Source organism: Brevundimonas abyssalis TAR-001, assembly GCF_000466985.1.
Classification (GTDB): domain Bacteria; phylum Pseudomonadota; class Alphaproteobacteria; order Caulobacterales; family Caulobacteraceae; genus Brevundimonas; species Brevundimonas abyssalis.
Genome location: NZ_BATC01000008.1, coordinates 1 through 53539 on the forward strand (window position 1 = coordinate 1; position 53539 = coordinate 53539).

Here is a 53539-nt window from a genome sequence, read left to right on the forward strand (position 1 = left end):
CTGGTGGATCAGGCCGCCCCGCCCGACCCGGCCTCGGCGCGCCTGCTCAAGGTGTCGCTGGCCAACACCCTGGCCGCCGCCATCCTCATGCCCTATGGCGCGTTCCAGACCCTGGCCGAGCAGAGCGGCTACGACATGGACCGCCTGTGCGCCCGCTTCGGCGTCTCGTTCGAACAGGCGGCCCACCGCCTGACCACCCTGTCGCGGCCCACCGCGCGGGGCGTGCCCTTCTTCTTCATCCGCGTGGACCGGGCGGGCAATGTGTCCAAGCGCTACGCCTCCTCCGCCTTTCCCTTCGCCCGGTTCGGCGGCGGCTGCCCCCGCTGGCGCCTTCACGACGCCTTCGGCTCGCCCGGCCGCGTCCTGACCCAGATCGTGGAGACTCCCGACGGCCAGCGCTGGTTCACCCTGGCCCGCACCGTCCCGCGTCAGGGAACCCACGACCACGACCTGGCCGTGGGCCTCGGCTGCGAGCTCAAGCACGCCCACCGCCTGATCCATGCGAAGGGCCTGAACCTCGACGCCCCCGAAGTCACCGGCATCGGCCCCGCCTGCCGCCTGTGCGACCGTCACCCCTGCCCCCAACGCGCCGAACCCCCGCAAGGCCGCCCCCTCACCGTCGACGACTGGGCCAAGTCGGTGAGCCCCTATCCGTTCGTGATCAGCTGACTTAGATCTTCCCGGTCAGAACGAGCCGCTTCAGCTTCTTGCCCCACACGATCGCGCTTTCACGAAGCCGGATCATCCTCGCCTCGGCGGGCGAGACCTCATCATCGAATGTCTTGAAGGCGACCCGCGCGCGACGCTTGATCTTCATGGGGCGAATGGTCGGGAAGTGAGGCTTCAGCCTGGCCTCCCACCAGTCCGCGCCGTGAAGGGTGACGTGGGCGTTGCGCCCATCCAACAGCAGGGTGCGCGCCGGGGCCGTGTCGATGACCAGAAGGGCGTGTTCAGCGACCGCCGCCATATCGGTGAGGACAGGGTCCAGGTCCTCTTCGGGAATATGTTCAAGAACATCGACATTGATCAGCACGTCGAAACGGCGCTTCGGGCGCGCCGAAAACGCCGGCACCGCAGGATCGTACCGGCCGATCTCCGCGATCCCCAGCCGCCGCCCCACCAAAGGCCCCAGCATGCCCTTGCCGCAGCCGTAGTCGATCAGCGACGTCGCCTTCAGCGCCTTCAGATGCGGCAAGATCCACGGGAGTGTCTTGTGTCCCGTGGACCCATAGGACGCGTCCTTGGCATGGAACGCCGCATACTCATCCACGAGTGCCTGATCCGTCATAATCCCCCCCATTTTTTTATGGTGGGTCATCCATCAGACTCCACTCGAAATATCAATGGTGTCTGAGATCAATTGGATCAGGGTCAAGACCTTTTGATCTTCGCGAACGGTCGTCTGGCTAGAGCAGCACCACCCGCCCGTCGCGCACCTCGTGCGCCACCCCCGCGCGCTGGAACAGCGAGGCGATCTCGGCCGCGGGATCCGCCGCGCCGTCCGTCAGCAGCCGGCGGATGTCGCCCGCAAGGGAGGCGTCGCCGCTCACCCGCGTCAGCTCGGCCAGCCACTCGTCGGCGGTCAGGATACCGTCCTCGCGGTTGGCGTCGATCATCCCTCGCACCACGGTGAAGACGTCCCCGCCCGTTCGCGCCGCGCCGGGCTCGGCCAGCATGTGGAACACGGCCCCGCAGGCGTAATAGGCCTGATGCTCGCTGCGCTCCGCCGCCGTGTGAATGGGCCGGGCGGCGAAGCCGGCGCATTCGTCCACCGCCGTCTGCAGTCGGGCGCGCGCGTCATAGGTCGATCGATCCGGGCCAGGGCGCGCACGGCCAGGATGTCGGCGCCGCCCTCGGTGATCCACATGTCGCGCACGCGTTCGTAACGCACCACCTGACCCAGCCAGAAATGTGCGCCCTCGTGGGCGATGAACCACCGTGCGCCCGCGCGCACCTCGGGTGTCGGCTCAAGCACGCCGACACCCTCGAAGGTCATGATGACCAGCCCGGGCAGGACGCTGCCACCCATGCTCAACAGGGACGGGGTCGGCCCGGCCCAGCTGACCATCAGGGTCGGCCGGGCCGACTGGCCCGCGCCGAGCCGATCCGCGTAATGGCTCATGACCCGGGGCGTGAAAGCCGACAGCTCCGTCTCGATCCAGGCGGGCAGTTCCGGGTCGAACACGGCGGCCAGATGCGCCGTCTCGTCCACCGGCACATCGCCGAACAGCACATAGGTCGGCGCCTCGGGCCGTTCAGCCTCGGCGCGCCGCTCGCCGTTCATCAACACCGGTCCCGCCTGATCGCGGAACAGGGCGCGAACCACCTCCCCATCAAGTTCTACGCCGTTGAGGTCCATGGGCAGGGCGTCGGCGTCCGCCGCATTCGCCAGCGGCCGCATGTCGAACTGGTCGGAATACAGCGCCACCGAGCCGTCGGTGAACGTCAGGGCCGGATCATAGGCGGCCAGCAGATTGCCTGAGAACGGCTCGAACCGGATGCGCACACGGCGGGGGACCGGGACGCCGTCCTCGCCCACCAGTACATCGTGCCAGCCGCGCCGCTCGATGCGCACACCGGGCGTCTCCACCGTAAAGGCGCGAGGCCGCCACGGCTGATTGTCCACCCGCGTCAGCGCCGAGTCCGTGAACAGCCAGGCCGGGGCGTCGCGGTCCAGCACATAGTCGGCGGTCCACACATCCCCGTCGCGCAGCACCCGCACCGTGGCGGGCCCGGCCAGGTCCTGCTCCGGCATGGGCCCGGGCGTGGCGGCGCAGGCGGCCAGCAGGGCGGCGGCCATCAGGAGGCAGGCGTGGCGCATCATGGCGATCTCCATTGCTAAGCTCGCCATATCCCCGGCCCCGCGCCCGGTCATCTTAAGCTTGAGTCATTTGCGCGGCCGGTCAGGCCCTGAGAGACCGCAGCATCAACTCGTGCCGCCACGCCGCCACATCGGCCAGGGCCCGGTCCAGTTCATTGCGCACCCGGCCCAGCCCGGCGCCGTCCCCGGCCTCCGCCTCTGCGCAGGCGCGGGCCAGGTCGGCCGCCCCGATGCCCGCCGCCGCCCCGCGCAGGGTATGGGCCGCGTCGCGCCAGCCGTCGGTCCCCGGCGCCAGCATGGGGGCCCACAGGGCCGCCTGTTCGGTGAACAGGGCCAGCACCTCCCCGGAGACGTCATCGTCCCCGCCGGTGGTCCGCTCCAGCACCGAGAAATCCACCGCCCCGCTCAGATCCCGCCTCGCCATCGCGCCCTCCATTTCCGTTCATCATCATGACCGACGCAAAAGCCTTGCGAAAGCATTCGCGACCTAGTAGGTGGTCCGCCCTTCGCCGGACATGTCCAGCGAGGCGTACGATGGTTCGGGTGATTAGCTCAGTTGGTAGAGCAGCTGACTCTTAATCAGCGGGTCGTAGGTTCGAGCCCTACATCACCCACCATCGTTTCTCAATAAAAACAATAACTTACACCCATCTGGAGGGGTCGCCCCGTTCTAGCTTGGCCGTTTAGAACGGTGTTTAGAACGGTGCTCTCGGGCGCGTTTACGGCCTTTAAGAACCAGTGACTTCTTCGTGATGGAGGAAGGTGACCTGTCTTTTCACGGTGCGAACCCTTCGGGTCGCTTGCGCCTGGTGTTCGGGGGATGGTGGTCTGAACTGAGACGGAGGTTCGCCGTGAGCGCACGGGTCGGTCAGCGATTTCTACGCACCCCGCAAGCAGGGGAATATCTGGGCCTCTCGAGCCGAACGCTCGAGAAGCACAGAACCTACGGCACGGGGCCCGTGTATCGAAAGCTCGGCGGACGCGTGGTCTACGATCTCGACGACCTTTGCCAATGGGCCGACAGCGGCCTTCGAGCCTCGACATCCGATCCTCATTCCGGCCCGCATCCGGCGTCACCCCGCGCCTAGCCTTGTCATCCGCCCTCATTTAGACTTGTGAATGGCGGGTTCCGGAACGGGTAGGTGCTGGTCTTGAGTCAGGGGACGCTTAGCGTCGACGGCGACCAGGGTCGAAACGCCGGGCTTCATCACAGAAGTTCCTGGCCCGCCCCCTTCCCTCATCGTGCTTCGATCAAACCTTGTCGAACAGCCGACGCGACGGCCTCAATTCGCGTTCGAACCTTCAGCTTGGAGCAGACTTTCTCAAGGTAGCTGTCCACCGTGCGCGGCGACAATGAGAGGATGGTCCCAATGTCTGCGGAGCTTTTCCCGCGACACACCCACTGCAGACATTCCTGTTCGCGAGGGCTCAGCGAGGCCGGGGGCGGCTGGGGTTCCGGGTCTTGGGCATTAGCTTCCATGCTACACCACTGGTTGACTCGGTCCATCCGTACACGGCGGATCGAAGCGAGAGCAACGTCAATGTTTTGCGGCTTTCCCGCAGGTTTCTTGCGGTCCCGCCAACCTTGCCGGATGGTTGAACCCGCAACCGTCGGCGACTACAGCCCTCCGGTCGGGCGCCGTGAGATAGGCGCGGAGCTGGAGCCGGGGTTCGCCCATGGTGGAGGCAGCGCTGCGCGTCGAAGTATCGGGCCTCGTTTCGCGAGGATTCCAACGCCCGACCCCTCCGCCTTGCGTCAGGATTCCGTTTGATTCATGCTCTAGTGTCGGCGTGCGCGCCGATAGGGGCTTGGAATCCCCTGTGCGAAGTCAAACTCAAACGACGCGCGCCCCGCGCGCTTGTCGCTTGTCGACGGAGAGAGCCCGTGCGTCCGCACGGCGGCGACCCGTCTGATCTCGTCTGCGGATTCCCCGCCTTCCCTGAGGGTCGGAGAGGTGCGTTGACCGATACCAAAGAGCTGGAACCGGAAGCAGCGGAGGGCCTAAACGGCCTGTATCGCCGCTATGCCGGCTGGCTCGATGGGCGGCTCAGGGCGCACGTGGGCGCCGACCAGGCAGCCGACGTGGTTCAAGAGACTTATCTGCGGGCCGCGCCCTATCGGAGCGCGGACATCCGACACCCCAAGTCTTTCTTGCTGCGGATTGCGCTCAATCTGGTTCGTGACGAGAGCCGGCGCCTGAAACGACAGCACGAGGCATTGGGCGATTTTGGTCAAGAGCAGAGTGGGGCCGCTTCTCAGGCGGAACAGCTGATGCTGAAGCAAATCATCCTTACCATGCCGCCGCTGTATCGGGACATCTTCGTATTGAGCCGCTTTCGCCCGGCGCACCCGACCGGCTGCCATCACATCGCGCAATTTCGCCGCCTTGGCTCCTTTCCACGCCCATCCCGTGGGCAAGGCGCGCGGCAACCATTGGGGTGAGGCGGTCGCGACCCTGCGGACCACGGCCGGCTCGCCCTTCTACTTCAACTTTCACGTCGGCGACCTGGGCCACACCTTCATCTGCGGGCCCTCGGGCTCGGGCAAGACGGTGGTCCAGAACTTCATGCTGGCTCAGCTGGAGCGTTTCGGCGCCCAGCAACTGTTCATCGACAAGGATCGCGGGGCCGAGATCTTCGTGCGCGCCTCTGGCGGAACCTATCTGGCGCTGCGGAATGGCGAGCCGACCGGGTTCGCCCCCTTCAAGGCGCTGCCGCCCTCTCCCGTCAATCGAGCGTTTCTGGTCCGTCTGGTCCGCGCCCTCGTCGCCCGTCCGGACGAAACCCTGACGGTGCCTGAGGCGCGGGCCATCGACCAGGGCGTGGCCGCCCTAGAGGCCTTGCCGCGCGACCGCCGCTCGATCGCCGCGTTGCGCAGCCTGCTCGGCCAAGGCGACGCCGGCGGGGTGGGGGCCCGGCTGGAACGCTGGCAACGCGGCGGGCCACTTGGCTGGGTGCTCGACAATGAGGAGGACGCGCTCGGCCTAGAAACCCGCTTCGCCGGCTTCGACATCACCCAGGTGCTCGATCATGACGAAGTCCGCACGCCGGCCATGCTCTATCTGTTCCACCGCATCGCAGAGCGTGTGGACGGTCGCCGGCTGGTCCTCGACATCGACGAATTCTGGAAGGTGCTAGGCGACCCGGCTTTCACCGACCTTGCGCAGGACGGCTTGAAGAGAGGTCTGGGTCCAGGCCAAGTCGCTCGGCATGGACGTTACCGGATACCGCCCGAGACAGCGAGACCGCCAAGCTGGCGGCGAGGTCCAGGAGCGCCAGCAGGAAACGGCTCCCGCTCGCGTCCAGGTCGGGCGAACCGTGGACGATCGGGTGAAGATCGCTTCCGCCGTCATTCGCACGCTGGTCACCGATCCGCAGGCGCAGGGCCGGTTGATCGAGCGGGCCTGGACCCGGGCGACGGCGCATCTGGAGCGGATTCGTCGGGCACCGGACATGGGTCTGTGCGGCAGAGAGATCAGAACCGCGACCGCTGAAACGGTAGGTCCGGAAGGTTTCCGGCGGCGACGCCCTCGCCGCCGGAAGCCTGAACACTCGCTCCAGAGGAACGCTTCGCCTAGCCTTGGGGCGCTGGTTCCGGCGTGGCTGAGGCCTCATCGGACGGTTCAGCCGACGGCGCCGTAGGTTCTTGGGTCGGTCTCATGTCGTCACAGCATTTCATCTCGGCGTCAGCGCCATATCCTTGCAGCATTCGCAAGCTTCGGCGGCGAGAGCCGCGCCAGCGCTCAGCGTCAGGATCGCGCCGGCGGCCGCCAGCAGGTTGGAAATTTTCATCGTCATTCTCCTAGTGAACCATGGATGGTCATGAAATTCCTCGAAACCGTCGTACCCCCCGTATGGGCGGATATCGGCCACGAGCTAAATTGATCGGCGGTCGCCGCGTAACGGCGCGCACGGCCTCCCAAGCAGCGGAAGCCGTTCTACGACAGCCGTTTTGGCGGATTCTTGTGTGGAAGCGGGCCAGCGCCCTCTCGCACGACATCGACGGCGTCGAACCTGATCCCCCGCCGCGCGGACGGGCGTTGGACAGTCGGCGCCGGCGGCAGGGGCGCCGCAACGGCGGCGCAGCCCATCTTGGCGATGCAATCGGGCGTCATCTCGTCGCAGGGGCTCATCGCCTTGCCGGAAGACTCGTCCTCCATCACCATCATTAGGGCGCAGTCCATCTCCGCCATGCCACCCGTCGATGCGAACACCTGCAACGGGGTGGCGTGCGCCGACGACTGCCCGATAAAGCCGGCCACTGCCAAGGCGAACAGAACGGTGCGAACGATATTCCACATGCCCTTCCATCCCACCCCTGCCGACGCGGAGTCAAACGACCGATCTTGCCTGCGTCAGGCCCTCGCGCGGCCAATGGGTGCCGATTGCCTTGCACCGCATCCCATTCCGGACAGCGCCGACCCGGGGTGAGTTTGCGTCAGCCGAAGGTCGGATGAGGGATTGAGCCCCGGCGCCCGTATATATCGTTGAACCCCTTTGGTTTCGGAGTATCCAGAATGACCCCTCGCAAGATCCTTTCCCTCGTCGGCGCGGCCAGCGCTCTGCTGCTGGTCGCCACCCAGGCCGAGGCCCATGCCCGCGTCGTCTCCTCCACGCCGGCGGCAACCGCGACCATCGCTTCTCCCCGGGCGCTCACGGTGACCTTCAGCGAGCGCGTGGTCCCGGCCTTCTCGGGCCTTGAGGTCGTCAACGCGGCGGGGGCCAAATTCGCCGTGACCACCACCGTCTCCGAGGACGCAAGACCATCTCAGGGCGGACGGCCCGCCCGCTCGCCGCCGGCGCCTACAATCTCAACTGGCGCGCGGCGTCGGCTGATGGTCACCGCATGACCGGCGTTATCGTCTTCACCGTGCGCTGAGCCTTCGTGCTCGACAGCCTGGTCATTCTGCTCCGGCTCGCTCAGTACGGGGGCGCTGTCGTCCTTCTGGGAACGCCGCTGTTCCTCATCTATGGACTGCGCGCGTCGGACGGGGTGGCACTCGGTTGGCCGAGGCCGCTGCTGATCGCCGCCTCGGCCGTTGTCGCCCTGAGCTCGGCCGCAGCGCTCGGGGCCCAGACTTCGGTGATGGCGGGCTCGATCGCCGAGGGTCTCAAACCCGCTTCCCTGGGTTTCATGATCACCGGCACGAGCCTAGGGCCGGCCTTCCTGGCCCGCGCCTTGGTCGCTGCGGCCGCTCTGGTCCTCCTTGTGCTGGCCAAGCCTTCCCGACCGGTCTGGATCGTCGTCGCCTTGGCCGGGCTCGTCGTGAGCGCCAGTTTCGCTTGGACGGGGCACGGCGCGGCCACGGAGGGGCCGGGAGGTCTCGTTCACCTGACGGCGGCCATACTGCACAGCTGGGGGGCCGCAGTCTGGCTCGGCGCGCTCGCGGCCCTGCTGATCCTGACGGTCCGCCACCGTCCCGCCCCAGCCGCTGACCGGATCCTTCACCAGGCGCTTCACGGCTTCGCAGGCGTGGGGACCGCGTCGGTCGCCGTCCTGGTGCTGAGCGGCCTGGTCAACAGCTGGTTCCTGATCGGACCTGACCGACTCTCTGGTCTTCTCACCACGCCCTACGGCCTGCTGCTGACGGGCAAGCTTGTCATCTTCGTGCTCATGCTGGTCCTGGCCGCAGCAAATCGCTTCCACCTAACCCCGGATCTCGCCCGCGTCCTCGATGATCCCGAGGATCTTCGGGTCGCGGTGGGACGTCTGAAGCGCAGCCTGATCATGGAAACTCTGCTGGCCCTAGCGCTTCTCGTGCTCGTTGCGGTTATGGGCACCTTAGCGCCTGTCTCTGCAATGGACATGACGATGTAGCCGTCAGGTTCTGAAATGGGTGCAAAGAAGCCTCGAAACCGCACGAAGACCCAGAAACGTTTCTCGAAGCCGTCGTGCGCCGCCGGTCCATCGGACCCGGGGTCCTGGCGTGTCCTTTTGCACCCGGTATTGTGAGGCGACATATCGGTTCCCTGGCAAAAACCATCGCCAAGGCCCTTCTGGCCGCCGCGTTTGTGATGGCAGGCATCCTCCAGCTGACAGCGCCAGAACCGTTCCTGGCGATCACACCCGACTGGGTGGTCTGGCCGCAAACGGTGATCCGCGTCACGGGCCTGCTGGAGATACTGGGCGCGAGCGCCCTGTACGTCCCGCGCCTGCGTCGCGCGGCCGGACTGGCCTTGGCCGCGTATGCGATCTGCGTCTTCCCGGCCAACATCAAGCACGCCATGGACTCGGCCGCTGAGGCCAGCGCCTTCCCAGGTTGGTGGTATCATGGCCCTCGGCTAGCGCTTCAGCCGATCATCGTCTGGTGGGCGCTCTGGTGCTCTGGCGTGATCGACTGGCCCTTCCATGGCCGCCGCAAATCACCCGACTGATTGGTCCAGGCCGTCGAGACAGGCACAGACTCAGCGTTTGGATCCCCTGGACGCGCGCGCCGTCTTCAGGTCCCGCGAAATCCTTATCCACAACAGGATGAACCCTGACACGACGATGCTCAGCGTCAACGCCGTGGTGATGATGATCAAGGGGTGATTGAAATCCTCGCCATCGTTCCAGTCCATGACATGGAGACGCCAGAAGAAGTCGAAGATCCGCCAGACGCCCGACCGGCGTGTCACCACCTCGCCGGTCGCCGGCGACAGGTAGAAACTGGTCTTTTCGCGGTCGGCGAAGTCCACCCGCCACAACGGCCCGGTTTGTCCGGTCTCCTGGGGCGCGGTGTTCAGGAACACGGCTTCCGACACCCCCGCCTCGCCCCTGTAAGCGCGCCTGGCGAAGCCCGTGGCCTGGGCGGTCGACATCGGTCCGAACGGCCGACCTGTCGCAGCCGACACGATGACCGGCTCGCCCGCCGCCGGTGTCAGGGTCCACGCCGGGCCCCGCGGCGTTGTGCGCAACTCCGCCTGGACCGCGCGACGCCCGCGCGGCGGGCGATCTCGCCGAGGGCCGGAAGGGCGCCGAGCTCCAGCGGCACCGGGTTGAGTTCAGCCGCGCGATGCTCGCCGCGCACCGTCTCGATCGGGATGGCCGTCATCACCAGACCGCCGCCGACCCAGAACAGCACTTGAAGACCGACGACGAGCGCGATCCATTTATGCAGTTGGGTGGAGAGCCTGAGAACCTTCATGCCCGCGCCTCCGCCTAGCCGTGACGCGCGAAGACGCGCGTGCCGCCGCCCTTGAGGATCAGCAGGGTTTCATAAGGCTCCCGCTGGCCGTCGGGCGTCTCCATGCCGGGAGACCCCAGCGGCATCGCCGGCACCGCCAGACCCAGGGCGTCGGGACGCTCCGCAAGCAGCCGGCGCACGTCCTCGGCTGGTACATGGCCCTCCAGGACATATCCCCCGATCACGGCCGTATGACAGGAGGCTACAGACGCGGGAACGCCTTCGGCGCCGCGAACTGTGCCAGGGTCGCTCACCTCGGTGATTTGCGCCTGAAAGCCCGCCGCTGTCATGTGCTCAACCCACGCGCCGCAGCAGCCGCAGGTGGGCGATTTGTAGACGGCGAGGTCAGATGAAGGATGCAAGGTTTGCGAGCAGGCTGCGGCTGCCGAGGCGCTGACTCCAATGATCAGAAGAGAGCGGCGCGAAAGCGACATTATCATTGGCTCGTTACTCTGGTGATTGAGAGGCGGGGTAACCCGGTTGGGCGTCAAGTCGCCCGACGCAAGGGCCGAGCCGAAGAGTGATAGATGTCGAACCTCCACTCGTCGCCCCGCTTGCGCAGGACGCTTGTGGCGACGCCGCGGCGCTCGATCGGTTCGCGCGCCGTGTCCTTGAAGGTGATGTGATAGGTGTAGGTCTCGCTCACGAATGCGGTATCGCCGTCGATCTCCACAGTCATCTCGTGGTTACGAAACTCGAAACCCGCCAGATCGGTGAACTCGGGTCCGAGATGGTGCTCGAGATAATAGGCGAACGTCCCCTCGACGCCGCCGTTCTCGAAAATCGCCGAGTCCTCCCAGAACAGAGCCGTGGTCTGTGACACGTCCATCCGAATAATGGCGTCCTTGTAGGCGGTGACGACGGTTCGGACCTGCGCCTCGTCAGCGGTTTGCGCATGACCGGGGGCGTGTGCCGAGCCTGGAGTGTGTGTCGAGCCGGGGGCGTGAGAGTGGGGCGCCTGGGCCTGGGCAGAGGTAGCGAGGATGGCGGCGAGCGCCGATCCGGCGAGTGCTGAACGAAACGACATGGATCAAGCTCCTGGTTAGCCGCGGCCGCGAAAGCGTCCTGGTCCGGCCGAAGTGGATCGAAAACAATGTGGCTGGACGGCGAGCGTCCTTGGGGACCGTCAGAACATCAGATGTCTCATGCCGTGAGTCAGCATCCCGCCCAGCAGGCCGTTGACCATCACGGCGGCGGCGGTGAGCGTCAATAGGCCGATGTAGATCATCTCACGCCCGCGCCCCGGTCGGCGGACCCAGTGTTCCTTCGCCCACCAGCAGAGCAGGCCCAGAAGGGCGATCGAGGTGCCGAGCCACCGGTGATAGGCGTGGGTCGCGTCGTCCTTGCCGGGAAGCCCCATGGCGAACCACCCCAGCGCCACCGCGACGATCGAGGAGATCGCCGCCAGAGCGATGATGACGCGGGTGCCCTGGGTCAGGACCGGCCGACGCAACGTCAGAGCAGCGATCTCGAGAAGGGCGGCGACGAGGAACAGTGCGATAGGGAAATGCACCGCCGCCGGATGCATGGCGCCGAACCAGCGATACAAACGCTGGGGCATGGGCCTGGGACTCTCGTCTGCCATCATGGCGCCGTGGTCCATGTCTTGGGCCATGTCCGGCATGGCCATCATCCCCCACTCCGGCACGGCGCCGGCCGGGGCAGCGGCCTGGACGCGGGCCGCAGCCTGCTTGTCATGGTCCTCGTGCGCGATTGCCGGCGCGCTGACCGACAGCGCCAGCACCAGGGCGAGACCCGACAGAAATCTACGCAGCGCCATGGCCCTCTCCAATCCTGTCCCTTCTGCTATCTACGCGCCGCAAAGCCCGTCCCCTCGCTCGAGGGATTTGGCGCGTTTCGGTGTAATAGGGATTAGGGGCGCAAGGAGAATGTTCGATGATGCGTAATTTGGATGATCTTCTGGTGCGGTGGGCGGCGATGCCCGTCGATAGGTCGCTCGACGGACTGGAGCCCATCGTCTGGCGCCGAGTCGATGTTTTAAGGGGGGAGCGCCTCGTCGCGCAGCTTCGGTTCGGGGCTGTGGCCATGGCCCTGGCGACCGGCCTTACCGCAGGCGGCGTCGGCGCTGTCGCCGCGCCACGACCGCCCGGCGAAATGGCCATCTTCACGGTTGATGCGGGCCTGTCGCTCCTGGTGCGCCTGGAAACCGGCCGATGATGCGCGGCTGGCGGGCGATCGTCCTGACGGCCGTGCTGGCCGCAGTCGCAGGCGGCGCGGGCACCTGGATCAGCGCCAGCTGGGTGCTGAGCCGGCGCGAACCGCCGTCGCTGCACGACATCGTGCACAATGGCCTCACGCTCTCATCCGACCAATTGACCCGCATCGAGGCGGTCGAAGCCCGGTTCGCGGCCCGCCGGCCTGCGCTCGAAGCCGACGTCCGCGCGGCGAACCGAGAATTGGCGCGCGCCATTGAACAGAGCGATGGCGACGGGCCCCAGGTCCAAGCCGCAGTGGACCATTTTCACGTCGCGATGGGCGCCCTCCAGAAGGAGACGATCGCCCACGTGTTCGAGATGCGATCGGTGCTGACGCCGGCCCAGGCCGAGGTCTTCGACGACCGCATCGTCGCGGCTCTCGCGCCCGACGAAAACTAGCGGTCCGGGTGGAGAGTCCAACGGACCTGTCAGCCCGCGCCGCCGGCGGCGACCGGGCGGCCTTCAGCGAGTTGATGCGGCAGACCAAGACGGCGCTGTTCCGCTTCGTCCGGCGCTATGTCGGCGACGAGCAGGAGGCATGGGATCTGTTACAGGAGACCTATGCGGCGGCTTGGATCAACATCCACCGCTACGATCCGATGCGGCCCTTCGAGGCCTGGATCCGGACCATCGCGCTCAACAAATGCAGGGACTGGAGCCGCCGTCGCGCCGTCCGGCGGCTCATCCGGGGCGGCGTCGATCTGTCTTCGCCGGAAGCCATGGCCGTGCCGGACGTGGCCGAGTCGGCGGACGAGAGGATGGAGGCCGGCGAGCGGCTCGCCCGGCTGAACGAGGCGATGAGCCGTTTACCCCCTCACCTCAAGGCTCCGCTTCTGCTCACGGCGATCGAGGGCCGCAGTCAGGCGGAAACGGCTGGAATGCTCGGGATCTCCATCAAGGCCGTCGAGACCCGCGTGGCGCGCGCCCGCCGCAAACTTTCCGACGCCTTGGGGGACACGAGCGCCGTCCGGACCATTCTGGAGTGACCGGTCCGCTGTCCCCGGGACCGTCATCGGCGTCCGGCCATATGCTCGCGCCGGACCGAGCGCCAGTCGATCGACATGGTCGGCGAGGGCTGCGGCGCGCGCCCGCGTAATCAAGTATAAGACGTCGCCCGCTCCCGCGGGTGGCCCAACAAGGCCGAATTCCTTTTGACCTAGGCGTCGCCAAAGGCGACCCGACCGTCACCCCTTTCTGAGGAGCCGTTACATGAGAACCTTGATCCTCACCGCCGCTGCGGCGGTCACCCTGGGCGCCTGCCAGCAAGCCGCCGAGCCTCAGCCTGTCGACGCCCAGACTGCGCCGGACGCCTCGGCGACGACCCCGATGGACGCCGCGCCGGTCGTCACGCCCGAGCCGACCCCGCAGCCGCAGACCGCCGAGTCGGCGCCCGCGACCCCGCGTGCCCCGGCGCCCCGACCGGCCCGGCCAGCGCCAGCGCCCGTTCCGACGCCGCCGCCCGCCGATCCGATGGCCGGCCATGACATGTCGAAGATGGACGACATGACCATGCCGCCCAACCAATAGTTCCGCGTAAGTATCAGGAGTTTTTCCCATGAACCGTTCAATTCTCGCCGGCTTCGCTATCTTGGCGGCGCTGGCTCCCGTCTCCCTCGCCCACGCCCAGAGCCAGCCGCACGCGGGCATGTCGGCGCAGGAGCACGCTGCAATGCAGGCACCGGCCAACGGCGTCGTGACGACCCCGGCGGACAACGCCATGCTGTCCGCCGCCCCGACCGCTTTCTCGGCGACCTTCCCGCACGCCATGGTCCTGACGTCGCTTCGCCTGACCGGCGGGCCTTCGGGGCAGGCGGTCGATGTGGCCGTGTCGGCGGATGCTGCGCCTGCGACCATGGTCAGGGCGCCGCTTCCCACCATGGCGCCCGGCTCCTACACCGCCGCCTGGGCAGCGAATGGCCCCGACGGCCACGAGATGAATGGCGTCGTTCGTTTCATGGTTCACTGAGGCGGCGGCCTCTCGCCTCCTGAGGGCCCAAACAGATGTGAAGGAACGCCGCGCGGCTTGCCGCGCGGCGTTCCTTTTTGACCAATCGGATCATCGGCCTCCTGACCTCTGATCATCGGTCGATTGCAAGCGGCGGTGAGATCGCGCGTGTGGCGGTCTTCATCCACGCTGGCTCTGGGGGCCGGGACCAGCCGTTCGCCCAGGCCCGCCAAGGTCCGGACCACGATATCGGCGTCGCCGGAACGGCCCCTTACCCTTGGCCCGCCTCCGGATCGTATAGGATAGTAAAACAGCCCAGAGCCTTGGACGGACGATGTCCCTTTCGGGGTTGCCGCCGATCACGCAGACTTTGCGGGGCTCACCCGCCAGGGGGCAAAACGCCCGTCTGAACGCGGCGGGGCAGGTCTTTCCGATACCGACTTCGCCCTCGATCCAGATGTGATCGAAATAGGATTCGGGACCGAACCGCTTGATCTTGGCGAGCTGCAACGGACCGGAGCCGTTGGTGAGAAGCGCGAAACGATGTCCCGCGTTCCGCAACTCAACCAGCAGCGCCTCCGCCCCGACCTCGAGCCGTATGTCTTGGTCTCGCTGCTGGCTGAAGGCGTGAGCGAGGCGCTCGGCGACCTCCGTCAGCGGTGCGGGATATCCCTCCCGGTCAAGCGCCTTTGAAGGCGGCGGCGGCGATGCGGCGGGCGGCGCGGCCCCGGCGGTGACTGTTCGGGTCACGCCAGAACGCTTCGCCGGCTTGGTTCAGGGCCTGTGCCGCGATGTCTGGCGCCAAGTCTCCAAGCTCGGCTTGCAACGCCAAGCAAACGCTCCGCTACGCCTAATCCGGCCTGCGGTAAGCCGAGATCAGCGTATCATCCATATCGATGACCACGACCGACGACGCCGCCCTGCGGGCGGGCGCCGGGCTGATCTTGCGAGCGGTCCGGAAGGGCCTGCGATAGCTTCAGGTCGGATGAGGTTTGCCGCCCTCAACCCCGCTAAAACCACGTCCGGATACCGACGACGAACCGCGTGTCTTCAGAACTTCGCCCATCGGCTTCGAGGAAGTCCGCCGTATTGCCGAAGCTCTTCGTCCATTCCAAGCCGACATAAGGGGCGAACTCCTTGCGGAACTCATACCGCAACCGAGCCCCCACCTGGAGCGACGACAGGCCGGACCCGACTCGAAGCTCGGGAATGTCCTCGGCTGACAACACCACTTCAGCGCGCGGCTGCACGATCCAGCGATTGGTGATTCGCTGATCGTATTCGGCCTCCGCCCTCGCCGTCAGCTCGCCCTTGGTGGACAGGAAGGCGGCTGCATCGACTTCGAACCAATAGGGTGCCAGCCCCTGGATACCGACGACCAGATCAGTCCGGTCGCCTCCGTCGGGGCGATAAGTCTGGCGCACTCCGGTTTGAAATCGAAGAAAGGTCTGATGGCGCGGCTGTACAAGGCCTGAAGCTCGGCCTCCTCCAACCCGCCATCGAACTCACCCTCCCCTTCCGATTTCCACCAGAAGCGATTGATGTCTCCGCCCGTCCAACCCTGAACATCGAAGCCGTATGCCTCCTCGCCATCCGAGAAGCTCGCTTCCAATTGGTCGATGATGACGGAACTGGCGCGCACCTCGCCGTTCTCGATCCGAAGCTGCTCCCTCGACGCCGCCATCTCAGCCGGATCGAACAACAGATCGGCGGCATGCGTGGGACCAGAGGTCGCGGCCAACGGGACCGGCATCTCCGGGGGGCGCCCCGGGGTGTCGGCGCTCGTCGGCACGTCGGGGGGAATTGCCATCCCTAACATGTCGTGGCCGGCATGGGGATCCGCTTGTCCCGGCTGGGGCTGGCCCATCGCCGACATGTCGTGGCCTGCGTGCGGATCGGCCTGGCCAGTCGCGGGCATCGATCCCGACGGCATCGCGGACATGTCATGGCCGGCGTGAGGATCTGCGGCGGGCTGAACGCGTTCGGGAACGGCTCCCACAGGACAAATGGGAGCCCCGGTCGCGCTGACCCGCGCGGCGTCGCCGGTCGGGGCGCCGCGTCGAACACAGCCTGGCGGAAGCGGCGCGGATTGCGCGGGCTGGGCGGCGACCGAGTGCCCAGCATGGGACTGAGCCAGGGCGGGAGACGCGGATGCGAGGATGAGCGGCAGAAGGGCGACTGAGGTCCGGATCACGAGGCGACTCCATCCATGGGGCGCACGGTGACGACGTTGAACATCCCCGCGTGCATGTGCATCAACATGTGGCAGTGGAAAGCCCAGTCGCCGGGGGCGTCGGCCGTCAGATCGAAGGTGACCTTGCCGCCCGGCGCGACATTGACCGTATGCTTGAGGGGCTGGTGGCCGGCTGGTCCGCCCGTCACGAGTTCGAAGAAATGGCCGTGCAGGTGGATCGGGTGGGCCATCATTGTGTCGTTGACCAGGGTCACCCGCACACGCTCATCTCGCTCGAAGCGGATGGGTTCAACGATCTCGCTAAATTTGCGCCCGTCGAAGCCCCACATGAATCGCTCCATGTTGCCGGTCAGATGGATTTCCATCGTCCGTGACGGGGGACGCTGGTCCTTATTGGGCTGGAGCGACACCAGGTCGGTGTAGACGAGGACGCGGTGGGGAACGTCCTGTAGCCCGGTCGGGCGCTCGCCCAACCGGTTCGCCGGGGCCATGGCGATGGCGTCAACGCCCACCCCGACCGCCATGTCGGGCGGCGCGTTCTCAGGATCGCGCATGTTCATCCCGGCCATGGACCCATGGTCCATCCCGCTCATCGTCCCGGCGGATTGGGGAGCCATGGCGCTGTGATCCATGCCCGCCATGGCTCCGCCGGACGCGCCGGTCATGGCCCCGTGGTCCATCCCGGCCATGGCCGCGCCTGGTTGGGCTCCCATGGACCCGTGATCCATCCCGCCCATGCCGCCCATGTCGCCCATGCCCATGTCGCGCATGGTCAGGTTGGGGACCTCGCGCAGCGGCGGCACCTCGGCGCTCATGCCCAGGCGCGGCGCCAGGGTCGCCCGACCCATGCCGGAACGGTCGATGGCCTCGGAGACGATGGTGTAGGCGCGGTCCTCGGTCGGCCGAACGATCACGTCATAGGTCTCGGCGACCGAGATCTGGAATTCGTCGGTTTCGACCGGCCGGACGTTCTCGCCGTCGGCCTGGACCACCGTCATCGGCAGGCCGGGGATGCGGACGTTGAAGATCGACATGGCCGAGGCGTTGATGATGCGCAGGCGCACCCGCTCGCCCGGCCCGAACAGGCCGGTCCAGTTCTCCTGCGGCCCGTGGCCGTTGATCAGATAAGTGTAGGTCGTGCCGTTGACGTCGAGGATGTCGCGCGGATCCATGCGCATCTCGCCCCACATCCGGCGTTCCTCCAGGCTCATCCGGTCCTCGCCGGAGATGAGCCCGGCCAAGGTCGTCCGCTGCCGATTGAAATATCCCGGGCTCTGCTTAAGCTTGGTCAGGATGTCGTGGGGGTTCATGAAGCTCCAGTCCGACAGGACCAGAACATGCTCTCGGTCATAGCCGATCGGGTCCGCGGCCGCTGGATCGATGACGATCGGGCCGTAGTGGCCGAGCGCTTCCTGGAGCCCCGAATGGCTGTGGTACCAGAAGGTCCCGGACTGACGGATCGGGAACTCGTAGACAAACGTCTCGCGCGGTCTGATGCCTGGGAAGCTGATGCCTGGAACCCCGTCCATCTGGAACGGCAGCAACAGGCCGTGCCAGTGGATCGAGGTGTCCTCGTCCAAGGTGTTGGTCACAGACAGTCGCACGTTCTGGCCCTCGCGCATCCGAAGCAGGGGCGCCGGAAGCATCCCATTGATCGTCGTCGCGAGACCGGTTCTGCCGCCCACGGTGAATGGGGTCTGGCCGACGGTGAGGTCGATGTTCGGTCCCGTCAGGGTCGGCAGGTCGGACCTCAGTCCCGGCGTGCCGGTCTGTGCCCAGGCAGGCATCATGCCCTGCAAGGCCGCAAGACTGCCTCCGGCGACGGCGCCGCGCAGCAGCAGTCGACGATCCAGCTTCATGGGATACTCCTGAAAGTCATGATCGCACCTCCGAACGGCGACGATCTATAGGGATTTACGCAAGCGGCGCGGCCGTCCCTCGCGACACGCTGCCGCAGAGAGCCGACCGCGCCAGCGCCTTCTTGGACCGCCCGCCGAATTACCGCCGCGCCAGAAGAGCCTTCATCTGGGCGATTTCTCGTTCCTGGGAGCTGACGATCTCTTCGCACAGACTGAGCACTTCCGGATCCGTCAGCGACGCCTGCTGGCACATCAGGATGGCGCCGGAGTGGTGCGGGATCATCGAACGCAGGAATTCCGCATCGCCCACCGCCGCCTGGGTCCGCATCCCCCAGAAGCTGACCGCGAAGACCAAAGCGGCGGCGGCGCCGATCAGCAGATTGGTTCGTTTAGAGGGATACATTGACCTCATGAAGACCAGCATAAGAATCGCCATCGGCGAGACCATCATCAGGGTCATGTAGACGTTATTGAGGTTAAGGTAGAAATGATCGAGGGACGCGATCATCGTATACATCACAAGGTACATGATGATGAAATCAAGGACGAGTTCGATCGCAAACGACCGATAGCTCCCCTTCATGGCTTTCATGTTTTCCACGGCTGCAACCCTTTTCTGATCAAAACCCGCCCCCGCATCAGCAACGCTGCGTCAGCCGGCATTCCCGGGATGGGCTTCCAACCACGCGCGTAACTCGCCGATGTCGGCCGTCTGCATCTCGATCGTCTTCTGCGCCATGCGCCGGATGCCGGCGTCCTGGCTCTCGCGCAGCACCACCTGGGACATGTCGAGAGCGCCCTGGTGGTGAGCGATCATCTTGCTGGCCCACATCTGGTCCGTGTTCGCTCCGGTCGCGGCCATCATGGCGTCTATCATTTTCGCTTCGGCCGGCGCGAACGGCGGCTCACCGCCTCCGTCCGGCGCCGCCGCACCGTCTGCGGCCCCCACGTTCGTCTCAAGCCAACGCCGGAGCTCGGCGATGTCCCCGGTCTGCATGTCGATGGTCTTCTGCGCCATCCGGCGAATGTCGGCATCCCGGGTATCCCGCAGCACGATCTGGGACATGTCGAGGGCGCCTGATGATGGGGGATCATCTTGCGGGCCCATGACTCGCCGGCGTTGGCTCCTGTCGCCGCCCTCATGGCCTCGTGCATTTCGGTCTCGGCGGCGGAGAACGGCGTCTGCGCCATCGCCATGGGTTCCGAGGAGGCGTCCGCCTCCGGCGCCGACGGCGCCTCTGCCGCAGGACTGCAGGCTGCAAGAACGAGAGCTGAAGAGCCGGCTGCAAGGAGGGTCAAGCGCGTGATGGTTGGGTTGATCATTGGAATCTCCGGCTTCGATGCGGTCGCCGGCGATTCGCGGGGCGGCCAAACAATGAGGGGCGTCCGGCATCCGCTGCGGCGGGGCGGACTTGACCTGCCCCGGCAACACGCCGGACATGGATGACAACCTAATCCGGGCCAGCCGCCACGGTTCCGCCTTGATTAAATATACCGGAGCGTCGCCAGATCAGGCGAAGGATCTTCCGCCGGGATGCGTATTGACCCAAGCGCCATTCATCATGTTCCCTGATCGCATCCCGACGCCGCCCCCTTCAAAGCCGGACCGCACGAAGCCGAAGCGCATTGGCGATGACGCTGACCGAGGATAAGGCCATCGCCAACGCCGCCAGGGCCGGTGACAGCAGAAGGCCGAAGATCGGGTACAACAGCCCCGCCGCGACCGGGATGCCAAGGGCGTTGTAGCCGAAAGCGAAGACCAGATTCTGGCGGATGTTGCTCATCACCGCCTTCGACAGCTTCCTGGCTCGGACAATGCCCTGAAGGTCGCCGCCTAGCAGGGTGACGCCGGCGCTTTCGATCGCCACGTCCGAACCTGCGCCCATCGCCACACCGACATCTGCGGCGGCCAGCGCTGGAGCGTCGTTGACCCCGTCCCCGGCCATGGCGACGATCCGGCCCTCGGCGCGCAGCCGCTCGACGACTGCCGCCTTGTCCTGCGGCAGGACCTCGGCCTGGACGTCGTCGATGCCTAGCTGGCGCGCCACCGCCTCTGCCGTGGTTCGGTTGTCGCCGGTCATCATCACCAGACGCAGGCCCGCCGCCTTCAGGTCGCGGATAGCCCCGGCGGTCGTCGCCTTGACTGGATCGGCGATGCCCAGGACGCCGGCCGCAGCTCCGTCCACGGCCACGAAGATGGCGGTGGCGCCGTCCTGGCGAAGCGCCTCAGCCTCGGCCTCAAGCGTTGCGACGTCGACGCCGATCTCCTTGAGGTAGCGGCCGTTACCGAGCACCACGCGGCGACCGTCGACCACCCCGGTGACGCCGCGCCCGACCGGGCTGTCGAACTCCGACGCCTCCGACAGCACCAGATTTCGGTCGGTCGCTGCGCGTACGACCGCATCGGCCAGCGGATGTTCACTGCTGCGTTCCAAACTGGCGGAGAGCCTTAGAAGCTCAACCTCGTCGAAACCGGCGGCTGGGCGGATAGTCGTCACCGACGGGCGTCCCTCGGTCAGGGTGCCGGTCTTGTCGAGCACCAGGGTGTCCACCTTCTCAAAGCGCTCCAACGCCTCGGCGCTCTTGATCAGAACCCCCGCGTGGGCGCCGCGTCCTACCCCGACCATGATTGAGATGGGTGTGGCCAGACCCAGCGCACACGGACAGGCGATGATCAGGACCGACACCGCAGCGACCAGCGCGTATGACAGTCGCGGTTCGGGACCGACCAGGCCCCAGACGATTGCGGCGAGAACCGCGATAACGATCACCGCCGGCACGAACCAGCCCGAAACCTTGTCAGCCAGACGTTGGATAGGCGCTCGGCTTCGTTGCGCCTGGGCGACCATCTGGACGATCTGGGCCAACAGGGTGTCGGCGCCAACCTTATCCGCCCGCATGACGAAGGAGCCGGTCTTGTTGAGCGACCCGGCAACGACCTTGTCGCCGACGGTCTTGGTCACCGGCATGGATTCGCCCGTGACCAGGGACTCGTCGATGGTCACGCGACCGTCCAGGATTTCGCCGTCGACCGCCACCTTCTCGCCGGGACGGACGCGCAGCCGATCTCCCACGACGACCAAGTCGAGCGTGACGTCTTCGTCGCCGCCGTCGTCACGAACCCGCCGCGCGGTCTTGGGTGCCAGATCCAGCAGCGCCCGGATGGCGCCGGATGTCTGTTCGCGCGCACGCAGTTCCAAGATCTGGCCCACTAGAACCAGCACTGTGATGATGGCCGCAGCCTCGAAATAGACCGGCGCGCTTCCGTCCATCCGCCGGATAGCGTCCGGGAACAGACTTGGCGCCATCACCGCGACCACGCTGTAGATCCACGCCGCTCCGACGCCGATGGCGATCAGGGTGAACATATTGAGGCTGCGGTTGCGGATCGAAGCCCAACCACGCTGGAAAAAGGGCCAGCCGGCCCACAGCACAACGGGCGTCGCCAGGGCGAACTGAATCCAGTTGGAGGTCTGGCCCGGAATCCGCATGGCCAGTCCCGTCAGATGGCCGCCCATTTCGAGCGCGAAGACCGGCAGGGTCAACACCGCGCCGACCCAGAGGCGGCGGGTGAAGTCGATCAGTTCGTGATTGACCGGCGCCTCGGCGGAGACTGTCTCCGGCTCCAGCGCCATGCCGCAGATCGGGCAGGAGCCAGGGCCTTCCTGGCGCACTTCCGGATGCATGGGACAGGTGTAGATCGCGCCGGGGGTGACGGACGCCGGTCCCGGGGCCTCGCTGAGATACCGGTCCGGATCGGCGATGAATTTGGTCCGGCAGCCCGCCGAACAGAAGAAGTGATCTTGTCTCTCGTGGGCGGTTCGATGCGCCGTGGTCGCCGGATCGACGGTCATGCCGCAGACCGGATCGACCGTCTTTGAGTCCCTGTCCGCCGATTTGGTCGAGCAGCAGCTGTGACCGGCTGGCGGCGAATGGGAGGGCATGGACATTGCGGGCTCCTTGGAAGGCCGCGCTTCAAATATACCCTACGGGGGTATATCGCAAGGCGCCGACCTGGGATACGGTCCAACCACTCGATCGAGGAATTGGATGCAGACCGAAGCTAAGCCCAAGGTGTTAAACCGCTTGAACCGAATCGAAGGACAGGTGCGCGGCATCGGTCGGATGGTCGAAGAAGATCGGTACTGCGTCGAGGTCCTGACCCAGCTCCAGGCGGTGCGGGCCGCCCTCCTGCGCGTCGAGAACGAGGTCTTGAAGGACCACCTCGACCACTGCGTCATGGGGGCGATGACCGGCGACGATCTCGCCGACCGCAAAGCCAAAGCCACCGAACTGATCTACCTTCTCGCTCGCGCCCGCTAACGCGACAGGTCCCGTCGGAGCGGTTCGGCGACGTGCTGAGATATCCTCCGACGCCGGGGTCCGGTATGAGGGCTGTCTGCATCCGATGCGTAACCCAATTAGGCGGACGTTTTATCCCCGCCCGCCTTGGGGGCCATCGCTCATGACGTCTGTACCGCCGACCCGCGACGGCTACCCCGCCGAACTGAGGGCCCTGACCAGTTTGCGGGCCTTCTTGGCGGTGGGGGTGGTGCTATTCCACTATCAGCTCCAGTGGGACCCAGCCTTGGGCTTCAGTCCGATTATTGAGCGAAGCCGCCTGGCGGTGGACGCTTTCTTCATGCTGTCGGGCTTCATCCTGACCCACGTCTACGGGCCGGCCTTCGCTGCCGGGACCTTCAATTACAGGCGCTTCATCGTGGCCCGGCTGGCGCGGCTCTACCCCCTGCATCTGACCGTACTGACAGGGGTGCTGATCATGGTGTTGGGCGCCATGGCGGCCGGGGTGCAGTTCGACGCCGACAGCTACCCTCCGCTCGCCTTCTTCCAGACCCTGTTCCTCGTCCAGTCCTGGTTCCCGACGGACGCCGTCATCAACTGGAGCGGACCCAGTTGGTCGCTTTCGGCGGAATGGTTTGCCTATCTGCTGTTCCCCGCCTTTGCATGGCTGGCCCTGCGGTTCCGAGCGCGCCCCTGGGCGTTGCTCGGGATCGGAGCGGTGGCTTTCATTGCGATCGACGCCCTGTATGTCCAGGCGTTCGGCAAGGTCCTGCCCCGGGCCGAGGATTCGCTCGGCATCCTGCGGATCGTCCCGGAATTCTTGATCGGCATGGCGCTTTATGCGCTGGGCCATCGCTGGCGCTGGAGCCGGCCCGTCGCCGCCGCCGCCGCCCTGTTCACCACAGTGCTCCTGCTCGGTGCGATGCAGCTGTCGCTGGACGACCGCATCATCGTCGCCCTCGCGGCCCCCGTGATCCTGACATGGTCGCTGCTCGCCCGCGCGGACTGCGAAGGCCCCCTTGCCGCCCCGGCCCTAGTCTTCGCCGGCGAGGCGTCCTTCGCCCTCTATCTCGTGCATATGCCCGTCATCGTCGCATTCAAGGGTGTCGTTGCCGAACTCCGAGGCATCGACAGCGCTTTCCGGATCACACCGGTCGAACTGACGGGGTTGTTTGTCGCCACGGCGCTGATCGCAGCCGCCTTGCATTTGCTCGTAGAGAAACCCGGTCGAACTTGGATACGACGCAGGTTCGAGAGCCATAGGTCTGAAGGAGTTGCGCCCGACTAATCAGCATCTATCCTGCTGCTGGTTCTTTCAGCCCAAATGATGGTGTCGGCCCGACCGCCTTGTCGGAGCCGTCGGCGACTCCTGATCTAATAGCTCAGACGCTGACGCGCAGACCTGCGGCCTCTTAAGCCGCAGGTCCGTGGTTCAAGTCCACGAATGCCCCCACTTGTCACCACTCCTCGCAGGGACTTTGTCATCAAGCTTATTCGGCCCGCAACGTCAGGCAGCTAGGCTAGGATAGCTACGGACACGCCGCCTTTCTGTAGGTCAAGGCCGCCAATTCATCAGCAGAAAGACGAACTCCTTGAATTCGGCCCGACAGAATTGGCCGCAAGCAATCTAGCGGCACTCATATCCGCAAAAATACCTGATGCTGTCGCAGCCAAGCTACTATAAACCAAGTGACGCCTAGCACGACAGCGAGTGAAAATAACGACGCTAGGGTCGCCCCTCCTACTAACCCGTCGAAAGCCCGGCCTACATATAAGCGTCCAGCGGAAAGCGCCGTCAAAATCAGCGCATGCAGAACGTAAGCCGCGATCGCATTGAGCCCGAACGACCGGAAGAATTCGGTGCCGATGGGCCGTCGGCCAAGGACGTCGACTAACCAGTATGCAGATGCCAGTATCAAAAGAGTGAGGCCAGCACTGACCATCGCATAGCTGCTAGTCCAGAGGTTCTTTACGATCGGGAGCGCCCCTGACCAGACAACGCCCACCGCCAAAAACAGAGCACCGCTAATCGCTAAGCGAAAGGATATACCAGCGGACGGAGTGCGCTTGCACAACCATAGACCCGCCATCACACCGATCATACACAGGGCCACCGCAGGAAACGTACTGAGAACCCCTTCCGGATCGTAACCCGAAGGGCCCGGTACGTAGATGTGGCCGCTGAGCGTCACGCGATCAAACCACGAGACGAAGTTTGCGCCCGGCACCGTTATATCTCTAGGGACACCGGAGGGTAGCGGCGCGAGGAGAGCCGCCCAGTACCCGACAAGAAGAGTTGCAATCATGACTATCTGGAAACGGCTGGAACTATGGCGAATGAGAAGGGCGGTCGCCAAATAAACAAGGGCGAGCCGTTGTAAAACGCCGAGTATACGGAATGTGTCTGGGTCCGGATCCCTCAACCAATAGAGATTGGAAAGCACAAGGCCTACGGCAAAGAGGCGGCTTGATCGGACCAGGACTCGTCGAAACGGTTGCTTTACAGAGGCGTCATAATTGAGCCCCAGCGAGACCCCCATCAGTACAACGAACGCTGGGAATACGAGATCAGCAGGGGTTAAACCCGTCCATTCTGCATGGAGAAGGGGCCAAGGCACGACGCTGACATGATGGTTTGCGACCGTAGCCGCCCAATTCACGATAATCATGCCTACGACGGCGAAACCGCGCATCACATCGAGCGAAGCAAGACGCTGCGCACCAACCATCGACAGTCCTCCGCTTCCTAAATTGATTACGTGGCGAGCGACTAGTTCCCTCACTCCGCTCGTTCGACTTCCTCGACGAATTAATTATTTCGCGCTCTATCTGAAAGGAAGGCGGCGCTCCGTGGGGGAGCTGAGTAGAAATCGCCATGAGACTGACCCAGAGCCGGATTCCGACTCAGGTCTATTCAGCGCCGGACGATCCGATGTTGCTGGCCCTTGTATTGGAGCTGACGGACCCCAAGGGGGTCTAGCGCGGCTCGTCGCAGCGGTTAATCGAACGGCCCAGGAAGAACCGCTCGGCGTGGACCTGTCGGTCACGCTCAACCCGAAGACGATTAAGCACGGCGGCAGGCATGTCGCGCTTCGCTGTTCCTTACTGATTTTTCCGCCTCAAAAGCGCTCGTGATTCTGCAATGAAAATGACGACAAACGGCTCACCGAAACACAGGCTTCGTCCTGACGCTTTCGGCTGCCGCCAATCAGCGGCGACGGCGCGCCGATCGGTCGGGTGGCGGCGCCGCCGGAGGATGGGTGAAATCCTTCCCAAGCCACGCCTGATCGAGTTGACGCTCGATCTGTTGTCCTCGAGTTAGGACGGGCGGCATGTCGGGCACGAACTGCTCGATCCTGCGGCCCATCGCCTGGTCTTCCACCTGACCGGACCGGGCGAGCCTCAGCGCCTCCGCGACGAACGCTCGCCTTATGGTCAGCTGCCGGTCCCGGATCGGTCCGAGCCAGCCGGCGTCACGACCGTCCGGTCTGGCGGCGTCGCGATAGGCGCTGGCCAGCACCGCAGGGATCTCACCCGTCCCCGCGACGAACCGTTCCCGCAGCTTGCGTACGGGGATGCGCTCAGCCTTCTTGACTACGCCTCGCGCGCGACGCGGGGTCGCCTCGGCTTCGACGCCCCTCGCCCGCATCGCGGCTGCGAACCTGTCCCGCCAAACCTGCAGATCGGCCTTGCGCGGGTTCAGCCGTTCTCCATCCCGCCCGAGCGCCCGCACAGTCATATGCACATGAGGGTGACGGTCGTCTGTGTGGAGCGCGAACACATAGGGATGGCGGTCGCCGAAGGTTTGGTCGGCGAAGGCGCGCGCGGCGTCGTGGACCCGAAACGAGTCGGTCCCCGCCGGCATACTGAGCACGATCGACAGCGACACCGGCGAATTCCGTCGATGCCTTGGGTCGACCGAAAGTTCGGCCGTCCAGTCTTCCGCCAGTGACTTAACCGCAGATCGACCCTCCAGCCGCTCGCCGTCCGGCCCCTCCAGAACGAGCTTGCCGTTGCGCGAGATGTAGTCGAGGTGGCGCAGAAGATGGCCTCCATCGCGCGTCCGACCCGTGATCTTGACCATCACCTCCGGCGCCCGGCGCACGACCCGCGCCAGTTGCGCGCGCGTTCCCGACCCTGCCGCGGCGGTTGGTCCGCGAAGCACGGTCGGAGTGATCCGCGCGCGTCGAATGTCGATGGGCGGCCGAAGGACCTCCTCGAAGCCGAAGGGTGTCCGGAAGTCGGTCATAGCTCCGCGGACCAGTAGGCCAAGTTCCCGTTGAAGGCATCATGCAGACCCGCGATGTGCGCCCGGACTTCGTCGCTGAAGGCCGCCAGCTGGGCCGTCTCCAGGTCGAGCACCGTCCCTTCCATCACCGCCGTGTTCAGGGCGCGGGCGATTTGGTTGACGTTGACGCCGATCCGCCGGAGTTCGCGCTGGACCTCGATGAACGCCAGGGCCTCCGGCCGGGTGAACTGGGGCCGGTTGTGAAGGCGTCCGCGGATCAGGGCGACAGACCATTGGGTGCGGGACAGGCCCGCGCTCGCCGCCTCGGTCTCGAGCAGGGCCACATCCAGCTCGCCGAGGCGGAGGGTCAGCTTGCTCGACTTGCCGCCCGTCGGAGGGTTCTCGGGCACGGGAAGATGTGCCTGCGCGACGCCCTCCATGAGGCTGCGCAGGAAGCGCGACCGGCCCCCGTGACCGGCTGCGGCGGCGTCGAAACGACGGGCCAGATCGGGCGAGAGGCGAAGGGTGAGGCGGTCCATCGGTCGAGGGCTTTGTCAGACATTGCCGGCGCAAAGCCTATCCTGCCCTAGACAGTCACCTCCCTCGCCCCGTAGGCCTGCGGGGCTGCCCCGTCCTCCCCTCGGCGTCCGCTTCGCGACCGCTCGCCCACCGCCCTGAAGGGCGCCCCAGCCGGACGACGGGCGATGGATGGACCCCGCCATGCTTTCATCCAGATCGTGCTCTCAGCGTTCCAGGCACTTGTGCGGCGGCGGTTGGAGAACACACCCCTCAGGTTCGACTGCGTGTATTTTCTGTCGCCCCACGACGCCGCGGACGCGACCATCTTCACCGTCTATCCCGGTCAACCACACAGCTTCTTCACGGAGATGTCGGATGAACGGCTGGCGGTGATACGCCTTCTGCGGGTAGATTCAGCGACGTGACGAACGATCCAACCTCGTAGATCGACGCCGCCGCCACGCGGCGTCGATACGATTGACGGTCTCAGCCGGATTGAAGTTCGTGCAGGAAGGTCACCGCGCGTTGGGCGTGGGCGGCCGCGCTGAAGACGAAACGCTTGTCGTCGCGCAGCACCCGGAGCCAGGACTCGACATAGGCGGCGTGATCGTCACGCGGTTCCAGATGGAGTTCGAGGTCGGCGCACAGGAATGCTGCGCCCAATTCGGCGACCAGTTCCTCGCGAGCATAGCCTTCATCGCCGTGCCGACGACGCCCGAAGTCGCGGTCCAACCGACTGGCGTGGCGTGTCCAGTGGGTCATCTCGTGGCCGAGCGTGGCGTAATAGCTCCCGGCGTCGATGAAGGTCTCAAACGCCGGCATCTGGATAATGTCAGGCCCAGGCGCATAGAAGGCGCACCCGCCACCGTGCCGAACAACCGCCCCGGTCGCGCTGAAGAAGGCTTCGGCGCGGGCGATGCGATCGTCGGGGTTTTGGACGGGCGGCTTCACCGGCGCGAAGGCCTCGGGGAGTCCCTCGATCTGTTCGGTGTTGAAAACTGTGTAGGCCTTCAGGAACGGAATGCGGGCCGTCTCGGGCTCGCCGACGTCAGAGATTTCCTCGCGGACGATGGTGTTGGCGTAGACCACGGTCGATCCGGTTTCGCCCTTGCGGACGTGGGCGCCAAGCGCGAGCGCCTGTCGGAAGGTCATCCAGGTGGCGGAGACATAGCCTCGCGTCATGGCTTTCGACCAGAGAAGCAGGACGTTGACGCCATTGTAGGGCGTGCCGTCGTGGCGGAGCGGCCGGCTGACGGTTTCGCTGGCTGTCCAGGGCTGGGTCCACGGCCGGACCCCGGCTTCAAGCTGGGCGATGATCCGATCTGTGACGCGAGCGTAGAGATCGGGGCGAGCGGGTTCGTTGGGGCGCGTCATGGCGGCCTCCTCGGACGGGATGTGAAGGAAGGGGCGACGGCGCTTGGTCAGCGCCGCCGCGACTCGGTCAGCGAGACCAGATCAGGCTGTGCCCGCCGTCGATCTCGACCAGAGAGGCGTAGATCGGAGCGGGGAAGCTGGGATCGTCGAGCTTGACCGAGAGGTAGTCGCGGTTCTCGCGGGACGTCTTCTTCCAGGCGGCGCCGAACTCGGTCTGGCCGGAGAAGATGCGGAAGTCGGGAGCCTTCTCGTCGGTCTTCTCGTTGGCCCGCAGATTGGCGGACTTGACGTTGAGGGTGAGGGTCTTGATCGAACCGCTGTAGGTTCCGTCCGCTTGCTGGGTGAAGGTGCCGATGGTGGCCATGGTCGTCTCTCCTTGCTGATGTCGGGCCACGCCTGCCGCGGCCTCGATGGCGATCGACGGACCGGGAGACGGACGGCCCGCAGGTCGGAGCGCCGCAGGCGAGAGAGACCCCGAAGCGCACGCGAAGGACTGGGCGGGGCGTGTTTCTTGCTTGCGCGAGGAGGCCGTCAGGCCGGGGAAGAAACTCGCCCCGCCCGGTTGCGGAAGACGACCGGCTTTCGGTCAGATCAAGCCATTGAGAGGCCGCGCACGGCTGAGCCCGCTGCCAGGAGAGCCGGCCCGTCCGCTCCTCGGTCAGCCGGCAAACGGACGGTCGGCGGCGACCTTACCCGCCCGTCATAGGCGCGCGCCCAACGCCCTGGCTCAGAGAAGAACGATGCCGGCGCCCCCCGCCGCCACGATCACCGCCACGATGTTCAACCGACTGGTCCAAACGTAGAGCACCGCCAGCGACGCCGCGAAAATCCCCACGCCGATGACCAGGGGAGAGATCCGTTCGCTCGTCGCCAGGGCGAGTTCGACGGTCGTCGCCGCGATCAGGCCCACCACGGCGGCGGTGATGCCCTCCAGCAAGGCGTGCAGTCGCTTGTCCTCCAGCACGGCCTCCAGACGATCATACAGGACCAGGGAGAAGCCGAACGCCGGCAGGAACACCCCCGCCGTCATCACCACCGCGCCGACCGGCCCGCCGCCGACATAGCCCACGAAGGTGGCGAAGATGATTAGTGGAGCGGGCAGCACCCCCGACAGGGCCAAGCCGTCGAGGAACTGTCCATCGGTCATCCAGCCTCGCCCCACGGCGTCGTTGCGGATGAACGGGATGGCCGTATAGGCACCGCCGAAGGTGAGCAGTCCGGCCTTCAGGCCGGACGCGAACAAGGACAGGAGCGAGGCATCGACCGCTCCGGTCACGATCGGCGCAATGTCGAGGTCCGCTGTCGAACCCGACGACGTCACGACCCAGGCCAGCGCGACCGCGACGATGAAGACCAACGCGGCCAGGATCCCACGCCCCAGCGCCAGAAGCGCATAGACGAGCCCGGCCGCTGGCAGGGTGATCCAGAACGGCGTCCCCGCGAAGGCCGCCAAGCCGCAGACGACGGCGATGACCCAGAGCCAGCGATTGCGCAGAACGTGTTCGCCGATGCGATGCACGGCCCGGACGATGAGCGCGATGACGGCCGCCTGGATGCCGAGGAAGGCGGCTCCCAGCGCCGTCCCGTCGATGTCGAGGGCGAAATAGGCCCAAGACAGCCCCATCATCAGCAGGAAGCCCGGCAGCATGAAGCCCAGGCCAGCCAGCACGCCGCCGATGCGGCCCCTGGCCCGCATGCCGAGATGGACGCAAAGTTCGTGCGCCTCTGGGCCCGGCAGGGCCTGCATGACGGCCAGCAGGCGGTTGAAGCGGGGGCTGGATATCCAGCGCTCCTCGTCGACCAGCTCGCGGCGGATCATGGCGATCTGGGCGACGGGTCCGCCCCAGGCCATGAAGCCGAACTTCAGGAAGCGGAGGAACAGCGCGGCGTACCCGAGCGGGGGCGGCTGCGGATCGGCGGCGACGCGATCCAGCGACGCGCTCACGGCCGCTTCCGCAGGGTGGCCCATGTGAAGGCCTGAAACCCTCCGGCCGGGGTCCGGTGATAATCCGTCCAGTGGTCCACGAGATCGAAATCGACCTCGAACTCACGGTGCAATCCGGCCACGTCGTAGCGGCGGACCGGCAGTCCGCTGCATCGGTCGGGCCCTTCCGGCGCGAAGGTGGCGATGATCACATGGCCATCGGGCGCCAGGCCGGCCGCCAAGGCCCGCCGGTAGGCCGCTCGCGCCTCGACCGTGATCAGGAAATGAAAGACTGCTCGGTCGTGCCAGAGATCGTAGCGCCGCTTCGCCCGCCAGGTGACGATGTCGGCGACGCGCCAGTCCACCCGATCCGCTCGCGCGCCCAGGCGCGCTTTCGAGACCTCCAGGGCTTCCTCTGCGATGTCCAGGACGGTCAGGTCGCTCCAGCCCAGATCGAGCAGCCGGTCCACCAGGGCCGACGCGCCTCCGCCGACATCGATCAGTGACCGGCGCGGACCGGCGCCCACGCGGCGCAGCGCCTCAAGCGAGGCGGTCGGGGTCGCCTCGAACCAGCTGACCTGATCGGACGTCTTCGACCGATAGACGTCGTTCCAACGGTCGCCGTCATGACCGGTCATGGATTTCGGCGAGTCCCTGTAGGTTCAAATCAAGCCCCAGCGTCATCGTCGACCTCGTCGCGCAGTTGCACCAGCCGCTCTTCACAGACCATCTCCGCCAGCCCACGCAGCACCTCTACCCGTTCCGTCAACCAGGCCAGTTCCTCGTCGCTGATCTTGTAGTGCTTGGAGTAGCGCGCCTTGACGTATGCTTCGCGCAACAGCTCGAAGCAGCGCCGCTCGAACTTGCTCTCACGCGGCCACGCCGCCGTGAGGCGCGCGTCGATCGCCTCGCCCTTCTTGCGTAGAAAGGCGAGGTTGTGCGCTTTGCCGCTATACAGCGTCACCACCAGCAAGATGCAGTGGTAAAGGTGCTCAGCAGCCTGATGAAGAAGGAAGGCCGCCCAGTTGCGGTCTCCCATCTCGATATAAAACTTCGCGCCAGCCTGCGCTCCGGTGGCGCTGGTGATCCACTTCTCGAAATGCTGCTCGGCTTCCGCCAGCGCCACCTGCGCCTTAAGGTCCGCTGGCTTGTGCAGCTTGGCGCCAGGCGTGTCGTGCAGAACCACGCCCTCCCGCACGATGTCGGCGAAGAAGTAGCGACCCCGGTCCAACTGCTCGTTCACGTCGTCCAGGCTGTGAACGATCAGGCTGACCGGTGTCTTGATGTCCGGCCCCAAGGGCATCAGCCGGTTTTCGGCGTCATGCCAGAACTCGCCGTCGGTCAGGTCTTCGTGGTCGACCACGATCAGCAGGTCGAAGTCGGAGAAGTAGCGGCCGACCGGATCGTGCACCCAGTCGCCGCGCGCGTATGATCCGTAGAGGATGATCTTGAGGATATTGCCGTTCTTCAGCCGCGCGGCCCGGCGCGTCGAGATCGCCTCCTCGAACGACTCCCGAACCACCTCCACCACCCGGCGCAATTCCGCCTGCTTGCGCAGCGGCAGATGATCGAGACTCTTCTTCATCGCCAGAGTCTCCCTGATGGCGGCTCGAACAGCAAGCCTCGCGTCCAAGTGGAGCGCGCGTCGTGAATCCTAGGCGTTGTGGATCAAACGGAGCAGTGTCCCGTCGAGGTCGATCAAGGCACCAATGCGCAGTCCTGATGCTTCGACGGCGGGCGCGTGAAGCCGGGGCGCTCCCCAGCACTGCCCGGGCAGGCCGGCGGCCTTGCAGACGGCGTAAAAGCCGTCGAGGTTGTCGAGATGTAGGCAGCAGCTGAACGAACTGGTCGTCGGGTCGAGGTCGGCATAGGGAAAGAACTCAAGCGTGAGATCGCCGCGCTTGAGGATCATCCAGCCCTCGTCGCGCCAGCCTTCGACGAAGCCCAACGCCGCATAGAACCGCGACGTGAGTTCGAAATCCCGCGAGGGTAGATTCGGCGTGGCGTGATCGGTCATGGACTGAGCCTAGCCGCAACATCCCTTGCCATCCACCTGAACCGGCGGACAGGCGGTGTCGCCATAGGAGCAGAAGACGCAGCAGTCTCCGGGCAGGGGCCTTAGCTGGCGCCTGCATCCGAGGCAGTTGTAGAACCAGAGGCAGGCGTCGGTCGGCATCGTCTCCGTCGCGGCGTGGCGGCAGTGCGGACAGACGAGCGTCGAGGTCAGAACCACGGGCGTGCTCATCGGAGGGCTGCCAAGCGCAGCATGAGGAATGGTTCAATCAGGGGTTCCCAGACGAAGGCCGTCGCCACAAGAGCCGTCGCAACTACTAGAACCCAGAAGGACAGACGCGATGGCCGGTCGCAGCTCGCATCGGTTCGGCAGCGCCGCAAGCGCCAAAAGTGCAGCAGCCAGCCCACCGCGACGATGAGCAGGGCGATCGGGGTCAGCGTATGGCGCAGGCCCGCGAGCATCGCCGCGCCGGCGAAGGAAAGCCCGACGACGGACAGAGCTAGCGGCAGGACGCAGCAGGCGGCCCAAGCGAGAACCGACGCCGCGCCGGCAATAGCGGCTGAGGCGCCGACGGCAATTTCGGCCTTGTCGCGGTCGGTAGGATCGGGAGTCATCGGCAGCTCCTGTTCAGCGCCAGTCACCCGCTCTACAACCCGTAGCGGCTACGGGTTCAAGAGTGATGTGTGCGATGAAAATCGGCGAACTGTCGGCGCGGGCGGGGGTCCACCTCGAAACGATCCGCTATTATGAACGGATCGGGCTTTTACCTCCGCCTGGACGGACCAGCAACGGTCATCGCCGTTATGGGTAGCAGGAGGCCCAGCAACTGCGCTTCATCCGGCGGGCGCGTGATCTGGGCTTTGGGATTCCCACGATCCGCGATCTCGTGGCGCTTAGCGATGCCGAGACTGAAGCCTGCGGGGCTGTGCGGGACTTGATGCGGAGCCATCTGGAATTGGTGGATGAGAAGATCGCCGACCTCGAGCGGCTGGGAACGGTGCTGGGTCGCGCCCTCGACGGCTGCGAGGACGGCGATCAGGCGCGCTGCCCCGTCATCGAGGCGCTCGGCGCCGGGTGAGTTTCGTCGGTTGACGCCTTTGCGCAGAGGCGGCGCCGCATGCGAGGCTCGTTTCAGTGTCGGGACGCGGTGATGGTGACGGCGGCTCGCGACAGGCCTCTTCGCAGCGGCAGCATTCGTCGGCGCAGAGGCGGCAGTGCTCGTGCTTGTCGGCGTGCTTGTCGCATTCGGCGGCGCAGTCGGCACAGGCCTGGGCGCAGGCTTCCAACATGCGCTTGATGAGGGCCTCATTGCCGCCCGCGCGCCGCGCGGCCAGACCGCCCGTGACGAGACAGACATCGGCGCAGTCCAGGTTCAGGCGGATGCACTGGGTCAGGTCCGCCACTATCTTCTCGGCCAGGCAGGCGTCGGCGCAAATGCGGCAGACGGCGGCGCAGCCGTAGGCGGCCTCGATGGCGCGAACGAGGGAGTCGTTGACGTCGCCTCGCACGTCGGGGTGGCTGTTGATCATCGGTTGGATATGCATGGGAAGCTCCTCACGGTTCCCGGAACAAGTCAGACCGATTGCCGCTGTTCCCGCGCCTGGCGTTCCCTATTCATCCGCGAGCCCCGCCGACGGCGGCGCGAGCGTCTGGCCTTGTCGGATAACGGGCGCGGGACCGCTGACGCGGCCCCGGCTTTCCCGCCTATTCCGCCGCGAACGGAGCGTCCGTCGCCTGCTCAGCCGCCGGACCGAGTTGCGCCCGTCAACCGGTCGTGCGAAGGTCTTCCGCATGTGGAATGTCATCCGCACATTCATCATCGCCTTGGCGTTCGTTGGCTTTCTTGACCAGTCGATGGCGCGCGCCGCTCCGTTGCCTGTCGCTGCCGACGCGGTCGAGATGTCCTCGGACTGCGCGGAAATGGCGATGGACCAAGCCGACCCATCAGACGGGAAACGCATGCCGTGCGACGAGATGACGCCGGAGTGCATGGTCCAGATGGGATGCACGGCGGTTTCGCCGGTGCTGAGGCCTGAATCGATACTGTCTCATCCGTCGGTGGGCGTACCAGCGGCCTACGACCGGGTGGTGACGCGCCTGACGGGGACGACCCCGTGTCCGCTTCGAGATCCTCCCAGACTCCAGCCCTGACACTGTCTTCGCGGGCGGCGCACCATTGGACGCCGACCATTCGAGCAGCTGAACCCGTAGCCTGACGGCGACGGGTCCGAGGGTTTCGGAGTTCCTTGTCGTGTTAAAATCATCTGCCGGTCGGGCGCGCCGCGGCGCGCCGCTCTGGCTCCGCGCCGCATCGTTCGGCGGCTGCGCCTTGCTCATCGCAGGCTCGGTCCAGGCTGAACCTCTGACGTTCGAACAGGCCTTGGAGGCCAGCTCGGACGCGCCGTCCCTGCGCGCCAGCGAACTGGGCGTGGACGCCGCCCGGGCCTCTGCGATCGCCGCCGGTCGGCTGCCGGATCCCCGCCTGCGCGTCGGCCTGAGCAACTATCCGGTGTCGGGTCCTTCGGCCGGCCGGTTCGACGAGAGCGCGATGACCATGTTTCAGGTCGGCGTTCAGCAGGATGTTCCAAGCCGGGCGCGCCGGCGCGCCGAACGTGAAGTCGCCGGGGCGGATGTCGACGTGGCCCGGGCGAGGGCGGCGACCACCCTCTGGGAGGTGCGCATCGCCGCCGGCCAGGCCTGGATTGATCTGCACTACGCCGAGCGCCGGCTGGCCGTCCTCGATGAGCTTCTGGCGTCGCTCGAGCCGCTCTGGGAGGCGGCGCCCGCCGCGGTGGCGTCATCCCGGCTCCGCCCGGCCCAGGCCCTCGGACCTGTGGAGTTGAAGGCCGATCTTGAGGACAGGCGCGACGGCCTGGACGCGAACATCGCCGAGGCGCGCGCTGGACTTTCGCGCTGGACCGGCGATCCGGCGCCGACAACGGACGGCCCGCCGCCGGACATCGATCTCGATCCGACCGCCCGGCGCATCAGCCTTGCGGACCTGCCGCCCCTGCGGGCCTACCGCGCCGCCGCCGAGCGCGCCGAGGCGGATGTCGATCTGGCCCGCGCGGGCCGGCGGCCCGACTGGTCGTTCGAGGTGGGTTATTCGCGCCGCGACCCGATGTTCGGCGATCTCGTCTCCGTCGGCGCCAGCGTCCGCCTCCCGCTGTTTCAATCGACACGACAGGCGCCGCTGATCACCGCCCGCGCAGCCGATGCGCGACGCGTCGCCGCCGAGCGTGAGGCGCTCGAGCGCGCCCTCTCGGCGGAGCTCCAGGGCGATCTGGCCCGGTACGAATCGGCGCGAACGCGCTGGATCCGGGCGAGGGACGTGGTCCTGCCCAACCTGCGCTCCCGCGCCGATGTCGAGACCGCCGGCTATGCGGCCGGCTCCGCGGACATGTCCGGGGTCATCGACGCCTTTACCGCCCTGGCCAATGCCCGCCTCGACGCCCTGGACCGGGAAGCCGAGGTGGCGCGGCTCGCCGTCCAGATCACCCTGACCTACGGGAGCGGCCAATGATCCGGCTCGAGCGCAACCATCTCCGGTGGGCGACGGCCGCCGCCGGTCTGATCATCATCGGCGCCGGCCTCGGATGGGGACTCTCCAGACCTGGGGCGGATCGCGCGGAGGCGCCCGAAGCCGCGTCGGGCGAGCGCGAGGTGCTCTACTGGTACGATCCCATGGTCCCGGACCAGCGGTTCGACCGGCCGGGCAAGTCCCCCTACATGGATATGGACCTGGTCCCCCGATACGCCGACGAGGCCTCGGACACCGGGGCCGGCGTTCGCATCGATCCCGCTCTCGTCCAGTCGCTCGGCGCCCGCTTCGCCACGGTTCGATCAGGAACCCTGGAGGGCGATGTCGCGGCGACGGCCGTCGTCGATTTCAACGCGCGCGACGTGGCCGTCGTCCAGGCTCGCGCCGCCGGCTTCGTCGAACGCGTCTATGACCGCGCGCCCGGCGACGTCATCCGGGCCGGCGCGCCGCTGGTCGATCTGCTCGTGCCTGAGTGGGGCGGCGCCCAGCTCGAGTATCTCGCGCTCCGGCGCACGGGAGATGCGGCCCTCACGGCCGCTGCGCGCCAACGCCTCATCCTGCTGGGCATGCCCGAAAGCCTGGTCGCTGCGGTCGAGCGCTCGGGCCGGCCCCGGACGACGGTGACGGTGTCCAGCCCGATCGGCGGCGCCATTCGCACGCTCGGCGTCAGGGCCGGGATGAGCGTGCCCGCCGGCATGACCCTGGCCGAGATCAATGGGCTTTCGACCGTGTGGCTCAACGCAGCGATACCCGAAGCCATGGCGGGCCGCCTGCGCGTCGGGCGCACCGTCGGGGTGACGCTGGCGGCCTTCCCCGGCGAGCGGATGACGGGGCGGCTGACCGCCCTGTTGCCGGAAATCGCGGGCGACAGCCGGACCGTGACGGCCCGCATCGAGATGACCAATCGTGGAGGTCGGCTGCGGCCGGGCATGTACGGGCAGATCGTCTTCGGCGGCGAGTCCGGGACCACCCTGCTCGTACCGTCCGAGGCGGTGATCCGGACCGGCCGGCGGACGCTCGTCATGCTCGCGCTGGAGGGCGGCCGCTATCAACCCGCAGAGGTCCGGGTCGGGCGCGAAGCCGGCGGGCAGACGCAGATCCTCGCCGGACTCAATGAAGGCGAGCGGGTGGTCGCGTCCGGGCAGTTCCTGCTGGATTCGGAAGCCAGCCTGTCGGGCGTGGAGGCGCGCAACCTCGACCAGGCCGCGGCCGCCGACGGACCGGCCATCCACCGGGCCAGCGGACGGGTCCAGGCGATCGGGGAGGGGACCATAACCCTCGCCCACGGACCGGTGCCGGCGTTGCAGTGGCCGGCGATGACCATGACCTTCCGGATTCCGGAGACGGTCGATCAGGACGTATCGATCGGCGACCAGGTGGACTTCACCTTCGAGGCGGCGGACAGCGAACCGACGGTGCGCAGCCTGACCCGCAAGGAAGCAACCCGATGATCGCCGCCGTCATTCGCGCGTCGGTCCGGGCGCGGATTTTCGTCCTGCTGGCCGCGCTCGCCCTGCTGGCGGGCGGGCTTTGGGCCGTTCGCAGCACGCCCGTCGACGCCTTGCCGGACCTGTCGGACGTCCAGGTCATCATCCGGACAGCCTATCCCGGCCAGGCGCCGCAGATCGTCGAGAACCAGGTCACCTATCCCTTGGCCACGACCATGCTGTCGGTGCCCGGCGCCCGCACGGTGAGGGGCTATTCGTTCTTCGGCGACAGCTACGTCTATGTCCTGTTCGATGAGGGAACCGATCTCTACTGGGCCCGGTCGCGGGTTCTCGAATACCTCAGCCAGGTCCAGTCGCGATTGCCCGAGACGGCGAGGCCGGCGCTGGGCCCGGACGCGACGGGGGTGGGCTGGATCTACGAATACGCCCTGGTCGACCGAACCGGCCGGCACGATCTGTCCCAGTTGCGCAGCCTGCAGGACTGGTTCCTGCGCTACGAGCTGAAGACCGTGCCCGGCGTGGCCGAGGTCGCCACCATCGGCGGCATGGTCCGCCAATATCAGGTCGTGCTCGACCCGGTGAAGCTCGCCGCCTTCGGCGTCACCCACCAGGCGGTGGTGGAGGCCATCAGGCAGGGCAACGCCGAGACTGGCGGCTCCGTGCTCGAGCTGGCGGAAACCGAATACATGGTCCGCGCCAACGGCTACCTGACCGACCTGGACGACTTTCGCGCCGTCCCGATCCGGGCGGCGGCCGGCGGCGTTCCGGTTCAGCTCGGCGACGTCGCCACGGTCCAGATCGGGCCGGAGATGCGCCGCGGGATCGCCGAGCTGAACGGCGAGGGCGAGGTGGTCGGCGGGGTTGTGATCCTGCGATCCGGCGGCAATGCGCGGTCCGTCATCGCGGCGGTGCAGGAACGGCTCGAGACGCTCAAGTCGGGCCTGCCGCCCGGGGTCGAGGTGGTTCCGGTCTACGACCGGTCCGAACTCATCGATCGCGCGATCGAGAACCTCAGCACCAAGCTGATCGAGGAGTTCGTGGTCGTCGCCATCGTCTGCGGACTGTTCCTGTGGCACGCCCGCTCGGCGCTGGTCGCGATCCTGACCCTGCCGCTCGGCGTGCTGGCGGCCTTCATCCTGATGCATCTGCAGGGGGTCAACGCCAACATCATGTCGCTGGGCGGCATCGCCATCGCCATCGGCGCCATGGTCGACGCGGCGGTGGTCATGATCGAGAACGCCCACAAGCACATCGAGCGATGGGAACACGATCATCCGGACGACCGGCTTAAGGGCGAGGCGCGCTGGCGGGTGATCACCGAGGCCGCCGTCGAGGTGGGGCCGGCGCTGTTCCTCAGCCTGGTGATCATCACCCTGTCGTTCGTGCCGGTGTTCACCTTGCAGGCGCAGGAGGGGCGGCTGTTTTCGCCCCTGGCCTTCACCAAGAGCTACGCCATGGGGGGGGCGGCCATCCTCTCCATCACCCTCGTGCCGGTGCTGATGGGATTTCTTATCCGCGGACGCATCCCGGCCGAGCACAGCAACCCGATCAACCGGGCGCTTGTTTTCGTCTATCGGAGACCGCTCGACTGGGTCTTGCGGCGGCCACGGGCGACCCTGCTGATGGCCCTGATCGCCTTCGCCACCGCCGCCTGGCCCTTGAGTCAGCTGGGCGGGGAGTTCATGCCGCCGATGGACGAGGGCGATCTGCTGTACATGCCCACCGCGCTGCCGGGCCTGTCGGCCGCCAAGGCGTCCGAGCTTCTGCAGCAGACCGACCGGATGATCGCGACCGTGCCGGAGGTCGAAAGCGTGTTCGGCAAGGCCGGGCGGGCGGACACCGCCACCGATCCGGCGCCGCTGGTGATGTTCGAGACGACGATCCGCTTCAAGCCACGCGATGAGTGGCGTCCCGGCATGACGCCGGACCGGCTGGTCGAGGAGCTGGATCGCGCCGTCCAGGTCCCGGGCCTGACCAACGTCTGGGTGCCTCCGATCCGCAACCGGATCGACATGCTCGCGACCGGCATCAAGAGCCCCATCGGCGTCAAGGTTTCCGGCGCCGATCTCGCCGAGATCGACCGGATCGCCCAGCAGGTCGCCGACGTCGCCGGCGCTGTTCCGGGCGTCAGCTCCGCCTTCGCCGAGCGTCTGACCGGCGGCCGCTACATCGACGTCGACATCGACCGCCTAGCGGCCGGCCGGTACGGCCTCAACATCGCCGATGTGCAGTCCATCGTGTCCGGGGCGGTGGGTGGAGAGACCATCGGCCAGACCGTCGAGGGCGTGGCGCGTTACCCGATCAGCGTGCGCTATCCGCGCGAAATCCGCGACAGCCTGGCGGAGCTTCGGGCCTTGCCGATCCTGACCCCGTCGGGACAGCAGATCACCCTGGGCTCGGTCGCGTCGCTGGATGTCGCGGACGGCCCGCCGATGCTGAAGTCGGAGAACGGCCGGCCGACCACCTGGGTCTATATCGACGTTCGCGGCCGCGACCTGGCCTCGGTGGTGGGCGACCTGCAGGCCGCGGTGGCCGACGAGGTGGAGCTGACCCCGGGCGTCAGCATCGCCTACTCCGGGCAGTTCGAATATCTCCAGCGCGCGGCGGAGCGGCTGAAGATCGTCGTCCCGGCGACCCTGGCGATCATCTTCCTGCTGCTCTATCTGACCTTCGGCCGGCTGGACGAGGCGGCGCTGATCATGGCGACCTTGCCGTTCGCCCTGACCGGCGGCGTCTGGACGCTCTACCTGCTGGACTATCACCAGTCGGTGGCGACCTCGGTCGGCTTCATCGCCTTGGCCGGACTGTCGGCCGAGTTCGGCGTGGTCATGCTGATCTACCTGAAACAGGCGCTGAAGGCCCGGGGAGACAACCCGGACCGCGCCGCTGTGGAAGCGGCCGTGCGTGAGGGCGCGCTGTTGCGCGTTCGCCCCAAGGCCATGACCGTGGCGGTCATCCTCGCCGGCCTGTTCCCGATCCTGATCGGTCACGGGGCCGGATCGGAGATCATGAGCCGCATCGCTGCTCCGGTCATCGGCGGCATGGTGACGGCGCCTTTGCTGTCCATGCTCGTTATCCCGGCGGGCTATCTGCTGCTCCGGCGGCGCAAACTCGATCAGACCCTTTCAACCTGAGGAGATTTTCCCATGAAATACTCATTGATCCTGGCGACGGGTATGGCGCTCGGCCTGGCGGCTTGCAACCAACCGCAGGAGACGCTGGCCTCGACCGAAGAGCCAGCGACGGGAGAAGCTGACGTAGCGACTATACCGATGACGGCTGACGCCGGCGCGCAGACCGGGACCGGGACCGGCGTAGTCACCGCCATTGACCCGGACGCCGGCACGATAACCGTCGATCATGGACCTATCCCCGGCGTCGGCTGGCCGGCGATGACCATGCGCTTCACCGCTTCGCCCGCCGTAGCGGAATCCGCCGAGACAGGCGAGCGCATCGCGTTCGATGTCTCCGTCCGCGACGGCGTCAACGAGATCACGGCCATTCGACCCGAGTGACGTCGACCGGCCCGTTGGGCCGAAGGTTCGGCAATAGGCCGGTCGCCCAAATCGATCTGAGGGAACCTTGACGCAGACTTGCGGACTTTAGTCTACGAGGAGGCTTAACCATGATGAACGGTATGATGGATGCCGGCTCGATGATGAGCGGTATGGGGCTGGTAGGACTACTGGTCGTCATCGCCCTGATTCTCGCCATAGCTTGCTTGATCAAATATTTGTTCAGCAGGCGTTGATGGCGACCTCTGCCAAAACCCCCGAGACGGTCATCGTCACCGGTTCCAGCGGATTTATCGGCTCGGCTCTGGTCGAGCGGCTGGCCAAGCGCTTCAGGGTCATCGGCTTCGATCGGGACATGCCGCCCCATCCGCCGGCCGAGGCGGAATGCGTGTGCATCGATCTCACCGACGACGCCAGCGTCAAGGCCGCCTTCGATCGCGTCCGCGCCGGGTACGGCAAGCAGATCGCGTCCGTGGTCCACCTCGCGGCCTTCTTTGACCTCAGCGGGGACCCTGACCCCCGCTACGAGGCAGTCACGGTCCGAGGCACGGAGCGCATGCTCGAAGCGTTGAAGGCCTTCACGCCGAGCAGTTCGTCTTCTCCAGCACTATGCTAGTTCACCAAGCCACGGAGCGTGGACGTCCCATCGACGAGGCGGCGTCTCTGAGCGCCGCCTTGCCGTACCGGGAGTCCAAAATTCTCGCTGAAGCCCTCGTCCGCGAGAAGCGAGGCCGGATTCCGGCCGTTTTCCTGCGCCCGGCGGGCGTTTATGACGACGGCGGCCACTCGGCGTTCCTCGCCCAACAGATAGCGCGCATCTACGAACGGCGCCTGAGTTCGCACGTCTATCCGGGCGACCTCGCCACGGGACAACCTTCGTTGCACTTGGAAGACCTGCTCGACGCCATCGAGCGGGTGATCGACCGGCGACGCGATCTGCCGACAGAGTTCCCGGTCCTACTCGGCGAGGCCGACGTCATGACCTATGACGAACTGCAGCGCGACCTCGGCCGCTTGATCCACGACGAAGCTTGGGCAACTCACACCATTCCGAAGACGGCCGCCAAGGCAGGCGTTTGGGCGGAGACCGTTCTAGATGAAGACGCTTTCATCCGCCCCTGGATGGTCGACATCTCCGACGACCACTACGAACTGGATCTGACCGCGGCGCGAACCCACCTGGGCTGGTCGTCCAGACACAGCCTTCGCCAGAGTCTTCCGGACATCGTTGCGGGCCTTAAGGCCGATCCGTTCGCCTGGTATCGCGCCAACAAGCTAAACGCGGCCCGTGTGGCGGACGACAAGGCCGAAGTCGCCGCGTCGGAGACGCACGCCATCCCGCCCGAACAGCACCGGGCGATGCTGTCCGATCACGCCCGGTCAATGCAGGGCATGCATTTCAGCATGCTCTGGGTGCATTGGCTGACCATGGGACTGGGTCTCTGGCTGGCCACGGCGCCTTTCGTTTTCGGCGTCTTCGACCAAACCGAGTTTTCCTCCGCCGTACAGTCCGTCACCGAAGATCGCGGCCTGTGGCCGGCGGCTTTCAGAAATACGCTGACGGGCTGGAACGACGTGATCTGCGGCGGACTGATCATGGTGTTCGCCGCCTTCTCCATGTCTCCCCGGAACGGCTGGGCGCAGTGGGCCAATGCCGTCATCGGCGTCTGGCTGCTGGGCGCCGGGATCCTGTTCTGGGCGCCGAGCGCGGCGGTCTACAGCAACGACATGCTCGTCGGCGCCCTTGTCGTCGCCCTCACCCTCCTCATTCCGATGATGCCCGGAATGAGCATGGAGGGTATGATGGACGAGACCGACACGCCGCCGGGCTGGACCTACTGTCCATCGACCTATCTGCAGCGCATCCCGATCATCGCCCTGGGCGTGGTCGGCTGGTGCTAGCCAGAATTCTGACGGCCTATCAGCTCGGCCACGTCGACAATGTGTGGGAGCCGTTCTTCGAGGCGCCTGGGCCCCTCAACGGAACGGAACACATCATCACCTCGGCGATGTCCAAGGCCTGGCCGGTCGCCGACGGCGGCGTGGGCGCCATCACCTACATGGCCGAGATACTGATGGGTGCCATGGGCGGACGGGCGCGGTGGCGGACCATGCCGTGGATGGTGGTGCTGTTCGGCATCGTCGTCGTGCCCTTGGGTGTGGTCAGCATCTACTTCATCATCATGCAGCCGATCGCCATAGGAACCTACTGCACGATCTGTCTGCTCGCGGCAGCGGCGATGCTGATCATGATCCCCTATTCGCTGGATGAACTCGTGGCGATGGGTCAGTTCCTGGTCCTGAACACGCGGCGCGGACGACCTTTCTGGCGAGCCTTCTTCCGAGGCGACGCCCTGCCTGGCGGAACGGTCGACAAGCGGCCGGGCTTTTCCGATGGCTGGGGACGGGCGACCGCTTCCGCTTTGCGGGGCGCGACGCTTCCGTGGACCCTCGTGGTCAGCGCAGGGCTGGGCGTCTGGCTGATGCTCTCAAGGCTGGTTTTGGGCACAGAACCGCCCCTAGCGGACACGGATCATCTGATCGGAGCCCTGGTGGTCACGGTCTCCGTCATCGCGATGGCCGAAGTCGGACGTCCCCTCCGCTTCCTAAACATAGGCTTTGCCGCATGGCTGATCGCCTCGCCTTGGATGATAGACGGCGGATCCTTGGCAGGAACCTTCTCGAACCAGATCGTCGGACTGACGATCCTGGCGCTCAGTTTGCCGCGAGGGCGGCGGAGTCAGGAGCACTACGGTTCTTGGGATCGGTTCATCGTCTGAACGGCTACGCGGATACGATCGGCTTGGCTTATGATCTGCATGGTCGGCGATCCTTGAGCGCTCGCCGCTAGGACCAGGTCCGATCTACATCTGGCGATTCACGCGGTCAGAGATGCTGATTCATAGTTCTCCGCAGGGCGGACTGTCAGACACGGTCGCGAGGAGCAGTAGCATGGGCATCATGATCCGGGTTCCAGCTTATTCGGGAAGCCAAGCGGTTGGACTGCGGTCGTTCTCAGTGTTGTGACGGGCTGATCGTTGCGGCGGCATCGCGGCAGGCCTGCTCGCAACGCCGACATTCCTCGGCGCAGATACGGCAGTGTTCATGCATGTCGGCGTGCTTCTCGCATTCGACGGCGCAATCGGCGCAGGCCTCGGCGCAGGTTTCGAGCATGCGTTTGATCAGGGCTTCGTTGCTGCCGGTGCGACGCGCAGCGATGCCGGCTGTGGCCAGGCAGACATCGGCGCAGTCGAGATTTAGGCGGATGCACTGGGTGAGATCCTTGACCATCTCCTCGGCGAGGCAGGCGTCGGCGCAGATGTGGCACACGGCGGCGCAGCCGTAAGCCGCCTCGATCGCGCGAACGAGACTGTCGTTGACGCCGCCGCGCACGTCGGGATGGGTCCTGATCATGGGCTGGATTTGCATCGGAGGGCTCCTTGGGGTGATCGAAGAGCAACCCCAGAGCCGCGACGATGTTCCGAACTGTGAAGCCTCGAAAGCGCCGTCGCTAGGCTCGGGACTGGCGAAGCAGTGGTGAGAATGCCGCCTGCGATTACTGCGATCGCACCGGGATGACCGAGACGATCGCCCGACTTGTGGATCGGTTGGAGGCGAAGTTCGACCAGCATTTCGAGCGAGTCCAACGAACCCTTCTGATCTGTGATGTGGGTCTATGGCGCGAAGACGCCGCCCGTTTCCGGGCGGCGCTCTGAGATGATTCCGCGAGCGACGCGTCAGCGTCGCGAGCGCCGGGCCAAGCTCTGTCGGGCAATCGGGGCCGCCGAAGCGGCCCCGACGCTAGGGCCTATTCCGCCGCGAACGGATAGGCGTCCTCGTTCGGAGATGCGGCCTCTTCTCCGGCGTCCGCGACTTGCGGCGGCGCCGTGCGAAGCAGCGGCGGCAACCAGCCCTTGCCCGCGATCAGCGTTTCCGCCGCCTCGGCCATGTCGGCCTTCTTCATTCCGGCGAGACGGTCGGCGTCGGTCTTGGAAACGCCTTCCTCCACCGCCTCCATTACCCGCGCCTTGGACACCCGACCGAAGTAGGAGGCGGCGGTCGCCGTCCACGTCCCGGTCATGTCCAGACCCAAAGCGGTCGCCAGCGTCTCGGCCTGGGCCCAGGCGCCGGGGCGCCGGTCGTGCGGGTCGCGCACGGCGTTGACCCCCAGCGAGGCGCAATGGGCCAGGAGGTCCAACAGGTCCGAACCGGACATATCGACCAGCACCGCCCACAGGTCGCGCGCCTCGTTCGGCAGACGCGTGGCCCAAGCCTCGCTCCGGTCGGCGATGCGCCGTCCGGCTGGGCCTTCGCAGACGCCCGGCGCGAACCGCTCCAGCCCGGTCAGGCTCAACCGCAACTGAAGGACCGTCGGCTGGTCGTAGGGCGGATAGAAGACCTGCAAGGCGAAGGCGTGAACCACCACGGTCAGGGCCATGCTCGCATCCGCCGCCAAGGCGTCCCTCAAGCCCGCCGTGCGGTGGGCCGTCAGGTCCAGCACCAGCTTCTCGGACAGGGGCGCCAAGCCCTCGTCCGCCTCCGCCGCGCCGCTGGCGACCCCGCTGGTCGCGGGGGCCGTGGCCTCCGCGTCACCGGCGTCTTCGCGGCCCTGCTCCGGGGCCTCGTCCTCCGGCTCCGGCAGGGCGTCCTCCAGCCGGACCAGCCCGCGCTCGAACCGGGCCACGCCGTCATGGCTCAGCGTGACGATCACGCCGGAGCGGGCCAGATCGTCGGGCCGGTAGGCATGGTCGTCGCCGAAGGCCTGCAAGGCCGCGTCGATCTCCTCCAGCCGGGCGTCCACTTCGGGCGGCAGCACCTCGGCGGAATCGTTGTCGCTGATGAGGCGGTCATACTCCTCGGCCAAGGCCGTCATCGCCGCCTCGTCCTCGGGGGACCGCTCGACTTTTTCGGGATAGACCCGGCCCAGGCCGAGGCCGTGCGGGAAATCCGGATAGGCCTCGGCCCATTTCCAGCCCTCGCGCTCGCGGACCTCCTCGGCCAGCCCATCCAGCTTGCCGATGACCAGCCGGTCCAGCAGGGACGCGTCCTCCAGCCAGCCGCCGCCGTCCTCGGTGAACAGGTCGCGCAGCACCGCCCCGCCCGCCTCGGCGTAGGCCTCGACGCCGACGAAACGGGCGCGGGGGTCGTCGGCCCGGACCTTGGTTTCGGTCATGACGCGGCGAATGGCGTAGGCGGGCGTATGCGGCCCGATCATGCCCAACACCTGCTCCTGCCGGTCGTGGTCCTCGCTGACGGCGAACGCCATCAACTGTTCCAAGGTCAGCCCGCCCTCGCGGTAGGTCTGCATCAAGGCCGGGGCCACCGCGCCCAGCCGCAGCCTTTGACGCACCACATGGGCCGACACCCCGAACCGGGCGCCGATCTCCTCGGCGCCGTAGCCCCTTTCCTCGGCCAGCCGCTTGAACGCCTCGAACTGGTCGGCGGGATGCATGTCAGCGCGGGTGACGTTCTCGTCGAGGCTGATCTCGTGGGCGTCGTTCTCGGCGTCCACGATGCAGCGCACCGGATAGGTCCGCTTGATCGCCTTGCGCTTGGCCAGCAGCCGCAGCCCCAGCCGACGCCCCTCGCCGATGGTGACGAGGTAGGCGCCGGTCGGGGCGCCCTCGCCGTTCCGCTCGATCTCGACCACGGGCGGCTGCAACACCCCCTTGGCCTTGATGGAAGCGGCGAAGGCCTCGATGGTGGCCGGGCTGTGCGGGGTCTTGCGGGCGTTCTTGTCCGACGCCTTGAGCCGGTTGAGCGGCACGATGATCTCGGCGCCGTGTTGCGGCTCGGTCGCGGCGGTTTGGGTGGATTGGGTCGTCATGTCTGCCTCCTTTGGGCATGGGTTGCAGGCACGCGAACTGCGCGCCTGAAACCCTGCCCCTCGGCGAGAGCGGGGTAGCAAAGGCCAGGGCGGACCGGCCGGAGGGGGATCGCCCGGCCTGCACAAGCCTGATCTCAATGACGATGATGATGATCATGACCGGCGCGGAAGGTCGGGGAGACCGGCCGGTCCGGCGCCGGAGGCGCTTCACCCTGGCCTGCGCGAGGGCGGAGCCCTTAGCGCTTCCTTGTTTACAAAGTCGTGTCCAGCTTACTTTCGCGGAGTTAGTTGACGAATCATCCAGTTTGCCCATTATGGCTTTGCAGGCTTGGAGCTCCGCATGACCCCTTGGGAACATCACACCGCCCTCACCCGCGATCGTCTGATCACGATCGGGAAACTGATCGAGCGCGGCCGTAACGACGCCCTGGATCGCTTCGACGCGAGCGCGGGCTGCACGGGATGGACCCTCGGCTGCGAGGCCTTCGCCTTCCAGAAGCACCAGATCGAAGCGACGGCGCCCGACGTCGACTGGCTGGAGATCCTGAATCCGACGATGCAGTTCGTGTTCAGCGTGGGCGGCGTGCCGATCCGATTCTATCGAGGCGAGCCGGACGATCCGAACGCGCGGACCCTGAAGCAGACCTTCTCGGAACTTCAGCAGCTGAGCCTTTTCGGCGCCGATGAACTGGTCAAATTGACCTCCGAGCCCCTGTACCGTTTCGCGATCGAGACCGATCTGGACGGCGCGATCACGGCCGTGACCTTCGTGGTGCTGGCGGGCGATACGCCGGTGCTGACCTGGCAGGTGCCGCTGGACGAAGCGGTGACCAAGGTGTCGCCGCTCTGGGTCGCGGGCAGCGAGGGCGTCGATCTGCCTGCGCCCGCCGTCGGAATCGCGGCAAGGAAGCAGAAAGACGGGACGACCGAATGATCGGCCGATCCGCACGGATCTGGGTGGGGGGCGGTCGCTAGACCGGCCAGTCATGGAAACGAACTCGAAAATGGCAGGCGAGCAACTCCGGCTCGCCCGGCTGGCGCATGGCTATTCGCTCGAGGAGGTCGGCGAGCTGATCGGGGCGACCCGTCAGTTCATCCACCAGCTCGAGACCGGCTCTCGGTCGCCATCGGACGAAGTGGTGGACGCTCTGGCCGATGTGCTGGGCGTCACGCCGGCCTTTCTGGCCCAACCGATCCCATCGACGGTGCGGCCGGAACAGTGCCATTTCCGCGGGCACATCACCCGGCCAGCCTCGATCACCAGCCAGGTGCTGGCCCGGGGCACGCTACTCGACAAATTCGTCGCGGCCATCGAAGTCCACCTGGAACTGCCGGCCGTGTCCTTCCCCGATCTGCCGGCGGCCACGGCCGAGGAGATCGAACAGGCGGCCGAAGAGGCCCGGCGATATTGGGGACTCGGAACGACGGGTCCGATCACAAGCATGATGCGGGTGGTCGAGAACGCCGGCGCCGTCGTCACCTATTTCGGCGATCTGTCGGATCGGGTGGACGCCTTCTCGATGGATCGGCGCAGGCCGATCATCGTCCGCAGCTCTCTCAAGGAGAGCCTTTGTCGGCAACGGTTCGACTTCGCCCACGAGTGCGGCCATCTGATCATGCACCGGGGCATGCAGACGGGAGATCGCGCGACCGAAGACCAAGCCCACCGTTTCGCGAGCGCCTTCCTGTTTCCGCGTGGGGCTGTCCTGCGGGAATTCCCACGAGGGCGTGCGATCAATTGGCGCGCGCTGTTCGAGCTCAAACTCAGATGGAAGATGTCCGTCCGCGCGCTGGTTCGGCGGGGCTATGACCTGGGTCTGTTGACCCCGGCCCAGTACCGCACCGCCAACATCCATCTGGTGAAAACAGGACAGGCCAAGGTCGAGACCTATGACGCGGACGACGCCTTGCCGGTCGAACAGCCTGAGCTGCTGCCGTCGGCGCTCTCGGCGCTGGCGGATGCGGTGGTCGGGGGCGCCGGGGCGATCGGGCGCGAGATCGGTCTGGCCCCCGCCATGCTTGAATTGATCACCGGCTCCAGCTTCCCGGAGCCCGGGCCGTCGATCAACGATCCGAAGGTCGTCCGCCTCCGGCCCATGTAAGGTTGGTTTGGTGATACGCCAATCTGATAACTCACAGTGCTCAAAATGAGGCTCTGTGAAACAGGGTATTTGACATGTCTCCACTTCGAGCACCATAAGTGCTCAAATGCTAGGAAAGCTAAACAAGCTGGAGCGGCTGTTGCCGGAGGGGCTGGTGGTGGACTCCACCTGGCTCAACGAGCACGGCTACTATAACTCGCTCCGCGCCAAATATGTCGCTGCCGGCTGGCTCGAGCAGCCCGCGCGCCGCGTCTATCGCCGCCCGCGCGGCACGCTGGACTGGCAGCTGGTCGCCCTGTCGCTGCAGACCCTGCTCGACTATCAACTGGTGGTGGGAGGCCGCACGGCGCTCGAACTCCAGGGGTTCGGTCACTACCTGAGCCGCGAGGTGCAGGAGGTTCATCTCTACGGCCTGACCAGGCCGCCGACCTGGCTGAACGACCTCAAGCTCGGCGTCCGCTTCCTCTATCACAATCCGGCCCGCCTGTTCGGCCACGCCGCCTGGTTCGGGCTGCGCGGCCAGGAGCCGTCCGGCCCCGCCGATCCCTTCGCCTGGGGTCAGGCCGGCGTCGCCGAGATGCCGATCGGGCACTGGAAATGGCCGATGCTCGTCTCGACGCCCGAACGGGCCCTGCTCGAACTGCTCGACGAACTCCCTGATCGCGAGACATTCGATCAGGTCGACGCCCTGGTGGAGGGCCTGGCCAATCTCAGCCCGCGTCGCCTGCAACTGCTCCTCGACGACTGCCGGAGCATCAAGGTCAAACGCCTGTTCTTCTTCTTCGCCGACCGTCACGGTCACGGGTGGCTGAAACGCTTGGACCGGAGCTCGATCAACCTCGGCAGCGGCAACCGCATGCTGGCCAAGGGCGGGCGACTCGATCCGACCTACCGCATCACCGTGCCGGAAGACTTCAATGCCGTTCGGTGATCTCTACGAACGCCAGGTCCGGTTGTTGATCCGCACCCTGCCGTACGTGCTGGTCGAGACCGAATTCGCCCTAAAGGGCGGCACGGCCATCAATCTGTTCGTCCGCGACCTGCCGCGCCTTTCGGTCGATATCGATCTGACCTATTTGCCCGTCCGCGAACGCGGGGAGTCCCTGGCCGCGATCGACGCCGGCCTGAGGCGGATCGCGGCCGCCATGGCCGCCGGGCTGCCCGGTGTCGTGGTGACGCCTGGCCAGGCGCGGCCCGAAGGCACGATCGACAAACTTCTCGTCGCTGCGGATGGCGTCCAGATCAAGATCGAGGTCACGCCCGTATTGCGCGGCACGGTGTTCGCTCCTGAGCTGCGGAGCGTCGCGCCGGCCGTGGAAGACCGGTTTGGCTTCGCTGAGGCCCAGATGGTGTCCCTGCCCGACCTCTATGGGGGCAAGATCGCCGCCGCCCTGGATCGCCAGCACCCGCGCGACCTGTTCGACGTGCGCGACCTGTTGGCCAACGAAGGCGTGGGCGATCAAATGCGCCAAGCTTTTATCGCCTATCTGATCAGCCACCCTCGCCCGATGGCCGAAGTACTGCGCCCGCGCCGCAAGGACATCGCCGAGGAGTTCCGGCGGGGCTTCGTCGGCATGACGAAGGAGCCTGTCGACCTCGACGACCTGATCGCCGCGCGCGAGGCGCTGATCGCGATCATCGTCGCTGAGATGCCGGCCGAGCACCGGGCGTTCCTGATCGGCTTCAAACGTGGCGACCCTGATTGGGATCTCATCGGCCTGCCGACCATCGCCGACCTGCCGGCCGTGCGCTGGAAGCAGCGGAATCTGGACCAGCTCGCGCCCGACCGGCGCGACCGCCTGGTGGAAGGCCTGCGCGCCGTTTGGCCGTCATGAGGCGGCGGGGACTGGTCGCCTGGCTCCCCTCGCTCACCGCGGCGGCCTGGTTCACCATAGACAAACTCCTCCCCGACCTCCTCCCGCCGGTTCCCCGGCCCTGGGCTTGGGCAATCGTCGCCCTGTCCGTCCTCGTGGCGGCGTTGGCGCTGGGCGTTCGGGCTCTCCACGGCGTTCGGGCGCGCGTCCCGGGTCCGTGGGCGGCGAGACCGATCTGGTCGATCCTGCGGTGGCTCCACGAGCGACCGCGCGTTTCCATTCTCACAGCGGCCGCGTCGGCGGAGTTCGGCATTTCGACGCTGGACCAGTTCCGGATCAGGCTGACCGTCCACCGCAGCGTCGAACGGGCGACGGTGCCTTGCCGTATCGACTTCGAGCAGGCCGTCCTCACGCTGATCCAGGATGACCGGCAGGGCCAAAGGCGCTTGCGGCTGGTTCCCGGCGAGGCGGGCGGATTCCTGGCCCTGCCGTTGGCGTCGCGGCGCTCGGACTCGGTAATAATCGACTTCGTTCCGACGACCCTGCCCCTGCCGAGCGCTCGCGCACCCGACCTGCACAAACCCTTTGCGCTCGAATTGAGATCGGTTCACGCCGAAATTCAGACGCGTCGCCCGATGGCGGGCCGGCTGCCAATGGCGGCGCTGATCATCGCCCCGCCAGCCTGAGTCCGAATGCGATGACGGCGACGCCGATTCAGACGGGCGTAGCGTTCCGTAAATCTCATAGGCGTCGTGCGCATCACGTCGCCTACCGTAGCAGCAAGACGGTGAATCGGGAGAGGATGTCGAAGAAGTATGTTTGCCGTGGCCGTCGATCCGCTGACGCAACAGCTTTGCCGTGTGATTCCTGAATGGACACTGCCCAGCCGTCAAGCTTAACGTTGTTGTTGATACGGCGCGTTGGCGAAGCGCTATCGCCCTTCCGGAGGTTTCGATTGAGCAGACGCGCCGACCCATTCTTCCTGAGCGACCAAGAGACGGCGGTCGATCTTCTCTATTACGAGGCGATCGCGCGCACGGTTGTGCGGCTGGTGAGACAGAGCGCCGATGTCCCGGTGACGATCGGTGTTCATGGCGACTGGGGCGCCGGGAAATCTAGTGTCCTGAAGATGACGGCTGCGGCGTTCGAGGGCCAGGACCGCGTCATAACCCTGTGGTTCAACGGTTGGGTATTTGAGGGTTTCGAAGACGCGAAGGCTGTCGTCATCGAGACGATCATCTCGGAGCTTCGTCGTGCCAGGCCAGGGTCTGCGAAGGTTGCCGAAGCCGCCAAGAAACTCCTCAAAAGGGTCGACTGGCTCAAGGTGGCCCAAGCGGCAGGAGGCATGGCGTTCACTGCGGCGACCGGCGTCCCGTCTCCGGACTTGTTGCGATCTCTGTACAACGGACTGTCCGGGTTCGTCGCCGATCCCTCCCAAATGGTGACGCCCGAAACCCTCAAGGGCTTGGCCGAAAAGGCCAGCGGGGTCCTGAAAGCTTCCGAAGCCTCATCGGAGACCGCGCCGGATCAGATGCATGCCTTCCGAGAGGAGTTTGAGGCCCTGCTCGACGCGGCCGAGATCGATCAGCTGGTCGTTCTGATCGACGATCTTGATCGGTGTCTGCCGGAGACCGCCATCGCCACACTGGAAGCAATTCGCCTCTTCCTTTTTGTGCCGCGTACGGCCTTCGTCATCGCGGCGGACGAGGCGATGATTGAATATTCGGTCCGCCGTCATTTTCCCGAACTCCCGGCGACCACCGGCCCGATGAGCTACTCGCGGAATTATCTCGAGAAGCTGATCCAGGTTCCATTCCGCATCCCGGCGCTGGGTCTGGCTGAGACCCGAGCCTATGTGACCCTGCTCCTAGCGCAGAGGGCGCTCGGTGAGGCGGCGCCTGAGTTCCAATCGCTGTTGACGGCTGCGCGGGAGGACCTGAGGCGGCCATGGGCGAGCCGCGGTCTAGATCGGACCGTGGTCCAAGGCGCGCTCGGCGGGACGATTCCTCCGTCGGTGGAAGACGCGCTGCGTGTGAGCAGCCAGATTACACGGCTGCTCACGGACGGCACGCGAGGCAATCCACGTCAGATCAAGCGGTTCCTGAACTCCATGGCGTTGCGGCAGGCCATCGCCGAGGAACGCGGTTTCGGCGAGGACATCGAGTTTCCCGTCCTGGCCAAGCTCATGCTGGCTGAGCGGTTCGCACCGGACCTGTACGACCAGCTCTCCCGACTCGCGTCCACCGCAGTCGATGGCCGTGTCGCGGCGCTGGCCGTCCTCGAGACCGGGGCCAAGACTCCGCCAGCGCCGGTCGTCGGTCAGACAAACAAACCAAGAGATAAGCCTATCGTCGATGGCGCGGCGTCGCCCGAAGCTGAGGACTGGTTGAGGAGCGACTGGTCCAAGGGCTGGGCCCAGATTGAACCGCCGCTCGCGGTCGTGGACCTGCGCCCCTACGTCTTCGTCACCCGAGACAAGCGCAGCTATTTCGCAGGCGTGATCGCATCGGATCATCTTGAGGCGCTGGTCGAGAAACTGAGCGGATCGGCTATGGCCGCCCGGTCGGCAGATCCCGACCTGGGACGCATAACCGATACAGAGGCTGAACAGGTCTTCGATGCGCTCCAGACCCGGATACTATCCTCGGACAAGCTGGCCGCCGCTCCGCCCGGTGTTCACGGCCTGGCCCGACTCGTCATTGCCCGGCCGTCTCTGCAACGTCGTCTTCT

The 53539-nt window shown here is 66.2% G+C and carries 61 protein-coding genes, 1 tRNA gene and 3 pseudogenes (1 of these 65 cut by a window edge); 33 read left to right on the plus strand and 32 right to left on the minus strand.

Going from position 1 to position 53539, the window contains the following annotated elements:
• Positions 1 to 669: helix-turn-helix domain-containing protein (locus tag MBEBAB_RS03595; protein WP_045318778.1), on the plus strand; the 669-nt coding region annotated here is incomplete at its 5' end.
• Position 670: 1 nt separating this feature from the next.
• Here the strand turns inward: MBEBAB_RS03595 and MBEBAB_RS03600 are convergent.
• From MBEBAB_RS03600 to MBEBAB_RS03610, 4 genes are all read right to left on the minus strand, one after another.
• Positions 671 to 1318: a methyltransferase domain-containing protein gene (locus MBEBAB_RS03600; protein ID WP_148291425.1), complete on the minus strand. Its 648-nt coding sequence runs from the start codon at positions 1316 to 1318 to the stop codon at positions 671 to 673.
• Positions 1319 to 1406: 88 nt separating this feature from the next.
• A complete protein-coding gene (locus MBEBAB_RS17175) occupies positions 1407 to 1616 on the minus strand; it encodes a hypothetical protein (RefSeq protein ID WP_242397056.1) in 210 nt (69 codons plus the stop codon).
• Positions 1613 to 2836, minus strand: coding sequence for a hypothetical protein (locus MBEBAB_RS03605; protein WP_242397057.1), 1224 nt, complete (start codon positions 2834 to 2836; stop codon positions 1613 to 1615). Before MBEBAB_RS03605 ends, MBEBAB_RS17175 begins: the two co-directional genes overlap by 4 nt.
• A gap of 67 nt (positions 2837 to 2903) precedes the next feature.
• Entirely contained in the window at positions 2904 to 3245 is a 342-nt protein-coding gene (locus tag MBEBAB_RS03610) for an Hpt domain-containing protein (RefSeq protein WP_021696577.1), read from the minus strand.
• A 117-nt stretch (positions 3246 to 3362) separates the two neighbouring features.
• Here MBEBAB_RS03610 and MBEBAB_RS03615 point away from each other — a divergent pair.
• Positions 3363 to 3438: transfer RNA gene (locus MBEBAB_RS03615), tRNA-Lys, on the plus strand.
• 620 nt (positions 3439 to 4058) lie between these two features.
• Here MBEBAB_RS03615 and MBEBAB_RS15530 read toward each other — a convergent pair.
• The gene (locus MBEBAB_RS15530; protein WP_306301985.1) at positions 4059 to 4328 is read right to left on the minus strand and encodes a helix-turn-helix transcriptional regulator; all 270 of its coding nucleotides are present in this window, start codon (positions 4326 to 4328) and stop codon (positions 4059 to 4061) included.
• Positions 4329 to 4781: 453 nt separating this feature from the next.
• Here MBEBAB_RS15530 and MBEBAB_RS15535 point away from each other — a divergent pair, with 453 nt between their 5' ends.
• Positions 4782 to 5264 carry an RNA polymerase sigma factor gene (locus MBEBAB_RS15535; RefSeq protein WP_081703400.1) on the plus strand — a complete coding sequence of 161 codons (483 nt, stop codon included), beginning with the start codon at positions 4782 to 4784 and terminating at the stop codon, positions 5262 to 5264.
• Complete coding sequence (locus tag MBEBAB_RS03625; protein WP_021696578.1) at positions 5233 to 6315, plus strand: TraG/VirB4 family ATPase; 1083 nt, start codon at positions 5233 to 5235, stop codon at positions 6313 to 6315. The genes MBEBAB_RS15535 and MBEBAB_RS03625 overlap by 32 nt, the downstream gene beginning before the upstream one ends.
• Positions 6316 to 6496: 181 nt before the next feature.
• On the opposite strand, the gene MBEBAB_RS17185 is transcribed toward MBEBAB_RS03625, so the two are convergent.
• Positions 6497 to 6694, minus strand: coding sequence for a hypothetical protein (locus tag MBEBAB_RS17185; protein WP_242397058.1), 198 nt, complete (start codon positions 6692 to 6694; stop codon positions 6497 to 6499).
• A 65-nt stretch (positions 6695 to 6759) separates the two neighbouring features.
• Positions 6760 to 7122: a hypothetical protein gene (locus MBEBAB_RS03635; protein ID WP_045318780.1), complete on the minus strand. Its 363-nt coding sequence runs from the start codon at positions 7120 to 7122 to the stop codon at positions 6760 to 6762.
• A gap of 216 nt (positions 7123 to 7338) precedes the next feature.
• Between MBEBAB_RS03635 and copC the strand changes: the two are divergent.
• From copC to MBEBAB_RS03650, 3 genes and pseudogenes are all read left to right on the plus strand, one after another.
• A pseudogene (gene copC, locus MBEBAB_RS18800) lies at positions 7339 to 7700 on the plus strand (copper homeostasis periplasmic binding protein CopC).
• A gap of 6 nt (positions 7701 to 7706) precedes the next feature.
• A complete protein-coding gene (gene copD, locus MBEBAB_RS03645; RefSeq protein ID WP_021696582.1) occupies positions 7707 to 8639 on the plus strand; it encodes a copper homeostasis membrane protein CopD in 933 nt (310 codons plus the stop codon).
• Between the two features lie 131 nt (positions 8640 to 8770).
• Positions 8771 to 9196, plus strand: coding sequence for a DoxX family protein (locus MBEBAB_RS03650; protein ID WP_045318781.1), 426 nt, complete (start codon positions 8771 to 8773; stop codon positions 9194 to 9196).
• 30 nt (positions 9197 to 9226) lie between these two features.
• Here the strand turns inward: MBEBAB_RS03650 and MBEBAB_RS15540 are convergent, their stop codons facing one another.
• The 5 genes from MBEBAB_RS15540 to MBEBAB_RS14960 form a co-directional block, all read right to left on the minus strand.
• On the minus strand, positions 9227 to 9622 hold the full coding sequence (locus MBEBAB_RS15540; RefSeq protein WP_052516729.1) for a PepSY domain-containing protein: 396 nt from the start codon (positions 9620 to 9622) through the stop codon (positions 9227 to 9229).
• Positions 9623 to 9681: 59 nt separating this feature from the next.
• Complete coding sequence (locus MBEBAB_RS16790; protein WP_045318782.1) at positions 9682 to 9948, minus strand: hypothetical protein; 267 nt, start codon at positions 9946 to 9948, stop codon at positions 9682 to 9684.
• A 14-nt stretch (positions 9949 to 9962) separates the two neighbouring features.
• Positions 9963 to 10427 (minus strand): DUF411 domain-containing protein, encoded by a 465-nt coding sequence (locus tag MBEBAB_RS03665; RefSeq protein ID WP_052516730.1) that lies wholly within the window; start codon positions 10425 to 10427, stop codon positions 9963 to 9965.
• 47 nt (positions 10428 to 10474) lie between these two features.
• Positions 10475 to 11014: a YybH family protein gene (locus MBEBAB_RS15545; RefSeq protein ID WP_045318783.1), complete on the minus strand. Its 540-nt coding sequence runs from the start codon at positions 11012 to 11014 to the stop codon at positions 10475 to 10477.
• Positions 11015 to 11113: 99 nt separating this feature from the next.
• Positions 11114 to 11767: a DUF2231 domain-containing protein gene (locus MBEBAB_RS14960; protein ID WP_021696587.1), complete on the minus strand. Its 654-nt coding sequence runs from the start codon at positions 11765 to 11767 to the stop codon at positions 11114 to 11116.
• 128 nt (positions 11768 to 11895) lie between these two features.
• Between MBEBAB_RS14960 and MBEBAB_RS03680 the strand changes: the two genes are divergently transcribed.
• The 5 genes from MBEBAB_RS03680 (at position 11896) to MBEBAB_RS03700 (ending at position 14169) form a co-directional block, all read left to right on the plus strand.
• Entirely contained in the window at positions 11896 to 12165 is a 270-nt protein-coding gene (locus MBEBAB_RS03680; protein WP_081703412.1) for a hypothetical protein, read from the plus strand.
• Entirely contained in the window at positions 12162 to 12602 is a 441-nt protein-coding gene (locus tag MBEBAB_RS03685; protein WP_021696589.1) for a Spy/CpxP family protein refolding chaperone, read from the plus strand. The genes MBEBAB_RS03680 and MBEBAB_RS03685 overlap by 4 nt, the downstream gene beginning before the upstream one ends.
• 8 nt (positions 12603 to 12610) lie before the next feature.
• Positions 12611 to 13189 (plus strand): RNA polymerase sigma factor, encoded by a 579-nt coding sequence (locus MBEBAB_RS03690; RefSeq protein WP_021696590.1) that lies wholly within the window; start codon positions 12611 to 12613, stop codon positions 13187 to 13189.
• A 223-nt stretch (positions 13190 to 13412) separates the two neighbouring features.
• On the plus strand, positions 13413 to 13730 hold the full coding sequence (locus MBEBAB_RS03695) for a hypothetical protein (protein ID WP_021696591.1): 318 nt from the start codon (positions 13413 to 13415) through the stop codon (positions 13728 to 13730).
• Positions 13731 to 13758: 28 nt separating this feature from the next.
• The gene (locus MBEBAB_RS03700) at positions 13759 to 14169 is read left to right on the plus strand and encodes a copper resistance CopC family protein (protein WP_021696592.1); all 411 of its coding nucleotides are present in this window, start codon (positions 13759 to 13761) and stop codon (positions 14167 to 14169) included.
• 159 nt (positions 14170 to 14328) lie between these two features.
• On the opposite strand, the gene MBEBAB_RS15550 is transcribed toward MBEBAB_RS03700, so the two are convergent.
• From MBEBAB_RS15550 to MBEBAB_RS03735, 6 genes and pseudogenes are all read right to left on the minus strand, one after another.
• Positions 14329 to 14898 (minus strand): HAD family hydrolase, encoded by a 570-nt coding sequence (locus MBEBAB_RS15550; RefSeq protein WP_081703401.1) that lies wholly within the window; start codon positions 14896 to 14898, stop codon positions 14329 to 14331.
• Between the two features lie 260 nt (positions 14899 to 15158).
• Positions 15159 to 16090, minus strand: a pseudogene (locus MBEBAB_RS18575) (copper resistance protein B).
• Between the two features lie 248 nt (positions 16091 to 16338).
• Entirely contained in the window at positions 16339 to 18201 is a 1863-nt protein-coding gene (locus MBEBAB_RS03715) for a copper resistance system multicopper oxidase (protein ID WP_021696596.1), read from the minus strand.
• Positions 18202 to 18340: 139 nt separating this feature from the next.
• A complete protein-coding gene (locus MBEBAB_RS03720; RefSeq protein ID WP_045318786.1) occupies positions 18341 to 18793 on the minus strand; it encodes a DUF305 domain-containing protein in 453 nt (150 codons plus the stop codon).
• Between the two features lie 60 nt (positions 18794 to 18853).
• On the minus strand, positions 18854 to 19267 hold the full coding sequence (locus MBEBAB_RS18580; RefSeq protein ID WP_021696598.1) for a DUF305 domain-containing protein: 414 nt from the start codon (positions 19265 to 19267) through the stop codon (positions 18854 to 18856).
• A gap of 529 nt (positions 19268 to 19796) precedes the next feature.
• Positions 19797 to 22151: a heavy metal translocating P-type ATPase gene (locus tag MBEBAB_RS03735; RefSeq protein WP_021696599.1), complete on the minus strand. Its 2355-nt coding sequence runs from the start codon at positions 22149 to 22151 to the stop codon at positions 19797 to 19799.
• Between the two features lie 100 nt (positions 22152 to 22251).
• Here MBEBAB_RS03735 and MBEBAB_RS03740 point away from each other — a divergent pair, with 100 nt between their 5' ends.
• Positions 22252 to 22524: a metal-sensitive transcriptional regulator gene (locus MBEBAB_RS03740; RefSeq protein WP_045318788.1), complete on the plus strand. Its 273-nt coding sequence runs from the start codon at positions 22252 to 22254 to the stop codon at positions 22522 to 22524.
• A gap of 142 nt (positions 22525 to 22666) precedes the next feature.
• Complete coding sequence (locus MBEBAB_RS03745) at positions 22667 to 23791, plus strand: acyltransferase family protein (RefSeq protein WP_021696601.1); 1125 nt, start codon at positions 22667 to 22669, stop codon at positions 23789 to 23791.
• A gap of 349 nt (positions 23792 to 24140) precedes the next feature.
• Here MBEBAB_RS03745 and MBEBAB_RS15560 read toward each other — a convergent pair whose 3' ends face one another.
• From MBEBAB_RS15560 to MBEBAB_RS03755, 3 genes are all read right to left on the minus strand, one after another.
• Entirely contained in the window at positions 24141 to 25232 is a 1092-nt protein-coding gene (locus tag MBEBAB_RS15560; RefSeq protein ID WP_081703404.1) for an acyltransferase family protein, read from the minus strand.
• Between the two features lie 479 nt (positions 25233 to 25711).
• Positions 25712 to 26752, minus strand: a complete 1041-nt coding sequence (locus MBEBAB_RS03750) for a relaxase/mobilization nuclease domain-containing protein (RefSeq protein ID WP_021696602.1) — start codon at positions 26750 to 26752, stop codon at positions 25712 to 25714.
• Positions 26749 to 27270, minus strand: a complete 522-nt coding sequence (locus MBEBAB_RS03755; protein WP_021696603.1) for a MobC family plasmid mobilization relaxosome protein — start codon at positions 27268 to 27270, stop codon at positions 26749 to 26751. The genes MBEBAB_RS03750 and MBEBAB_RS03755 overlap by 4 nt, the downstream gene beginning before the upstream one ends.
• A gap of 165 nt (positions 27271 to 27435) precedes the next feature.
• On the opposite strand from MBEBAB_RS03755, the gene MBEBAB_RS03760 reads away from it, so the two are divergent.
• Positions 27436 to 27675 (plus strand): hypothetical protein, encoded by a 240-nt coding sequence (locus MBEBAB_RS03760; protein ID WP_045318789.1) that lies wholly within the window; start codon positions 27436 to 27438, stop codon positions 27673 to 27675.
• 61 nt (positions 27676 to 27736) lie between these two features.
• Here the strand turns inward: MBEBAB_RS03760 and MBEBAB_RS03765 are convergent, their stop codons facing one another.
• The 8 genes from MBEBAB_RS03765 to MBEBAB_RS03795 all read right to left on the minus strand — a co-directional run bounded on the left by MBEBAB_RS03765 (position 27737) and on the right by MBEBAB_RS03795 (position 33176).
• Positions 27737 to 28624 carry an ArdC family protein gene (locus tag MBEBAB_RS03765; protein ID WP_021696605.1) on the minus strand — a complete coding sequence of 296 codons (888 nt, stop codon included), beginning with the start codon at positions 28622 to 28624 and terminating at the stop codon, positions 27737 to 27739.
• A gap of 67 nt (positions 28625 to 28691) precedes the next feature.
• A complete protein-coding gene (locus MBEBAB_RS03770; protein ID WP_021696606.1) occupies positions 28692 to 28988 on the minus strand; it encodes a DUF736 domain-containing protein in 297 nt (98 codons plus the stop codon).
• A 363-nt stretch (positions 28989 to 29351) separates the two neighbouring features.
• Positions 29352 to 30569 (minus strand): chromate efflux transporter, encoded by a 1218-nt coding sequence (chrA, locus tag MBEBAB_RS03775; RefSeq protein ID WP_021696607.1) that lies wholly within the window; start codon positions 30567 to 30569, stop codon positions 29352 to 29354.
• Positions 30566 to 31186 (minus strand): class I SAM-dependent methyltransferase, encoded by a 621-nt coding sequence (locus tag MBEBAB_RS03780; RefSeq protein ID WP_021696608.1) that lies wholly within the window; start codon positions 31184 to 31186, stop codon positions 30566 to 30568. The genes chrA and MBEBAB_RS03780 overlap by 4 nt, the downstream gene beginning before the upstream one ends.
• A 29-nt stretch (positions 31187 to 31215) precedes the next feature.
• Complete coding sequence (locus MBEBAB_RS03785) at positions 31216 to 32133, minus strand: HEPN domain-containing protein (RefSeq protein ID WP_021696609.1); 918 nt, start codon at positions 32131 to 32133, stop codon at positions 31216 to 31218.
• Between the two features lie 69 nt (positions 32134 to 32202).
• Positions 32203 to 32565: a bleomycin resistance protein gene (locus MBEBAB_RS03790; RefSeq protein WP_021696610.1), complete on the minus strand. Its 363-nt coding sequence runs from the start codon at positions 32563 to 32565 to the stop codon at positions 32203 to 32205.
• 9 nt (positions 32566 to 32574) lie between these two features.
• Positions 32575 to 32793 carry a GDCCVxC domain-containing (seleno)protein gene (locus MBEBAB_RS17915; protein WP_081703406.1) on the minus strand — a complete coding sequence of 73 codons (219 nt, stop codon included), beginning with the start codon at positions 32791 to 32793 and terminating at the stop codon, positions 32575 to 32577.
• A complete protein-coding gene (locus tag MBEBAB_RS03795; protein WP_045318810.1) occupies positions 32790 to 33176 on the minus strand; it encodes a hypothetical protein in 387 nt (128 codons plus the stop codon). Before MBEBAB_RS03795 ends, MBEBAB_RS17915 begins: the two co-directional genes overlap by 4 nt.
• Before the next feature lie 74 nt (positions 33177 to 33250).
• Here MBEBAB_RS03795 and MBEBAB_RS16795 point away from each other — a divergent pair, with 74 nt between their 5' ends.
• Both MBEBAB_RS16795 and MBEBAB_RS16800 read left to right on the plus strand, forming a co-directional pair.
• Positions 33251 to 33373: a MerR family DNA-binding transcriptional regulator gene (locus MBEBAB_RS16795; protein ID WP_196839249.1), complete on the plus strand. Its 123-nt coding sequence runs from the start codon at positions 33251 to 33253 to the stop codon at positions 33371 to 33373.
• Between the two features lie 15 nt (positions 33374 to 33388).
• The gene (locus tag MBEBAB_RS16800) at positions 33389 to 33640 is read left to right on the plus strand and encodes a MerR family DNA-binding protein (RefSeq protein ID WP_196839276.1); all 252 of its coding nucleotides are present in this window, start codon (positions 33389 to 33391) and stop codon (positions 33638 to 33640) included.
• Here MBEBAB_RS16800 and MBEBAB_RS03805 read toward each other — a convergent pair.
• A complete protein-coding gene (locus MBEBAB_RS03805) occupies positions 33615 to 34106 on the minus strand; it encodes a four-helix bundle copper-binding protein (protein WP_021696612.1) in 492 nt (163 codons plus the stop codon). The genes MBEBAB_RS16800 and MBEBAB_RS03805 overlap by 26 nt on opposite strands.
• Before the next feature lie 247 nt (positions 34107 to 34353).
• On the opposite strand from MBEBAB_RS03805, the gene MBEBAB_RS03810 reads away from it, so the two are divergent.
• The 9 genes and pseudogenes from MBEBAB_RS03810 (at position 34354) to MBEBAB_RS16815 (ending at position 43846) form a co-directional block, all read left to right on the plus strand.
• Positions 34354 to 34713 carry a hypothetical protein gene (locus MBEBAB_RS03810; protein WP_052516731.1) on the plus strand — a complete coding sequence of 120 codons (360 nt, stop codon included), beginning with the start codon at positions 34354 to 34356 and terminating at the stop codon, positions 34711 to 34713.
• A 178-nt stretch (positions 34714 to 34891) separates the two neighbouring features.
• Positions 34892 to 36085 carry a TolC family protein gene (locus tag MBEBAB_RS03815; protein ID WP_021696613.1) on the plus strand — a complete coding sequence of 398 codons (1194 nt, stop codon included), beginning with the start codon at positions 34892 to 34894 and terminating at the stop codon, positions 36083 to 36085.
• A complete protein-coding gene (locus MBEBAB_RS03820) occupies positions 36082 to 37554 on the plus strand; it encodes an efflux RND transporter periplasmic adaptor subunit (protein WP_021696614.1) in 1473 nt (490 codons plus the stop codon). The genes MBEBAB_RS03815 and MBEBAB_RS03820 overlap by 4 nt, the downstream gene beginning before the upstream one ends.
• A complete protein-coding gene (locus MBEBAB_RS03825) occupies positions 37551 to 40685 on the plus strand; it encodes an efflux RND transporter permease subunit (RefSeq protein ID WP_021696615.1) in 3135 nt (1044 codons plus the stop codon). The genes MBEBAB_RS03820 and MBEBAB_RS03825 overlap by 4 nt, the downstream gene beginning before the upstream one ends.
• 12 nt (positions 40686 to 40697) lie before the next feature.
• The gene (locus tag MBEBAB_RS03830) at positions 40698 to 41066 is read left to right on the plus strand and encodes a copper-binding protein (RefSeq protein ID WP_045318790.1); all 369 of its coding nucleotides are present in this window, start codon (positions 40698 to 40700) and stop codon (positions 41064 to 41066) included.
• 110 nt (positions 41067 to 41176) lie between these two features.
• A complete protein-coding gene (locus MBEBAB_RS17920) occupies positions 41177 to 41302 on the plus strand; it encodes a hypothetical protein (RefSeq protein ID WP_255552803.1) in 126 nt (41 codons plus the stop codon).
• Positions 41302 to 41942 (plus strand): annotated as a pseudogene (locus tag MBEBAB_RS18770) (NAD-dependent epimerase/dehydratase family protein); the annotation flags it as partial. The gene MBEBAB_RS17920 and the pseudogene MBEBAB_RS18770, both read left to right, overlap by 1 nt.
• 552 nt (positions 41943 to 42494) lie before the next feature.
• A complete protein-coding gene (locus MBEBAB_RS18775) occupies positions 42495 to 42968 on the plus strand; it encodes an SPW repeat domain-containing protein (protein WP_444979082.1) in 474 nt (157 codons plus the stop codon).
• 41 nt (positions 42969 to 43009) lie between these two features.
• Positions 43010 to 43846: a vitamin K epoxide reductase family protein gene (locus tag MBEBAB_RS16815; protein ID WP_242397060.1), complete on the plus strand. Its 837-nt coding sequence runs from the start codon at positions 43010 to 43012 to the stop codon at positions 43844 to 43846.
• Between the two features lie 235 nt (positions 43847 to 44081).
• On the opposite strand, the gene MBEBAB_RS03840 is transcribed toward MBEBAB_RS16815, so the two are convergent.
• Positions 44082 to 44495 (minus strand): four-helix bundle copper-binding protein, encoded by a 414-nt coding sequence (locus tag MBEBAB_RS03840; protein WP_021696620.1) that lies wholly within the window; start codon positions 44493 to 44495, stop codon positions 44082 to 44084.
• A 146-nt stretch (positions 44496 to 44641) separates the two neighbouring features.
• Between MBEBAB_RS03840 and MBEBAB_RS16440 the strand changes: the two genes are divergently transcribed.
• Positions 44642 to 44782: a hypothetical protein gene (locus tag MBEBAB_RS16440; RefSeq protein ID WP_021696621.1), complete on the plus strand. Its 141-nt coding sequence runs from the start codon at positions 44642 to 44644 to the stop codon at positions 44780 to 44782.
• 92 nt (positions 44783 to 44874) lie between these two features.
• On the opposite strand, the gene MBEBAB_RS03845 is transcribed toward MBEBAB_RS16440, so the two are convergent.
• On the minus strand, positions 44875 to 46893 hold the full coding sequence (locus MBEBAB_RS03845; protein ID WP_021696622.1) for a ParB/RepB/Spo0J family partition protein: 2019 nt from the start codon (positions 46891 to 46893) through the stop codon (positions 44875 to 44877).
• Between the two features lie 340 nt (positions 46894 to 47233).
• Here MBEBAB_RS03845 and MBEBAB_RS03850 point away from each other — a divergent pair, with 340 nt between their 5' ends.
• From MBEBAB_RS03850 to qatA, 6 genes are all read left to right on the plus strand, one after another.
• Positions 47234 to 47827 carry a hypothetical protein gene (locus MBEBAB_RS03850; RefSeq protein WP_021696624.1) on the plus strand — a complete coding sequence of 198 codons (594 nt, stop codon included), beginning with the start codon at positions 47234 to 47236 and terminating at the stop codon, positions 47825 to 47827.
• A 70-nt stretch (positions 47828 to 47897) separates the two neighbouring features.
• Complete coding sequence (locus MBEBAB_RS03855; RefSeq protein ID WP_021696625.1) at positions 47898 to 48995, plus strand: helix-turn-helix domain-containing protein; 1098 nt, start codon at positions 47898 to 47900, stop codon at positions 48993 to 48995.
• Positions 48996 to 49101: 106 nt separating this feature from the next.
• Positions 49102 to 49926, plus strand: coding sequence for a type IV toxin-antitoxin system AbiEi family antitoxin domain-containing protein (locus tag MBEBAB_RS03860; RefSeq protein WP_021696626.1), 825 nt, complete (start codon positions 49102 to 49104; stop codon positions 49924 to 49926).
• Positions 49913 to 50830 (plus strand): nucleotidyl transferase AbiEii/AbiGii toxin family protein, encoded by a 918-nt coding sequence (locus tag MBEBAB_RS03865; protein WP_021696627.1) that lies wholly within the window; start codon positions 49913 to 49915, stop codon positions 50828 to 50830. The genes MBEBAB_RS03860 and MBEBAB_RS03865 overlap by 14 nt, the downstream gene beginning before the upstream one ends.
• Positions 50827 to 51495 (plus strand): hypothetical protein, encoded by a 669-nt coding sequence (locus MBEBAB_RS03870; RefSeq protein WP_045318794.1) that lies wholly within the window; start codon positions 50827 to 50829, stop codon positions 51493 to 51495. The genes MBEBAB_RS03865 and MBEBAB_RS03870 overlap by 4 nt, the downstream gene beginning before the upstream one ends.
• Before the next feature lie 269 nt (positions 51496 to 51764).
• Positions 51765 to 53539, plus strand: partial view of a Qat anti-phage system ATPase QatA gene (gene qatA, locus MBEBAB_RS03875; RefSeq protein WP_021696629.1) — the 5' portion only. It continues 190 nt past the right edge of the window; only the first 1775 of its 1965 coding nucleotides appear in the window; the start codon lies at positions 51765 to 51767; its stop codon lies beyond the right edge, outside the window.

Excerpts from the sequence above, each read along its gene's own strand:
- MBEBAB_RS03600 (WP_148291425.1), bottom strand. The coding sequence starts at position 1,318 with ATGACCCACCATAAAAAAATGGGGGGGATTATGACGGATCAGGCACTC.
- MBEBAB_RS17175 (WP_242397056.1), bottom strand. The coding sequence starts at position 1,616 with ATGATCGACGCCAACCGCGAGGACGGTATCCTGACCGCCGACGAGTGG.
- MBEBAB_RS03605 (WP_242397057.1), bottom strand. The coding sequence starts at position 2,836 with ATGGAGATCGCCATGATGCGCCACGCCTGCCTCCTGATGGCCGCCGCC.
- MBEBAB_RS03610 (WP_021696577.1), bottom strand. The coding sequence starts at position 3,245 with ATGGCGAGGCGGGATCTGAGCGGGGCGGTGGATTTCTCGGTGCTGGAG.
- MBEBAB_RS15530 (WP_306301985.1), bottom strand. The coding sequence starts at position 4,328 with ATGGACCGAGTCAACCAGTGGTGTAGCATGGAAGCTAATGCCCAAGAC.
- MBEBAB_RS03635 (WP_045318780.1), bottom strand. The coding sequence starts at position 7,122 with ATGTGGAATATCGTTCGCACCGTTCTGTTCGCCTTGGCAGTGGCCGGC.
- MBEBAB_RS15540 (WP_052516729.1), bottom strand. The coding sequence starts at position 9,622 with ATGTCGACCGCCCAGGCCACGGGCTTCGCCAGGCGCGCTTACAGGGGC.
- MBEBAB_RS16790 (WP_045318782.1), bottom strand. The coding sequence starts at position 9,948 with ATGAAGGTTCTCAGGCTCTCCACCCAACTGCATAAATGGATCGCGCTC.
- MBEBAB_RS03665 (WP_052516730.1), bottom strand. The coding sequence starts at position 10,427 with ATGATAATGTCGCTTTCGCGCCGCTCTCTTCTGATCATTGGAGTCAGC.
- MBEBAB_RS15545 (WP_045318783.1), bottom strand. The coding sequence starts at position 11,014 with ATGTCGTTTCGTTCAGCACTCGCCGGATCGGCGCTCGCCGCCATCCTC.
- MBEBAB_RS14960 (WP_021696587.1), bottom strand. The coding sequence starts at position 11,767 with ATGGCGCTGCGTAGATTTCTGTCGGGTCTCGCCCTGGTGCTGGCGCTG.
- MBEBAB_RS03685 (WP_021696589.1), top strand. The coding sequence starts at position 12,162 with ATGATGCGCGGCTGGCGGGCGATCGTCCTGACGGCCGTGCTGGCCGCA.
- MBEBAB_RS03695 (WP_021696591.1), top strand. The coding sequence starts at position 13,413 with ATGAGAACCTTGATCCTCACCGCCGCTGCGGCGGTCACCCTGGGCGCC.
- MBEBAB_RS03700 (WP_021696592.1), top strand. The coding sequence starts at position 13,759 with ATGAACCGTTCAATTCTCGCCGGCTTCGCTATCTTGGCGGCGCTGGCT.
- MBEBAB_RS03715 (WP_021696596.1), bottom strand. The coding sequence starts at position 18,201 with ATGAAGCTGGATCGTCGACTGCTGCTGCGCGGCGCCGTCGCCGGAGGC.
- MBEBAB_RS03720 (WP_045318786.1), bottom strand. The coding sequence starts at position 18,793 with ATGAAAGCCATGAAGGGGAGCTATCGGTCGTTTGCGATCGAACTCGTC.
- MBEBAB_RS18580 (WP_021696598.1), bottom strand. The coding sequence starts at position 19,267 with ATGTCCCAGATCGTGCTGCGGGATACCCGGGATGCCGACATTCGCCGG.
- MBEBAB_RS03735 (WP_021696599.1), bottom strand. The coding sequence starts at position 22,151 with ATGTCCATGCCCTCCCATTCGCCGCCAGCCGGTCACAGCTGCTGCTCG.
- MBEBAB_RS03740 (WP_045318788.1), top strand. The coding sequence starts at position 22,252 with ATGCAGACCGAAGCTAAGCCCAAGGTGTTAAACCGCTTGAACCGAATC.
- MBEBAB_RS03745 (WP_021696601.1), top strand. The coding sequence starts at position 22,667 with ATGACGTCTGTACCGCCGACCCGCGACGGCTACCCCGCCGAACTGAGG.
- MBEBAB_RS15560 (WP_081703404.1), bottom strand. The coding sequence starts at position 25,232 with ATGGTTGGTGCGCAGCGTCTTGCTTCGCTCGATGTGATGCGCGGTTTC.
- MBEBAB_RS03750 (WP_021696602.1), bottom strand. The coding sequence starts at position 26,752 with ATGACCGACTTCCGGACACCCTTCGGCTTCGAGGAGGTCCTTCGGCCG.
- MBEBAB_RS03755 (WP_021696603.1), bottom strand. The coding sequence starts at position 27,270 with ATGGACCGCCTCACCCTTCGCCTCTCGCCCGATCTGGCCCGTCGTTTC.
- MBEBAB_RS03760 (WP_045318789.1), top strand. The coding sequence starts at position 27,436 with ATGGATGGACCCCGCCATGCTTTCATCCAGATCGTGCTCTCAGCGTTC.
- MBEBAB_RS03765 (WP_021696605.1), bottom strand. The coding sequence starts at position 28,624 with ATGACGCGCCCCAACGAACCCGCTCGCCCCGATCTCTACGCTCGCGTC.
- MBEBAB_RS03770 (WP_021696606.1), bottom strand. The coding sequence starts at position 28,988 with ATGGCCACCATCGGCACCTTCACCCAGCAAGCGGACGGAACCTACAGC.
- MBEBAB_RS03780 (WP_021696608.1), bottom strand. The coding sequence starts at position 31,186 with ATGACCGGTCATGACGGCGACCGTTGGAACGACGTCTATCGGTCGAAG.
- MBEBAB_RS03785 (WP_021696609.1), bottom strand. The coding sequence starts at position 32,133 with ATGAAGAAGAGTCTCGATCATCTGCCGCTGCGCAAGCAGGCGGAATTG.
- MBEBAB_RS03790 (WP_021696610.1), bottom strand. The coding sequence starts at position 32,565 with ATGACCGATCACGCCACGCCGAATCTACCCTCGCGGGATTTCGAACTC.
- MBEBAB_RS17915 (WP_081703406.1), bottom strand. The coding sequence starts at position 32,793 with ATGAGCACGCCCGTGGTTCTGACCTCGACGCTCGTCTGTCCGCACTGC.
- MBEBAB_RS03795 (WP_045318810.1), bottom strand. The coding sequence starts at position 33,176 with ATGACTCCCGATCCTACCGACCGCGACAAGGCCGAAATTGCCGTCGGC.
- MBEBAB_RS16795 (WP_196839249.1), top strand. The coding sequence starts at position 33,251 with ATGAAAATCGGCGAACTGTCGGCGCGGGCGGGGGTCCACCTCGAAACG.
- MBEBAB_RS03805 (WP_021696612.1), bottom strand. The coding sequence starts at position 34,106 with ATGCATATCCAACCGATGATCAACAGCCACCCCGACGTGCGAGGCGAC.
- MBEBAB_RS03810 (WP_052516731.1), top strand. The coding sequence starts at position 34,354 with ATGTGGAATGTCATCCGCACATTCATCATCGCCTTGGCGTTCGTTGGC.
- MBEBAB_RS03820 (WP_021696614.1), top strand. The coding sequence starts at position 36,082 with ATGATCCGGCTCGAGCGCAACCATCTCCGGTGGGCGACGGCCGCCGCC.
- MBEBAB_RS03825 (WP_021696615.1), top strand. The coding sequence starts at position 37,551 with ATGATCGCCGCCGTCATTCGCGCGTCGGTCCGGGCGCGGATTTTCGTC.
- MBEBAB_RS03830 (WP_045318790.1), top strand. The coding sequence starts at position 40,698 with ATGAAATACTCATTGATCCTGGCGACGGGTATGGCGCTCGGCCTGGCG.
- MBEBAB_RS17920 (WP_255552803.1), top strand. The coding sequence starts at position 41,177 with ATGATGAACGGTATGATGGATGCCGGCTCGATGATGAGCGGTATGGGG.
- MBEBAB_RS18775 (WP_444979082.1), top strand. The coding sequence starts at position 42,495 with ATGGGACTGGGTCTCTGGCTGGCCACGGCGCCTTTCGTTTTCGGCGTC.
- MBEBAB_RS03840 (WP_021696620.1), bottom strand. The coding sequence starts at position 44,495 with ATGCAAATCCAGCCCATGATCAGGACCCATCCCGACGTGCGCGGCGGC.
- MBEBAB_RS16440 (WP_021696621.1), top strand. The coding sequence starts at position 44,642 with ATGACCGAGACGATCGCCCGACTTGTGGATCGGTTGGAGGCGAAGTTC.
- MBEBAB_RS03845 (WP_021696622.1), bottom strand. The coding sequence starts at position 46,893 with ATGACGACCCAATCCACCCAAACCGCCGCGACCGAGCCGCAACACGGC.
- MBEBAB_RS03850 (WP_021696624.1), top strand. The coding sequence starts at position 47,234 with ATGACCCCTTGGGAACATCACACCGCCCTCACCCGCGATCGTCTGATC.
- MBEBAB_RS03855 (WP_021696625.1), top strand. The coding sequence starts at position 47,898 with ATGGCAGGCGAGCAACTCCGGCTCGCCCGGCTGGCGCATGGCTATTCG.
- MBEBAB_RS03860 (WP_021696626.1), top strand. The coding sequence starts at position 49,102 with ATGCTAGGAAAGCTAAACAAGCTGGAGCGGCTGTTGCCGGAGGGGCTG.
- MBEBAB_RS03865 (WP_021696627.1), top strand. The coding sequence starts at position 49,913 with ATGCCGTTCGGTGATCTCTACGAACGCCAGGTCCGGTTGTTGATCCGC.
- MBEBAB_RS03870 (WP_045318794.1), top strand. The coding sequence starts at position 50,827 with ATGAGGCGGCGGGGACTGGTCGCCTGGCTCCCCTCGCTCACCGCGGCG.